The sequence below is a fragment of the Streptomyces sp. NPDC020299 genome, from assembly GCF_044387825.1.
Lineage (GTDB): Bacteria > Actinomycetota > Actinomycetes > Streptomycetales > Streptomycetaceae > Streptomyces.
In genome coordinates this window covers 171,891-228,799 of sequence record NZ_JBIRWL010000016.1, presented here as the reverse complement: position 1 = coordinate 228,799, position 56,909 = coordinate 171,891, and the positions used below count along the sequence as shown (strand labels likewise).

General features: G+C 70.4%; 54 protein-coding genes, 2 tRNA genes and 1 pseudogene (2 of these 57 cut by a window edge). 37 read left to right on the top strand and 20 right to left on the bottom strand.

Annotation, left to right across the window (positions count from 1 at the left end; all coding sequences use genetic code 11):
* Both ACH45E_RS34285 and ACH45E_RS34280 read left to right on the top strand, forming a co-directional pair.
* Positions 1–273 carry the end of an FGGY family carbohydrate kinase gene (locus tag ACH45E_RS34285; protein ID WP_361453350.1) on the top strand. The gene continues 1,206 nt to the left of window position 1, outside the view, so 273 of the gene's 1,479 nt are visible here — the last part of the coding sequence; the start codon falls outside the window, past its left edge; its stop codon occupies positions 271–273.
* Positions 270–881, top strand: coding sequence for a histidine phosphatase family protein (locus ACH45E_RS34280; protein WP_361453353.1), 612 nt, complete (start codon positions 270–272; stop codon positions 879–881). The genes ACH45E_RS34285 and ACH45E_RS34280 overlap by 4 nt, the downstream gene beginning before the upstream one ends.
* Positions 882–896: 15 nt before the next feature.
* Here the strand turns inward: ACH45E_RS34280 and ACH45E_RS34275 are convergent, their stop codons facing one another.
* From ACH45E_RS34275 to ACH45E_RS34225, 11 genes are all read right to left on the bottom strand, one after another.
* Positions 897–1,535 carry a response regulator transcription factor gene (locus ACH45E_RS34275; protein ID WP_361453356.1) on the bottom strand — a complete coding sequence of 213 codons (639 nt, stop codon included), beginning with the start codon at positions 1,533–1,535 and terminating at the stop codon, positions 897–899.
* Positions 1,532–2,725: a sensor histidine kinase gene (locus tag ACH45E_RS34270; RefSeq protein ID WP_361453359.1), complete on the bottom strand. Its 1,194-nt coding sequence runs from the start codon at positions 2,723–2,725 to the stop codon at positions 1,532–1,534. Before ACH45E_RS34270 ends, ACH45E_RS34275 begins: the two co-directional genes overlap by 4 nt.
* Before the next feature lie 5 nt (positions 2,726–2,730).
* The gene (locus ACH45E_RS34265) at positions 2,731–4,911 is read right to left on the bottom strand and encodes an MMPL family transporter (protein WP_361453362.1); all 2,181 of its coding nucleotides are present in this window, start codon (positions 4,909–4,911) and stop codon (positions 2,731–2,733) included.
* Between the two features lie 192 nt (positions 4,912–5,103).
* Positions 5,104–5,751, bottom strand: a complete 648-nt coding sequence (locus ACH45E_RS34260; protein ID WP_361453365.1) for a superoxide dismutase — start codon at positions 5,749–5,751, stop codon at positions 5,104–5,106.
* Between the two features lie 105 nt (positions 5,752–5,856).
* Positions 5,857–7,233 carry an amino acid permease gene (locus ACH45E_RS34255; protein ID WP_361453368.1) on the bottom strand — a complete coding sequence of 459 codons (1,377 nt, stop codon included), beginning with the start codon at positions 7,231–7,233 and terminating at the stop codon, positions 5,857–5,859.
* A gap of 120 nt (positions 7,234–7,353) precedes the next feature.
* Complete coding sequence (locus ACH45E_RS34250) at positions 7,354–8,256, bottom strand: TauD/TfdA family dioxygenase (protein ID WP_361453371.1); 903 nt, start codon at positions 8,254–8,256, stop codon at positions 7,354–7,356.
* Positions 8,257–8,267: 11 nt separating this feature from the next.
* Positions 8,268–9,611 carry an LLM class flavin-dependent oxidoreductase gene (locus tag ACH45E_RS34245; RefSeq protein WP_361453374.1) on the bottom strand — a complete coding sequence of 448 codons (1,344 nt, stop codon included), beginning with the start codon at positions 9,609–9,611 and terminating at the stop codon, positions 8,268–8,270.
* 149 nt (positions 9,612–9,760) lie between these two features.
* Entirely contained in the window at positions 9,761–10,495 is a 735-nt protein-coding gene (locus tag ACH45E_RS34240; protein ID WP_361453377.1) for an ABC transporter ATP-binding protein, read from the bottom strand.
* A complete protein-coding gene (locus tag ACH45E_RS34235; RefSeq protein ID WP_399042136.1) occupies positions 10,471–11,322 on the bottom strand; it encodes an ABC transporter permease in 852 nt (283 codons plus the stop codon). Before ACH45E_RS34235 ends, ACH45E_RS34240 begins: the two co-directional genes overlap by 25 nt.
* Positions 11,319–12,386, bottom strand: a complete 1,068-nt coding sequence (locus ACH45E_RS34230) for an ABC transporter substrate-binding protein (protein ID WP_361453380.1) — start codon at positions 12,384–12,386, stop codon at positions 11,319–11,321. The genes ACH45E_RS34235 and ACH45E_RS34230 overlap by 4 nt, the downstream gene beginning before the upstream one ends.
* A gap of 217 nt (positions 12,387–12,603) precedes the next feature.
* A complete protein-coding gene (locus ACH45E_RS34225; RefSeq protein WP_361453383.1) occupies positions 12,604–13,833 on the bottom strand; it encodes an ROK family protein in 1,230 nt (409 codons plus the stop codon).
* A gap of 430 nt (positions 13,834–14,263) precedes the next feature.
* Between ACH45E_RS34225 and ACH45E_RS34220 the strand changes: the two genes are divergently transcribed.
* On the top strand, positions 14,264–14,842 hold the full coding sequence (locus ACH45E_RS34220) for a biotin transporter BioY (protein ID WP_361453386.1): 579 nt from the start codon (positions 14,264–14,266) through the stop codon (positions 14,840–14,842).
* 87 nt (positions 14,843–14,929) lie between these two features.
* On the opposite strand, the gene ACH45E_RS34215 is transcribed toward ACH45E_RS34220, so the two are convergent.
* Positions 14,930–15,643, bottom strand: a complete 714-nt coding sequence (locus tag ACH45E_RS34215; protein WP_361453389.1) for a hypothetical protein — start codon at positions 15,641–15,643, stop codon at positions 14,930–14,932.
* A gap of 234 nt (positions 15,644–15,877) precedes the next feature.
* Here ACH45E_RS34215 and ACH45E_RS34210 point away from each other — a divergent pair, with 234 nt between their 5' ends.
* Complete coding sequence (locus ACH45E_RS34210; RefSeq protein ID WP_361453422.1) at positions 15,878–17,632, top strand: protein kinase; 1,755 nt, start codon at positions 15,878–15,880, stop codon at positions 17,630–17,632.
* Positions 17,633–17,684: 52 nt separating this feature from the next.
* Here ACH45E_RS34210 and ACH45E_RS34205 read toward each other — a convergent pair whose 3' ends face one another.
* Positions 17,685–19,103, bottom strand: coding sequence for an amino acid permease (locus tag ACH45E_RS34205; protein WP_361453392.1), 1,419 nt, complete (start codon positions 19,101–19,103; stop codon positions 17,685–17,687).
* Positions 19,104–19,328: 225 nt separating this feature from the next.
* Here ACH45E_RS34205 and ACH45E_RS34200 point away from each other — a divergent pair, with 225 nt between their 5' ends.
* Together ACH45E_RS34200 and ACH45E_RS34195 are read left to right on the top strand one after the other, a co-directional pair.
* Positions 19,329–19,817, top strand: a complete 489-nt coding sequence (locus tag ACH45E_RS34200) for a ribose-5-phosphate isomerase (protein ID WP_361453395.1) — start codon at positions 19,329–19,331, stop codon at positions 19,815–19,817.
* A gap of 443 nt (positions 19,818–20,260) precedes the next feature.
* On the top strand, positions 20,261–21,079 hold the full coding sequence (locus ACH45E_RS34195) for a DNA-formamidopyrimidine glycosylase family protein (RefSeq protein ID WP_361456650.1): 819 nt from the start codon (positions 20,261–20,263) through the stop codon (positions 21,077–21,079).
* Between the two features lie 17 nt (positions 21,080–21,096).
* Here ACH45E_RS34195 and ACH45E_RS34190 read toward each other — a convergent pair whose 3' ends face one another.
* A complete protein-coding gene (locus ACH45E_RS34190; protein ID WP_361456653.1) occupies positions 21,097–22,350 on the bottom strand; it encodes a GNAT family N-acetyltransferase in 1,254 nt (417 codons plus the stop codon).
* Between the two features lie 162 nt (positions 22,351–22,512).
* Between ACH45E_RS34190 and ACH45E_RS34185 the strand changes: the two genes are divergently transcribed.
* The 3 genes and pseudogenes from ACH45E_RS34185 (at position 22,513) to ACH45E_RS34175 (ending at position 24,858) form a co-directional block, all read left to right on the top strand.
* Positions 22,513–23,691, top strand: coding sequence for a PP2C family protein-serine/threonine phosphatase (locus tag ACH45E_RS34185; protein WP_361456656.1), 1,179 nt, complete (start codon positions 22,513–22,515; stop codon positions 23,689–23,691).
* Positions 23,682–24,391: pseudogene (locus ACH45E_RS34180) on the top strand (ABC transporter permease); the annotation flags it as partial. The gene ACH45E_RS34185 and the pseudogene ACH45E_RS34180, both read left to right, overlap by 10 nt.
* Complete coding sequence (locus ACH45E_RS34175; RefSeq protein ID WP_361456659.1) at positions 24,388–24,858, top strand: HD domain-containing protein; 471 nt, start codon at positions 24,388–24,390, stop codon at positions 24,856–24,858. The pseudogene ACH45E_RS34180 and the gene ACH45E_RS34175, both read left to right, overlap by 4 nt.
* A gap of 15 nt (positions 24,859–24,873) precedes the next feature.
* Here the strand turns inward: ACH45E_RS34175 and ACH45E_RS34170 are convergent, their stop codons facing one another.
* Positions 24,874–26,025: an acyltransferase family protein gene (locus ACH45E_RS34170; protein ID WP_399042131.1), complete on the bottom strand. Its 1,152-nt coding sequence runs from the start codon at positions 26,023–26,025 to the stop codon at positions 24,874–24,876.
* Positions 26,026–26,540: 515 nt separating this feature from the next.
* On the opposite strand from ACH45E_RS34170, the gene ACH45E_RS34165 reads away from it, so the two are divergent.
* The gene (locus ACH45E_RS34165) at positions 26,541–26,735 is read left to right on the top strand and encodes a hypothetical protein (RefSeq protein ID WP_361456665.1); all 195 of its coding nucleotides are present in this window, start codon (positions 26,541–26,543) and stop codon (positions 26,733–26,735) included.
* 58 nt (positions 26,736–26,793) lie between these two features.
* The gene (locus tag ACH45E_RS34160) at positions 26,794–28,962 is read left to right on the top strand and encodes a PQQ-binding-like beta-propeller repeat protein (protein WP_361456668.1); all 2,169 of its coding nucleotides are present in this window, start codon (positions 26,794–26,796) and stop codon (positions 28,960–28,962) included.
* A 221-nt stretch (positions 28,963–29,183) separates the two neighbouring features.
* Here ACH45E_RS34160 and ACH45E_RS34155 read toward each other — a convergent pair whose 3' ends face one another.
* Both ACH45E_RS34155 and ACH45E_RS34150 read right to left on the bottom strand, forming a co-directional pair.
* The gene (locus tag ACH45E_RS34155) at positions 29,184–29,753 is read right to left on the bottom strand and encodes a hypothetical protein (protein WP_361456671.1); all 570 of its coding nucleotides are present in this window, start codon (positions 29,751–29,753) and stop codon (positions 29,184–29,186) included.
* A 200-nt stretch (positions 29,754–29,953) separates the two neighbouring features.
* A complete protein-coding gene (locus ACH45E_RS34150; protein ID WP_361456674.1) occupies positions 29,954–30,769 on the bottom strand; it encodes a sulfite exporter TauE/SafE family protein in 816 nt (271 codons plus the stop codon).
* Between the two features lie 610 nt (positions 30,770–31,379).
* Here ACH45E_RS34150 and ACH45E_RS34145 point away from each other — a divergent pair.
* Positions 31,380–32,036 (top strand): nuclease-related domain-containing protein, encoded by a 657-nt coding sequence (locus ACH45E_RS34145; RefSeq protein ID WP_361456677.1) that lies wholly within the window; start codon positions 31,380–31,382, stop codon positions 32,034–32,036.
* On the opposite strand, the gene ACH45E_RS34140 is transcribed toward ACH45E_RS34145, so the two are convergent.
* Positions 32,037–32,795, bottom strand: coding sequence for a GntR family transcriptional regulator (locus ACH45E_RS34140; RefSeq protein WP_361456680.1), 759 nt, complete (start codon positions 32,793–32,795; stop codon positions 32,037–32,039). It abuts the gene before it with no gap.
* Positions 32,796–32,982: 187 nt separating this feature from the next.
* On the opposite strand from ACH45E_RS34140, the gene ACH45E_RS34135 reads away from it, so the two are divergent.
* The 12 genes from ACH45E_RS34135 to ACH45E_RS34080 all read left to right on the top strand — a co-directional run bounded on the left by ACH45E_RS34135 (position 32,983) and on the right by ACH45E_RS34080 (position 39,511).
* Positions 32,983–33,312, top strand: coding sequence for a hypothetical protein (locus ACH45E_RS34135; protein ID WP_361456683.1), 330 nt, complete (start codon positions 32,983–32,985; stop codon positions 33,310–33,312).
* A 2-nt stretch (positions 33,313–33,314) separates the two neighbouring features.
* Positions 33,315–34,655, top strand: a complete 1,341-nt coding sequence (locus tag ACH45E_RS34130; RefSeq protein ID WP_361456686.1) for an FtsK/SpoIIIE domain-containing protein — start codon at positions 33,315–33,317, stop codon at positions 34,653–34,655.
* Positions 34,656–34,666: 11 nt separating this feature from the next.
* A complete protein-coding gene (locus ACH45E_RS34125; protein ID WP_361456689.1) occupies positions 34,667–34,858 on the top strand; it encodes a hypothetical protein in 192 nt (63 codons plus the stop codon).
* Positions 34,859–34,863: 5 nt separating this feature from the next.
* Positions 34,864–35,517, top strand: coding sequence for a DUF2637 domain-containing protein (locus ACH45E_RS34120; protein WP_361456692.1), 654 nt, complete (start codon positions 34,864–34,866; stop codon positions 35,515–35,517).
* A 19-nt stretch (positions 35,518–35,536) separates the two neighbouring features.
* Positions 35,537–35,719 (top strand): hypothetical protein, encoded by a 183-nt coding sequence (locus tag ACH45E_RS34115; RefSeq protein WP_361456695.1) that lies wholly within the window; start codon positions 35,537–35,539, stop codon positions 35,717–35,719.
* 1 nt (position 35,720) lies between these two features.
* A complete protein-coding gene (locus ACH45E_RS34110) occupies positions 35,721–35,909 on the top strand; it encodes a mobile element transfer protein (RefSeq protein ID WP_361456698.1) in 189 nt (62 codons plus the stop codon).
* Positions 35,910–35,925: 16 nt separating this feature from the next.
* Positions 35,926–36,234 carry a SpdD protein gene (locus tag ACH45E_RS34105; RefSeq protein WP_361456701.1) on the top strand — a complete coding sequence of 103 codons (309 nt, stop codon included), beginning with the start codon at positions 35,926–35,928 and terminating at the stop codon, positions 36,232–36,234.
* A 93-nt stretch (positions 36,235–36,327) separates the two neighbouring features.
* Positions 36,328–36,510: a hypothetical protein gene (locus ACH45E_RS34100; protein WP_361456704.1), complete on the top strand. Its 183-nt coding sequence runs from the start codon at positions 36,328–36,330 to the stop codon at positions 36,508–36,510.
* Between the two features lie 5 nt (positions 36,511–36,515).
* Entirely contained in the window at positions 36,516–36,752 is a 237-nt protein-coding gene (locus ACH45E_RS34095) for a hypothetical protein (RefSeq protein WP_361456707.1), read from the top strand.
* The gene (gene repSA / locus ACH45E_RS34090) at positions 36,749–38,143 is read left to right on the top strand and encodes a replication initiator protein RepSA (RefSeq protein ID WP_361456710.1); all 1,395 of its coding nucleotides are present in this window, start codon (positions 36,749–36,751) and stop codon (positions 38,141–38,143) included. Before ACH45E_RS34095 ends, repSA begins: the two co-directional genes overlap by 4 nt.
* Positions 38,136–38,342: an excisionase family DNA-binding protein gene (locus ACH45E_RS34085; RefSeq protein WP_361456713.1), complete on the top strand. Its 207-nt coding sequence runs from the start codon at positions 38,136–38,138 to the stop codon at positions 38,340–38,342. The genes repSA and ACH45E_RS34085 overlap by 8 nt, the downstream gene beginning before the upstream one ends.
* Entirely contained in the window at positions 38,342–39,511 is a 1,170-nt protein-coding gene (locus ACH45E_RS34080) for a site-specific integrase (protein WP_361456716.1), read from the top strand. Before ACH45E_RS34085 ends, ACH45E_RS34080 begins: the two co-directional genes overlap by 1 nt.
* A gap of 69 nt (positions 39,512–39,580) precedes the next feature.
* Here the strand turns inward: ACH45E_RS34080 and ACH45E_RS34075 are convergent.
* A tRNA-Gly gene (locus ACH45E_RS34075) sits at positions 39,581–39,651 on the bottom strand.
* 163 nt (positions 39,652–39,814) lie between these two features.
* Here ACH45E_RS34075 and ACH45E_RS34070 point away from each other — a divergent pair.
* The 5 genes from ACH45E_RS34070 to clpX all read left to right on the top strand — a co-directional run bounded on the left by ACH45E_RS34070 (position 39,815) and on the right by clpX (position 44,707).
* Positions 39,815–39,891 (top strand) — tRNA-Pro (locus ACH45E_RS34070).
* A 177-nt stretch (positions 39,892–40,068) separates the two neighbouring features.
* On the top strand, positions 40,069–41,472 hold the full coding sequence (tig, locus tag ACH45E_RS34065; RefSeq protein ID WP_361456719.1) for a trigger factor: 1,404 nt from the start codon (positions 40,069–40,071) through the stop codon (positions 41,470–41,472).
* 408 nt (positions 41,473–41,880) lie between these two features.
* Positions 41,881–42,489 (top strand): ATP-dependent Clp protease proteolytic subunit, encoded by a 609-nt coding sequence (locus ACH45E_RS34060; RefSeq protein WP_361456776.1) that lies wholly within the window; start codon positions 41,881–41,883, stop codon positions 42,487–42,489.
* A gap of 73 nt (positions 42,490–42,562) precedes the next feature.
* On the top strand, positions 42,563–43,228 hold the full coding sequence (locus ACH45E_RS34055) for an ATP-dependent Clp protease proteolytic subunit (protein WP_361456722.1): 666 nt from the start codon (positions 42,563–42,565) through the stop codon (positions 43,226–43,228).
* A gap of 192 nt (positions 43,229–43,420) precedes the next feature.
* On the top strand, positions 43,421–44,707 hold the full coding sequence (gene clpX, locus ACH45E_RS34050; RefSeq protein WP_361456725.1) for an ATP-dependent Clp protease ATP-binding subunit ClpX: 1,287 nt from the start codon (positions 43,421–43,423) through the stop codon (positions 44,705–44,707).
* 63 nt (positions 44,708–44,770) lie between these two features.
* On the opposite strand, the gene ACH45E_RS34045 is transcribed toward clpX, so the two are convergent.
* The gene (locus ACH45E_RS34045; protein WP_361456728.1) at positions 44,771–45,712 is read right to left on the bottom strand and encodes a hypothetical protein; all 942 of its coding nucleotides are present in this window, start codon (positions 45,710–45,712) and stop codon (positions 44,771–44,773) included.
* Positions 45,713–45,849: 137 nt separating this feature from the next.
* Here ACH45E_RS34045 and ACH45E_RS34040 point away from each other — a divergent pair, with 137 nt between their 5' ends.
* From ACH45E_RS34040 to mrdA, 8 genes are all read left to right on the top strand, one after another.
* Entirely contained in the window at positions 45,850–48,474 is a 2,625-nt protein-coding gene (locus tag ACH45E_RS34040; protein WP_361456731.1) for a valine--tRNA ligase, read from the top strand.
* Positions 48,475–48,562: 88 nt separating this feature from the next.
* Entirely contained in the window at positions 48,563–50,083 is a 1,521-nt protein-coding gene (locus ACH45E_RS34035; RefSeq protein ID WP_361456734.1) for a folylpolyglutamate synthase/dihydrofolate synthase family protein, read from the top strand.
* Positions 50,084–50,091: 8 nt separating this feature from the next.
* Entirely contained in the window at positions 50,092–50,451 is a 360-nt protein-coding gene (locus ACH45E_RS34030) for a DUF4233 domain-containing protein (protein WP_361456737.1), read from the top strand.
* A gap of 63 nt (positions 50,452–50,514) precedes the next feature.
* Positions 50,515–50,928 (top strand): nucleoside-diphosphate kinase, encoded by a 414-nt coding sequence (gene ndk / locus ACH45E_RS34025; RefSeq protein WP_361456740.1) that lies wholly within the window; start codon positions 50,515–50,517, stop codon positions 50,926–50,928.
* Positions 50,929–51,984: 1,056 nt separating this feature from the next.
* Positions 51,985–53,004 (top strand): rod shape-determining protein, encoded by a 1,020-nt coding sequence (locus tag ACH45E_RS34020; RefSeq protein ID WP_361456743.1) that lies wholly within the window; start codon positions 51,985–51,987, stop codon positions 53,002–53,004.
* Positions 53,005–53,216: 212 nt separating this feature from the next.
* Positions 53,217–54,155, top strand: coding sequence for a rod shape-determining protein MreC (mreC, locus tag ACH45E_RS34015; RefSeq protein WP_361456746.1), 939 nt, complete (start codon positions 53,217–53,219; stop codon positions 54,153–54,155).
* A 17-nt stretch (positions 54,156–54,172) separates the two neighbouring features.
* Entirely contained in the window at positions 54,173–54,850 is a 678-nt protein-coding gene (gene mreD, locus ACH45E_RS34010) for a rod shape-determining protein MreD (protein WP_361456749.1), read from the top strand.
* Between the two features lie 152 nt (positions 54,851–55,002).
* A protein-coding gene (gene mrdA, locus ACH45E_RS34005; protein WP_361456752.1) for a penicillin-binding protein 2 crosses the window boundary here: on the top strand, positions 55,003–56,909 show its 5' portion. It continues 349 nt past the right edge of the window; the window shows 1,907 of its 2,256 coding nt (coding positions 1–1,907); the start codon lies at positions 55,003–55,005; the stop codon falls past the right edge of the window.

Below are 56,909 nucleotides of genomic sequence, written 5' to 3'. Positions count from 1 at the left end.
GGCCGCCCGGCCCGCGTACCGCAACAGACCGAACCGGCCCTCGGCATGGCCGCGTTGGCCGCCTACGGCACCGGCGCCGCCCCCACCCTCGCCGACGCCGCCGACCGCATGGTCCACGTCCGCACGGTCGTCGAACCCCGCCCCGGCCGCACCGCCCGCTTCACCGAGCCGTACGCCCGCCTCCTCGACGGCCTCCAGGCACGAGGCTGGCTGCCCGGCCAGGTCGCCGCCCACGCCCGCGCCCGCCTCGCGGGGGATACTGCCGACTCATGAGCACCGCCCTCCTCCTCGCCCGGCACGGGCAGACCGTCTGGCACGCCGAGAACCGCTACGCCGGGATCAGCGACATCGCCCTCACCGACACCGGCCGGGCCCAGGCCGAGGCGCTCGGCCGGTGGGCCGCCGCCCACCCGGTCGACGCGATCGTCACCTCCCCCCTCTCCCGGGCGATCGTCACCGCCGACCCCGCCTGCCGCGCCCTCGGGCTCACCCCGCACCGCGAACCCGACCTGCGGGAATGCGACTTCGGGGTGCTGGAGGGCCGTACGCTGGCCGAATTCGCCGCCGAGCACCCCGACGCGGCCGACGCCTACCGCGCCGACCCCGTCGCCCACCCCTTCCCGGACGCCGAGGACCCCCTCGCGGCCACCGGCCGGGGCACCGCCGCCCTGCGCCGCATCGCCGCCGCGCACCCCGGCGGGCGCGTCCTCGTCGTCGCCCACAACACCCTGCTCCGGCTGGTGCTGTGCTCGCTGCTGGACATCCCGCTCGGCGCATACCGCCGGGTGTTCCCGCGCCTGCGGAACGCGGCGGTGAGCGAGGTCCGCATCGACGGCGACACCACGTCCCTGCTGTCGCTCAACCTGCCCTGCGAGCCGTAGTGGACAACGAGGGGCTCACGGCCGCCGCAGCAGCCCCCGCTCCATCGCCACCACCACCGCCCGCGTCCGGTCGTTCACGTCCAGCTTCGCGAACAGGCGCAGCAGATGCGTCTTCACGGTGGCCTCCGAGATGACCAGGCGGCGGCCGATCTCGGCGTTGGTCAGCCCGTCGGCGACCGCGCCCAGGACATCGGTCTCGCGGGCGGTCAGCGGCTCCTGCACCGGGCGCCGCATCCGCGCGACCAGCTTCTCCGCCACCCGGGGCGCAAGCACCGTCTCCCCGCGCGCCGCCGCCCGGATCGCGTCGGCCAGCTGCTCACGGGTGGTGTCCTTGAGCAGATAGCCGATGGCACCGGCCTCCACGCCCCGCTCCACGTCGGCGTCGGTGTCGTACGTCGTCAGGATCAGCACCCGGGTACGCGGATACCGGGCGACGATCTCGGTGGTCGTCGTCACCCCGTCCAGCACCGGCATCCGCAGGTCCACCAGTGCCACATCGGGATCGTGCCGGGCGACCAGGTCGAGGGCCGCACGGCCGTCGCCCGCCTCACCGACGATCTCGATGCCCGTCTCACCGTCGAGGAGCGCGATCACCCCTGCCCGCATCACCGTGTGGTCGTCCACCACGACGACCCGCAGCCTGTCCCCGCTCATGCCGCCCCCTCCCCGCCCGACGGCAGCACCGCCAGGATCCGTGTCCCGTCCCCGACCGAACTGGTCACCGTCAGCCGCCCGCCCAGCTCCGCCAGCCGCTTGCGCATCCCGTCCAGGCCGAAGCCCGTCGAGGCCTCCACCACGAACCCGGCGCCGTCGTCGGTGACTTCCAGCTCCACCCCGTCCGGCCGCCGGGCCAGCACCACGCCGACCGTGGAGGCTCGGGCGTGCTTGCGCACGTTGGCCAGGGACTCCTGGGTGCAGCGCAGCAACGCGATCCGGGTCTGCTGGTCGCAGTCGAGGTCGGCGAGCTCCGCGTCCACGGTGAGGCCGGTGTCCTCCGCGAACCGGTCCAGGATCCGGCGCAGCGTCTGCGCCACGGACCCGGCCGCGGCCCGCCCGCCGTGCTGCGCCGAGCCGACCAGCTCGCGTGCCTCGGCGAGGTTCTCGCGGGCCGTCGACTCGATGGAACGCAGCTGCCGGGCGGTGCGCTCGGGGTCGGTGGCGAGCCCGGAGCGGGCGGCCTCGGCGAGGACCACGATGGACGCGAAGCCCTGCGCGAGGGTGTCGTGGATCTCCCGTGCCATCCGCTCCCGCTCGTCCGCCGCGCCCTGCCGCAGGTGCGCCTCGGCCAACTCGGCCTGGGTACGCTCCAACTCGACGATCAGCCGGGCCCGTTCGGTGCTCTGCTCGACGACCGAGTGCGCCCACAGCCCGATCAGCGCCCCCACCGCGACCACGATCAGCGTGGACACCGCCGTCTCGCCGAAGAACTCCGCCGACCAGCCCTGCCGCACCCAACTGCCCGCGAGCGTGCCGGCGGTGGCCAGCCCCAGGAACCCCATCGACGCCCGCCGGGTCCGCCCGAACATCCAGTAGTGCGGCAGCGTCACCATGAACAGGGCCGCGTAGCTGGACCCCAGGTAGGCGAGGCCGCCGAGCGCGGCCACCAGCACCCCGAGGTAGCCGTGCGGCCGTACCACGGGGTTGGCCGGGAAGCGGTGCAGCACCGCGAAGCTCACCGCCACGCAGGCCAGCAGGGCGAGGGCCGCGTAGGTGTCCCGGTCGGACCCGCCGAGCGCCGCGACACCGACGGCCATCGCGGCGAACAGCACCCAGCACACCGCGTTCCACCGGCGCAGTGACACGGCCCAGAAGGCGTCGGCGGAGGGCGCGGCGAGAGCGGTCATACCGGTCAACGTACGTCGGCCAGCGCGCCGTTGGGGACGTGTTCCGGACGCGCGGCCGGCCGCGACGGCCACCAGCTGCGCTCGCCGAGCAGCAGCAGTGCCGCGGGCAGGATCAGGATCCGTACGACGAAGGCGTCCAGCAGGACGGCCGCCGCGAGCACGAAGCCGATCTGCTTCATCTCGATGATGTGCAGGAAGACGAAGCTCACGAAGACCGTCGTCATCACCACGGCCGCGCTGGTCACCACGCTCGCCGACCGGCGGATCCCGTCGAGCACCGCCTGCCGGGTCGGGGTGCCGGCGAGGACCGCCTCCCGGATCCGGCTCACCACGAACACCTGGTAGTCCATGGACAGTCCGAAGAGGATGACGAACAGGAACAGCGGCACGCGCGAGCCGATCGACCCGGTGGAGTGGAAGCCGAGCAGCCCTTCGGCCCAGGTGTGCTGGAAGACGAGGACGAGCAGTCCGAGCGCGGCCGCCGCCGACAGCAGGTTGAGGACGACACCGATCAGGCCGAGGACGACGGAACGGAACGCGTACACGGTCATCGCGAAGGTGACGAGCAGCAACGCGCCGAGCACGAGGGGCAGTTTGCCGTTCTGGTGGTCCGGATAGTCGGTGTAGCGGGCGACGTCGCCGGTCACGCCGTACTCGGCTCCGGTGATCCGGCCGACGGTGGCGGGCAGGTAGGTGTGGCGCAGGTGGTCCAGGGAGTCGTACGCCTGGGGGGAGTTGCCGAGGTACGGCACCCGTAGTTCGAGGGTGCTGGTGCGGTGGTCGGCGGAGGTGCGGATCCGGGACGCGCCGGTGAACAGCGGGTCGCCGGCGGCGCGGCGGACGAGGGCGCGCAGAGCTGCGGTGACGTCCCCTGACCGCTCCGGGGTGGCCCGTACGACGACCTGGTGGGTGACCCGGTGTGCGGGGAACGCCGCGTTGAGGCGGTCGTACACCCGCATCGCGGGGATCTCCCGGGAGTGCGTGTCCCGGCTCATCTCGGTGATCTTCAGGCCGCTCAGCGGGGCGGCGAGGGCGAGCAGTGCCAGGACCGGGACGCACAGCGCGGCCAGCGGATGCCGGGTGGCGGGCCGCAGCAGGGCCGACCAGAACCCGCCGCCGCCCTCACCCCGCAGCCGCCGGGCGGGCTTCCCACGCCCCGCCCGCCTCAGCGCCCGGCGCTCGGCGCGCCTGCCGAGCAGGACCAGCAGCGCGGGCAGCGCGGTCAGGGAGCTGGCCACCGCGACCAGGACGACCACGGCCGTGCCCGTGGCCAGCGAGGAGAAGATGACGTCCGAGGCCAGGTAGAGCGTGGCGGTGGACGCGACGACCGCGAGCCCGGAGACCACGACCGCCCGTCCGGAGGTGGCCGCCGCCAGCTCCACCAGCGCCTCGCTGCTCAACCGGCCGCCCGAGCGGGCCCGTTCCTCCCGTTCCCGCTTGAGGTAGAACAGCGTGTAGTCGACGCCGACCGCCAGCCCGATCATCAGGATCACGTTCGTGCCGACCCCCGCGTCGGGCGAGACGTGCGAGGCGACCATCGCCAGCCCGACGGCCGCCGCGATCGACGACAGCGCGAGCAGCAGCGGTACGGCGGCCATGGTGAGGGACCCGAACGCGACCAGCAGGGTGAGCAGGGTGACCGGCAGCGTGATCTTCTCGGAGAGGGCCAGGTCGTCGCCGCGCTGCTCGTCGACTCCCTTGCTGATGGAGGGACTTCCGGTCTCCTGGAGCAGCAGCTCGGGGTGGGCCCGCTGCACGGCCCCGGTCTGCGCGAGAAGGGCGCCGACCTTGTCCTTCGCGTCCCGTTCCTCGCCCTTGACGGACACCTCGACCATGAGGAGACGGCCGTTCGAGGACCGTACCGGGGCGGCCACGGACGCGACCTCGGGCAGCCGCTTCATCCGGGCGGCGAGGTCCCGTGCGGCGGTGTCGGCCCGCTCGCCCAGGGCGCCCGAGCGTGCCGAGATCAGCACCTGTTCGGTGGACAGCCGCTCCAGGTGCCCCTCGGCCGCCATCGCCTCGGCCCGGCCGGCCTCGCCGACCCGGTAGTCCGCCGTCGTCGCCCCGTGCGTGCCGACGGCTCCGCCGACGCCCAGGCACAGGGCCACGAACAGCAGCCAGCCGAGGACCGCCTTCCAGGGATGCCGCGCACTCCAGCTCGCTATGCGCACAGTGGGTGTTCTCATGCCCCAAAGCCTTGCGGTGCAAGGTGGTTGGCGGACACGGGTACCCGGTTGAATCTGGCGTCCACCGATCGGTGGACCCGGAAGGAGGGGAAAACCCCCGTGAGTCACGTCCTCACGGGGGTCTCCTTCTTTCCGCCCGCCGCCGTGAAGGGTGAGAAGACGATCACGAGGCGGGACGATCGGGGGGCGCCGTCAGGGCGTCAGGAGCAGGACGTCCGCGCGGGACTTCGCGGCCTCGTAGCGGCGGGCCACGTCCTGCCAGTTGACGACCTGCCACATGGCCTCGATGAAGTCGACCTTCTGGTTCTTGTACTGGAGGTAGAAGGCGTGCTCCCAGGCGTCGAAGACCAGGACCGGGACCGAGCCCTGGCCGACGTTGCCCTGGTGGTCGTAGACCTGCTCGACGACCAGCCGGCCGCTGAGCGGTTCATATGCCAGCACGCCCCAGCCGGAGCCCTGGGTGGTGGCCGCGGCCTTGGTGAGCTGGGCCTTGAAGCCGGCGAAGGAGCCGAAGGAGTCGGTGATCGCGTCGGCCAGCCCGCCCACGCCGTCCACCGCGAGGGGCTCGCCGCCGCCGTCCTTCGGGCCCGTCATGTTCTGCCAGTAAATGGAGTGCAGGATGTGGCCGGAGAGGTGGAAGGCCAGGTTCTTCTCCAGGCCGTTGATCGAGCCCCAGGTCTCCTCGTCCCGCGCCTCGGCCAGCTGCTCCAGCGTGTCGTTGGCGCCCTTGACGTAGGCCGCGTGGTGCTTGTCGTGGTGCAGCTCGATGATCTCGGGGCTGATCACGGGGGCGAGCGCGGAGTAGTCGTAGGGCAGGTCGGGCAGCGTGTAGACGGGCATGGGTGATCCCCTCGAAAGCTTATTGCAATTGGCTTGCAACTACACGCTAGCAACAAAAAGCCCCCGCGGGGCTGTCGCGGGGGCGTTTCGTGAAGGGGCGGAAGGTCAGGCCTTGGCGCCCCCGCGCTGCCAGGCGTAGCCGACCGCCGCCAGGAACAGCGTCATCCCGCCGGACGAGTACAGCTGCACCCGCGTGTCCGGCTCCCGGGCCATCAGGACGAACACCGCCGCCATACCGGCCAGCGCCACCCAGGTCAGCACCGGGAAGGCCCACATCCGTACGACCAGCTTCTCGGGGGCCTCCTGCTCCACGCGGCGGCGCAGCAGCAGCTGGGAGACGGCGATGAAGATCCAGACGATCAGGATGACCGCGCCGATCATGTTGAGCAGCCAGGGGAAGACGTCGTCCGGGCGCCAGTAGCTCAGCAGTACGCAGACGAAGCCGAAGGCGCAGGAGGTCAGCACGGCGACGCGCGGTACCCCGCCGGAGATCTTCGCCAGCACGCTCGGGCCCTGCCCGCGCCGCACCAGCGAATAGGCGATGCGCGAGGAACCGTAGATGTTGGCGTTCATGGCGGACAGCAGGGCCACCAGGACGACGACGTTCATCAGCTGCCCGGCGCCCGGGATGCCCAGATGGTCGAGCGCGGCGACGTACGGGCCCTTCTCCACGACCTCCCCGGAGTTCCAGGGGACGAGGGTGACGACGACGGCCATGGAGCCGATGTAGAACAGCGCGATGCGCCACATGGCCGTGCGGACCGCGCTCGCCACACCCCGCACCGGGTTCTCCGACTCGGCCGCCGCGATGGTGACGGTCTCCAGGCCGCCGTACGCGAAGACGGAGGCGAGCAGGCCGACGACCAGGCCTTCGCCGCCGTTCGGGAGGAAGTCGGTGAGGTGCGAGGAGCCGGGGGAGTCCGTGCCGGGCAGGACGCCGGCGATGGCCAGGACGCCCAGGACCAGGAAGAGGCTGATCGCGCCGACCTTAAGCGCGGCGAACCAGAACTCGAACTCGCCGAAGTTCTTCACGGCGGCCAGGTTCGTGCCGCAGAACACCACCATGAACAGCGCCACCCACGCCCACTCGGGCGTGCCCGGCAGCCAGCCGGTGACGATGTGCGCGGCGCCGATGCCCTCCAGGCCGACCGCCGTGCACAGCAGCACCCAGAAGGACCAGCCCGCGGCGAAGCCCGCCCACGGCCCGATCGCCCGCTCGGCGTGCGCGGAGAAGGAGCCCGAGGACGGGTACGCGGCCGACATCTCGCCGAGCATCCGCATCACCAGCATCACCAGGAGGCCGGAGAGGGTGTAGGCGATCACGATCGACGGTCCGGCGGCGGCGATCCCCGCGCCGGAGCCGACGAACAGGCCCGCCCCGATCACACCGCCGAGGGCGATCATCGACAGATGGCGCTGCTTGAGGCCGTGGGAGAGGGAGGCGTCCGGCTCCGGTGGAGCCTTGACGGTGGTGCTGGGCATGGCGCGGCTCGTCCCGTGCGAGAGATGGGCAAAAACGCCCACAGTGTGGGCGGCCCCTCCGCTCGCACGGAGAGACCGCCCATCATCCGGACGCCCGCCGCACGGGCCGTGTACGTACGGTTACGCGGCGGCCGGGGTGAGGACGGGCGTGTAGTGCGAGGCGTCGCCCTCGATGGAGTAGCTCTCCTTGCCCTCGATGCCGACCGGGATGTCACCGGCGACGGTCACCCGGTTCAGCCGGCGCGGCTGTCCGTCGTAGTTGTCGATGGCGTAGTGCTGGGTGATGCGGTTGTCGAAGAGGACCAGCTGGTTCGGCGACCAGCGCCAGCGCAGCACGTTCTCCGGGCGGGTGACGTACGCCTGGAGCAGGTCGAGGATCTTGCGGGACTCGCCGGTCGAGAGGCCGATGATCCGCTGTGCGAACCCGCCGATGAACAGTCCGCGTTCGCCGGTCAGCGGGTGCACGCGGACCACCGGGTGGGCGGTGCGGTACTTGATCGACGTGAACTGGGCGCGCTGGGCGGCCCTTTCCTCGTCGACGGCCTCGTCCGGTACCGCGTAGTCGTAGTCGTTGGTGTGCTCCGCCCACAGGGTGTCGGCCAGGCGGCGCAGCGGTTCGGGCAGGTCGCGGTAGGCGGCGGCCGAGCTGGCGATCAGGGTCTCGCCGCCGTACGGCGGGATCGTGATGGAGCGCAGGGTGCTGGCCTGCGGCGGGTTGAGGACGAAGGTGACGTCGGTGTGCCAGTGGTTGGCGCGGCCCCGCTCGCTGTCCACGGGCAGCACGTTCGGGGCGCCGTCGACCGCGCCGACCGTCGGGTGGGCGGTGGTCAGGTCGCCGAAGTGGCGGGCGAAGGCCTGCTGGCCGGCGTCGTCGAGGTGTACGTCGTCGAAGACCAGCGCTTTGTGGACATTGAGGGCCTCTCGGATCGCGTCGACGTCCTCCGGGGCGAGCGGCTGGGAGATGTCGACGCCGGAGACCTTCGCGCCGATGCGTGCGGTGACCTTGGTGATCTCGATGGACATGACGGGTCCTCTCAGACGGTGGCGAGTGCGGGAGTGGTGAGGTACTGGTTGGCGGGGCGGGGAAGGCCGTAGCGCTCCCGCAGGGTCTGGCGCGGCCCGTACTCCGCGCGGAGCAGCCCGCGGGTGCGCAGGATCGGGACGACGTGCTCGACGAACGCCTCAAGGCCTGAGGGCAGTACGGCGGGCATGATGTTGAAGCCGTCCGCGGCGCCCTGGGTGAACCAGCTCTCGATCTGGTCCGCGACCTGCTCGGGCGTGCCGGCGAAGGTGAGGTGCCCGCGCCCGCCGCCGAGCCGCCCGATGAGCTGCCGGACGGTGAGCCGTTCGCGCCGGGCCAGCTCCACCACGAGCGTGTAGCGGCTCTTGGCGCCCTCGATGGCGGACTCGTCAGGCAGATCGGCGGGCAGTCGCCCGTCCAGCTCCAGGGTGCCGGGCTCCAGTTGCAGCAGGCTCTCCAGGCGTGCCGTGCCGTGGTCGTACAGGATGTGGTCCTCGAGGACCCGCTCGTTCGCCCGTGCCTCCGCCTCGGTCGACCCGAGTACGGGGACGATGCCGGGCAGCACCTTGATGTGCTCGGGGTCTCTTCCGGCCTGTGCCGTAAGGGACTTCAGGTCGGCGTAGAAGCCTCGCGCGTCCTCGATGGTCTGCTGGGCGGTGAACACCGCCTCCGCGTACCGGGCGGCGAAGGCCTTGCCGTCCTCGCTCGACCCCGCCTGCACCAGCAGCGGGTAACCCTGCGGGGAGCGGGGGACGTTGAGGGCGCCCTCGACGCTGAAGTACGTGCCCTTGTGCCGGGGCGGGTGGATCTTGGTGTCGTCGCCCCAGACACCGGCCGCCTTGTCGGCGACGATCGCGTCGTCCTCCCAGCTGTCCCAGAGCTTGAGGGCGACGTCGAGGAACTCGGCGGCGCGGGCGTACCGCTCGGCGTGCGCGGGCTCGGCGTCGAGGCCGAAGTTGCGGGCGGCCTCGGCACCGGCGGTGGTGACGATGTTCCAGCCGGCCCGGCCGCCGCTGATGATGTCGAGCGAGGCGAACTTGCGGGCCAGGTTGTAGGGGGAGTTGTAGGAGGTGGAGGCGGTGGCGATCAGGCCGATGTGCTCGGTGGCCGTCGCCAGCGCGGTGAGCAGGGTGAGCGGTTCCAGGGCGCCGGCCGGGCGCTGGGCGAGGTTGCCCCACAGCTGGGGGCCGTCGGCGAGGAACAGCGAGTCGAAGGTGCCGCGTTCGGCGATACGGGCCAGCTCGACGTAGTGGCTCAGCTTGACATGGGCGTACGGGTCGCTCTCCGGGAGCCGCCAGGACGCCTCGTGGTGGCCGGTGTTCATGAGGAACGCGTTGAGGTGGAGTTGCCGGGGCATGGGTGTCCTTTGCTACGGACAGAGGGGAGGACTTGTGGGCGCCGGTGGGCATCATTCAGCCCGTCCGGCGTTTGAGGACGAGGCCCGTTCAGGGCCGAAGCGGGGGTCTGGGGGCGGCAGCCCCCAGGGACGGCGACGACAGCCGACGGTCACCCGGCGTCCTCCGTCACGCCCAGCGCGGCGAGCAGCCGCTCGCGGTATTCGCCGAGCACGGGCTCCCGGTAGGAGCGCGGGTGCGGGTGGTCGATGGTGAAGTCGAGGCCGATGCGGCCCTGGTCCAGGACGAGGACCCGGTCGGCGAGCACGATCGCCTCGTCCACGTCGTGGGTGACGAGCAGCACGGAGGGCCGGTGGCGCTTCCACAGCTCACGCAGCAGGTTGTGCATCCTGATCCGGGTGAGCGCGTCCAGCGCGCCGAACGGCTCGTCCGCCAGCAGGAGTTCGGGCTCGCGGACCAGCGAGCGGGCGAGGGCCGCGCGCTGGGCCTCGCCGCCGGACAGCTCGCCGGGCCAGGCCCGCTCGCGGCCCCCCAGGCCCACCTCTTCGAGGGCGGCCCGGCCGCGTTCCTCGGCGTCCTTGCCGTCGGTGCCGAGCAGGACGTTGTCCAGGACCCGGCGCCACGGCAGCAGCCGGGAGTCCTGGAAGACCACGGACACCCGCTCGGGCGCGGTGAGCTGCCCGCTGCCCTCGACGCCGTGGTCCAGGCCCGCGACCGCCCGCAGCAGCGTCGACTTGCCCGAGCCGCTGTGCCCGAGCAGGGCGGTGAACTGCCCGGCGGGCAGGTCGAGGTCGATGCCGTCGAGGACCGTACGGCCCGCGAAGGACCGGGTCAGGCCCCGCAGCTGGACGGCGGGACGGGTCAGCTGCTCAGTGTGCGTCGCCACGACAGCACCCTCCGTTCGACGATACGGACCACGCTGTCGGAGACCAGGCCGAAGACGCCGTAGATCAGCAGGCCGACGAGGATGACGTCGGTCTGGCCGTAGTTCTGGGCCTGGAACATCATGTAGCCGAGCCCGCTGGTGGCGTTGATCTGCTCCAGCACCACCAGGCCGAGCCAGGACCCGGTGACGCCGAGCCGGAGTCCCACGAAGAATCCGGGCAGCGCCCCGGGGATGACGATCTGCCGGATGAACGCCAGCCTCGACAGGCCCTGCACCTCGGCGAGTTCGACGAACCGGCTGTCGATGCCGGCGAGCGCGGCATGCGTGTTGAGGTAGATCGGTATGTAGACGACGATCGCGATGATGGCGATCTTGAAGGTCTCGCCGATGCCCAGCCAGAGGATGAACAGCGGGATCAGACCGAGGGTCGGGATCGCCCGGTTGAGCTGCACGGTCCCGTCGATCAGGGCTTCCCCGGCCCGGCTGAGCCCCGAGGCGAGCGCCAGGACGATTCCGGCGGTCAGGCCGATCGCGAAGCCGTATCCGGCCCGGCGCAGGGAGGTCAGCACGTCGGTGGGGAGGGTGCCGTCGGTCCACAGGTGGCCGGTGGTCCGCAGGACCGTCCAGGGCGCCGGGATCGCGTTGGTGTCGAGGGTTCCGGCGGCGGAGGCGACGGCCCAGAGGGCGACGAGGACGGCGGGGCCGATCAGCCTGGCGGCGGGGAGGCTCTTGCCGGGGGCGAGCCGGCGGCGCCGGCGTACCCGGTGGGCCCCGTCCTCGACTGCGGCGACGGTGGTCTCGTTCACCGTGGTGGTCACGGCGCTCACCTCCGGTACTCCGCGGGTACGGCCTTGGCCGCGATGCCCTCGAAGCGGTGGTCGAAGAGCGTGGAGACGTCGAACTTCTTCACGAAGCCGCCCTCGGCGAGCAGATCGGCGGTCTCCTGCTCCCACTTGACCGCCTCGTCCCAGCTGGGCGGGAACAGCGGCTTGTTGGCGAGATCGCTGATCGACTTGGCCTGGTCGAGGGTCAGGTTCTGCGTCTTGACGTAGAACTCCTGGTTCCAGACGTCCGGGTGCTCGTACTGCCACACCTGGCCCTTGGCCCACTGCGGGATGTACGCGGCGATCGCGGCGGCCTTCGCCGGGTCGTTCAGCACGGACTGCGGTGCCCACAGCAGGTTGAGCAGGTCGACGACGTCGGTCTTGACGACGCGGGCGCCCTTCCCGCCGTACTGCTTGAGGTACGCGGGCGCCTGGCTGTTGGCGAGCGGGGCGATGTCCACCTGCCCGGACTGCAGGGCGGTGAGGAACTGGTTGCTGGTCAGCGGGACCAGCTTCACGTCGTCGTACTTCAGGCCCGCCTTCTTCAGCGCCCGCAGCAGCACGACCCCCTGGGCCTGGCCCTGCGAGAAGGCCAGTTTCTTCCCCTTGAAGTCCTCGACCGTGTGGATGTCGCTGCCGGGCTTGGTGGCGAAGAGGTAGTTGGGCTTGCGGGTGAGGTCGATCGCCACGATCTTCGCGTCGAAGCCCTGGTAGTGCGCCTGGATCGGCGGGATGCCCGCGTTGTTGGAGACGTCCAGGGACTTCGCGCGGAAGGCGTTGATGACGTCCGGGCCGGCGCCGATGTTCACCCAGCTCGACACCGTGAACGGCAGCCTGGGCAGCTTCGCCAGCTTGAACTGCAGCTGCTGGACGTTCTGGTACGAGGCGATCTTCAGGCTGGTGCCGGCCGGGACCTTGTGGGCGAGCGGCTTGGTGGAGGCGCCCTCGGTGTCGGCCGCGGCACTGCTGCCCGCGCAGCCGCTCAGCCCGGCGGCCGCCGCGGTGGCGCCCAGCAGGGAGGTGAGAAACAGACGGCGGTCAAAGCCGGAAACGGGCGGAGAAGACATGGGAGTGCTCCCTGAGTTGTTGTGCGCAGTCAGATGGCGCAGTCAGATGGGAAAGCATGCGGAATTCCGGGCGGCAGAAGGCCCAGGAAGGGGAATTCACGCAGGGGAGATACGCGCTTCACGGCGCGTCAACACGTCAGCAACAAAGGGCGCGACAGGTCATGACCAGGATGTTCCCCGCCATGAGCGCCCCCTGTCAACATTCGGAGTTTCTGAATTAACTAGCTTCAGGTGACGCGCTCAGCGGATCCCGATAGAGAACGTCGAGAACCACGGAACCGCCCGCCACGGCCAGCACACTGTCGGAAAAACTCGTCGCGAAAACATCGCCGGCACGATCCGCCCCGACCGCCTCGCGCAATGCGCTCAGGCAGTCCTCGCGGTGCATGACACCCACCTCGGTCACCACCACCGTCTCCGGGTTGAGCACGTCCAGCAGCAGCCGCGCGGCCCGCCCGATCATCGTGGCCCGCTCCACGAGCAGCCGGACGGCCACCGCGTCCCCGGCGGCCGCCGCACCGACCACGTGCATCGGGTTCACCCCCTCGACGACCCCGGCCTCCCGGGCGCGGCGGCACAACGTCCGCTCGCTCAGCTCCACCTGGAGGCAGCCGGTGCGCCCGCACGCGCAGGGCTCGGTGCCGCCCGGCACCGGCAGATGGGCGATCGCGCCCGCCTGCGAACGCGGCCCGTAGTGCACCGCGTCATGGGTGGCGAAGGCCGCGTCGACCACATTGCCGACGAACAGGTGCAGCACGCTCGCGCTGCCCCGCGCCCGCCCGAACAGCCGCTCCCCGTTGACCAACGCCCGTGCGTGCCCGTCGACATGGACGGGCAGCCCGGTGTGCGCGCCGAGCACTTCCCGCACCGGCACGTCCCGCCAGCCCAGCAGCGGATGCTCCACGATGGTTCCGGAGTCCGGGTCCACCCAGCCCCCGGCGGCCACCCCGACCCCCAGGGGCCTGGCGCCCGGCATCCCGGCGAGCAGCGCCGCCAGCCCGTCGGCGGCCCGCACCAGCACCCGGCCCGGGTCGGTGCGTTCGTGCTTCAACTCCCGCCGGGCCAGCACCCGCCCGCGCAGGTCCAGCAGGGCGACCGTGGTGTAGGGCACGGCGATGTGCACCCCGCCGACCACGAACCGCGAGTCGTCCAGGTCGACGGGCACATGGGGCCTGCCGACCCCGTTCGACCGGCGGGGCGCGGCGGCCTCGCGGATCAGCCCGAGTTCGGTGAAGCGGGCGCAGTAGTCGGTCACGGACGCCGGGGACAGTCCGGTCAGCCGGGCGATGGTGCTGCGGGCCACCGGCCCGTGCTCCAGCACGGACCGCAGCACGACGCTGGCACTGGTGCGCCGGCGGTCGCTGTCGGCGGCGCGGGGGACGGGGGAGGGGCGGGGAGAGGGGCGGGGGCCGGGGGAGGCAAGGGTGGATGCCGCGGTACGGGGCATGGGAAACCGTCCTTATGGAACGGGGCCGACACGTCTCGGGATCGAGGCGCGCCGAGTCCGCTCCGCCCGCCTCACATCGGACGGCGACAGGTGGCCGTGCCCTGGCGTCGCAGGTCGACATAGCGACGCGACGTGAAGTACCGGGCCTGGGCAACCATGGCTGGAAGGGTAGGGCAGGAAGGGTGAATCCGACCAGTCCACTAGGATTCATTTAGTGGGATCCCACAGTCTCCCGACGGTCCGCCAGGTGAGTGAAACGCCCCTGCCTCAGTGACCGGTATCACGCCGTACCCGGTGTAACCACCATCCTTTGTCAGGAGCCCACCAAGACCGCGTTCCAGTCTTTGTCGAGCGCTGACGGTGATCGACTCGAGGCCACCGGGATAGCGTCACGGTGTTCCCACCTGTCCACACCTCTCGCGGAGTCCCCATGAGCACCGCCACCGCCACCGCTCGCCCCGGTGCAGTCCTCGCCGACCTCCTGCCCGCGTCGCGCGTCCGCGACGCCGCGCTCGTGCTGGGCGGTGCCGCGCTCACCGGCCTCGCGGCCCAGCTGGCCGTCCCGGTGCCCGGTTCCCCGGTGCCGGTGACCGGGCAGACCTTCGCCGCCCTGCTGGTCGGCACCACCCTCGGCGCCCGCCGCGGCTTCCTCTCCCTCGCGCTGTACGCGCTCGCGGGCGTGGCCGGCGTGCCCTGGTTCGCGGACGGCACCTCCGGCTCCGGCGCGGTGTCCTTCGGCTACGTCCTCGGCATGCTGCTCGCCTCCGCGCTCGTCGGCGCGCTGGCCCGCCGCGGCGCGGACCGCAACGCCTGGCGCATGGCCGGCACGATGATCCTGGGCGAGGCCGTCATCTACGCCGTCGGCGTGCCCTACCTGGCCTACGCCGCCGACCTCTCGGCGTCCGCCGCGATCGCCGCCGGCCTCACCCCGTTCCTGCTCGGCGACGCCCTGAAGGCCGCCCTGGCGATGGGCCTGCTGCCCACCGCCTGGAGGCTCGTCAAGCGCTGAGGCCGCGAGGGACCCGCACGCACTGCACGGCCGTATCACCGGACGGAATCCGTCCGGTGATACGGCCGTTCGTGTGCGACTTCCGGTTCAGCCCTGAGGCCGGCGCCGCGCCCACCACATCCCGGCCGCACCGGCCGCGATCAGGGCGCCGCCGGCCGCGCCGAGCGGCAGGGCGTCAGGCCCCGCCCCGGTTTTGGGCAGTTGGTCGCCGGCCGGGCCCACCGGCTTGTTGTCGGTGCCGAGCAGCAGCGGGGTTGCCGGGGCGTTCGGCGACGGGTTGGCCGTCCCGAACGGCACCGGTCCCTGCTGCCAGAAGGTCTTCTTCCCGTCGGCGGACTGCACCGGCAGACAGATCTTCCCCGCCTTCCCCAGGTCGTACGTGGCGTCGACCGCGTACGACTTCGACTTGCCGGCGGCGAGCGAGCCGACCGGGCAGCTGAAACCGCTGTTCGAACCTTTCGGCAGGTCCTTTTTCGCGATCGCCGAGCAGCCCTTGACGTCGTTGACCTTCAGGCCGTCGAAACCGACCACCAAAAGCCTGATGTCCGAGCTGTCCTTGCTTCCGCCGTTCTTCACCGTGGCGGTGATCGCCGTCTTTTGCGAGCTGTTGTCGACGGAGATCCGCGACGGCAGCGTGGTGCTCAGCTTCACACCCGCCGGCGCCTCGTCAACGGCCTTTCCCCCCTTGCCGCTTGCCGGTCCCTGATCGTCCGCGACGGCCGAGCACGGAAGCAGCAGCACGGCCGAAAAAGATGCCGTGAGCAGCGATCCCGTGATGGTCGCCATCCGACGAGAACTCATGTTCGTCCCCCTTGGAGCCCCCTGGACTGCGCCTGAATTCGCAGTACTTGAAGAGGTACCACAAGATTTCTCCGCACTATGCTGGTACGACATGAAGTGTGACCATTGTGTTTCAGCTGGGGCGGTCGTTGAGGGGGGTGCGGCGGATTGCCGGGTAATGCGGGAAATCCGGGAAGTGCGGGAAATTCGGGAACGACGGGAAATGCGGGGAACGGTGGTGTTCCCGGGCTGTTGGTGACGGGGCGTTACCGGCTGGTCGAGAGCATCGGTCAGGGGGGAATGGGGCGGGTGTGGCGGGCCGCCGACGAAATACTCGACCGGCAGGTCGCGGTCAAGGAAATGCGGATCGACGGACTCGACGCGGAGGACGCCCGCACCCGCCGCGAACGCACACTGCGCGAGGCGCGGGCCACGGCCCGGATCGACCACCCCAATGTCGTACGCGTCTACGACGTCGTCGACGAGGGTGAACGCCTGTGGATCGTCATGGAGTTGATCGCCGGACGCTCGCTGGAACAGATCATGGTGACCGAGGGCCCGCTCGGCCCGCCCGAGGCGGCGCGGATCGGGCTGGGCCTGGTGGCGGCGCTGCGGCAGGTGCACGCCGGGGGCGTGCTGCACCGGGACATCAAACCGGGGAACGTCCTCGTCGAGGCCGCCGGCCAGCGGGTCGTCCTGACCGACTTCGGTATCGCGGCCATCCAGGACGCCAAGGCGCTCACGATGGTCGGCATGCTGGTCGGCTCCCCCGACTACATGGCGCCCGAGCGTATCTCCGGCCGCCGTCAGGGGCCGCCCTCCGACGTGTGGTCCCTGGGCGCCACCCTCTGCGCGGCCCTGGCCGGCCGCTCCCCCTTCTCCCGCGACACGACCCTCGCCACCCTGCACGCCGTCCTCTACGAGGAACCCGAACTCCCGCCCGAAGCGGGCCCGTTGCGCGACATCCTGGCCGCCCTCCTGGAAAAGGAACCCTCGACCAGGCCGGACCTGACCGAGATCGAGGCGGCCCTGCGCGCGGTGGCGTCCTCGGACCCGGACCCGGCGCCGACGCCCCAGGTGAGGGCGGGCCCGGGGGCGTCCGGGGCCGAGGCCCCCGGAGAGCGGCCCACGCTGGCGTTCCTGGCGGTGGCGGGGCCGCGCCCGGCCCGGGATCCCCGCGTGCCGGAGCCGGAGATCGTTCCCGAGCCCGAGCCCGAGCCCGCTCTCGCGACCGAGCCGACTCCCGCGACCGAGCCCGTCCGCAGCGCCGTACCGTCCGAGGCGGAGACCGAGTGCCGTCCGCTCGCCGGTCCCCAGGGCCCGGCCGGCACCCGTACCGCGGGCCGGCCCCCCGGTGAACGACCCGCGACCGCCCCGGGCCAAGGCCACCACCGCACCGCTCTGCTCGCCGCCCTCGGCGCGGTGGCCGCCGCCGCGGTGGCGGGGATCCTGCTCGCCACATCGCCCGGCGGCCCGGACGGCGGCGGTGCGCGGACGAAGCCCTCGCCCGTCACCTCGACCCCAGCCGCTTCCACCACCCCGAGCAGCCCGTCTCCCACCGTGGCGGGCACCTCCCGTCCCCAGAGCCTGCCGCCGGGCGCGCACCGGGAGGCGGGCGGGTACGCCTGGCGGACACCGGACGGCTGGCGGCGGGACGTGAAGACCGGCGCCGAGGTGCACTACACCTCGCCCGACGGCCGCCAGGAACTGGTCGCCAAGTCCTCCCTGGCCCACGGCGACCTCATGGACACCTGGCGCGCCTCGGAGCGCGACGCCCGGCAGGGCCGGGACTACGCGAAGATCCGCCTGGCGGAGACGACCTTCGACGGCCACCCCGCGGTGGTCTGGGAGTACACCTTCACGCTCAAGGGCGTCGCCTGGCATGCCCAGTTGCTCGGGTTCGACGCGAACGGCAAGTCGTACCAGGTCAGCACCTGGTACCAGCCGGAGACCGAGGCCCAGGCGCTGGAGACGTACGACAAGGTCAAGCAGAGCTTCACGGTCCTGTGAACGCACGAGGGGAGGAAGGCCCGCGGGCCTCCCTCCCCTGGAGCGCTGGAGATCAGACGGACACCTTGTCGGCATCCGCCTCGACGGCCGCCACGGGCCGGCGGTCCGCGAAGAACTTCTCCTTCACCACGGCGATCACGATCACCACCGCCGCGACCAGCAGCGACAGCAGCACGGTCTCGCGGCCGTCGTGCTCGGTGTCGGTCAGCATGTAGCCGAGGACGAACACGATCAGCGCGGCCGTCGCCCAGGTCAGGTACGGGTACAGCCACATCTTCACGACGAGCTTCTCCGGCGTCTCCCGCTGGATGATCCGCCGCATGCGCAGTTGCGAGAAGCAGATGACCAGCCAGACGAACAGGGCCACCGCGCCACTGGAGTTGACCAGGAAGAGGAAGACCGAGTCCGGGAACTTGTAGTTGAAGAAGACGGCGACGAAGCCGAAGACGACGGAGGCGACGATCGCGGCCATCGGCACACCACGGGACGTCGTACGGGCGAACGCCTTGGGCGCGTCACCGCGCTGGCCGAGCGAGAACGCCATGCGGGAGGCCGTGTACAGACCGGAGTTGAGACAGGACAGCACCGACGTCAGCACGATGAAGTTCATGATCTCGCCGGCGTGCGCGATGCCGAGGGAGTCCAGGGCGGCGACGTAGGAGCCCTTCTCCTTGATCGACGGGTCGTTCCAGGGAAGGAGGGAGACGACGACGAGGATCGAGCCCAGGTAGAAGACGCCGATACGCCAGATGATGCTGTTCGTCGACTTGGTCACCGCGCGCTGCGGGTCCTCGGACTCACCGGCCGCCAGGGTCGCGATCTCGCTGCCCATGAAGGAGAAGACGACCAGGAGCACACCGGTGAGGATCGAACCGGGGCCGTGCGGCAGGAAGCCGCCGTCGGAGCTCAGGTTGCCGAAGCTCGCCTTGTCGGCGTGTACGCCCGGCAGCACGCCGAAGATGGCGAGCAGGCCGACGACGATGAACGCGCCGATCGCCACGACCTTGATGCCGGCGAACCAGAACTCGAACTCGCCGTAGGAGCCGACGGAGACCAGGTTGGTGGCGGTGAGCACGGCCATCACGATGAGTGCCCAGCCCCACTGCGGGACGGCGGGGATCCATCCCTCGAGGATCGTGGCGCCGGCGGTGGCCTCCACGGCCAGCACCACCACCCAGAAGAACCAGTACAGCCAGCCGATGGAGAACCCGGCCCAGCGGCCCAGCGCCCGGTCGGCGTGCGCGGAGAAGGAGCCGGAGGTGGGGTTGGCGGCGGACATCTCACCCAGCATCCGCATCACCAGCACCACGAGCGTGCCGACGAGGGCGTAGGAGAGAAGGATGCCGGGGCCCGCGGTGGCGATACCGGAGCTGGAGCCTACGAACAGTCCGGCACCGATCACGCCGCCAATGGCGATCATGGTCAGATGCCGGTTCTTGAGTCCTGCCTGAAGTCCGGAACCAGGGGTCATGGACGGATTTCCTTTGCGCCGGTGGAGCGGATTCCCGTACGCGGGGGGATGCCGTTGTGCGGCCTTGTACGAGTCGGTCCAGTGAATCCGAGGTGAATGAATTCGGGAACCTTTGAATCCGGATTGTTACTTGAGGTTCCCTTGAGCTTCTATGGTCTGACTCACACTTTTCCATCGCGGCATCCCGAGGCTGCTGCCCCGAAACACCCGTGACACACTCATCCCATGCGCGTGTATCTCGGCTCCGACCATGCGGGCTTCGAACTCAAGAACCACCTCGTCGAATGGCTCAAGGCGGCGGGGCACGATCCCATCGACTGCGGCCCGCACATCTACGACGCCCAGGACGACTACCCGCCCTTCTGCCTCCGCGCCGCGGAGCGCACGGCCGCGGACCCCGACTCCCTCGGCATCGTGATCGGCGGCTCCGGCAACGGTGAGCAGATCGCCGCGAACAAGGTCAAGGGCGTCCGCGCGGCCCTCGCCTGGAGCGAGGAGACGGCCTCCCTCGGCCGCCAGCACAACAACGCCAACGTCGTGGCGGTGGGCGCGCGCATGCACACCCAGGAGGAGGCGACCAAGTTCGTCGAGACGTTCCTGGGTACGGCGTTCTCCGGCGACGAGCGTCACATCCGCCGCATCGACATGCTGTCGGCCTACGAGACGACGGGCGACCTGCCCCCCATCCCGGCCCACCACCCCCAGCAGGACTGACCCGTCGCGCCGGGGGCTGCCGCCCCCGGACCCCCGCGTCGGCCCTGAAGGGGCCTCGTCCTCAAACGCCGGACGGGCTGAGTGATGCAGGCCGGGGCTGAAGGGGTCCACGGGGTGCTCCGGGGTGGCGGGACGAGCCCCTCTCCGGGGTGGAGGGGCGAGCCCCCTCTGGGGTGGAGGGGCGAGCCCCCACTCTGGGGGTGCAGGGGGCAGAGCCCCCGCCGGGGTGCAGGGGCGGAGCCCCGCGAGGGGTGCAGGGGACGCAGTCCCCGCCGGGGTCTGGGGCGGAGCCCCAGGGTGGGGCGACCTTCCAGTTGGCTTTCACGGGTGGGTGGGTGGGAAACCCCGGGGTCTGGGGCGGAGCCCCAGGGTGCGGCAACCTCCCAGTTGGCCGTCATGGGTGGGCGGGTGGGAAACAAACGGCCGAGAAAGGGGACCGCACCGTGCCAGAGGGGCACACGATTCACCGGCTGGCGCACGACTACGCCGCCCGGTTCTCCGGCACGACCCCCCACGTAACCAGCCCCCAGGGCAAGTTCACAGACGCCGCCGAACTCCTCACCCGCACGGAACTCACCCACACCGAAGCCCACGGCAAGCACCTCTTCCTCGGCTTCCGGGACCCCGAGGACACCGACTGGATCCACATCCACCTCGGCCTCTTCGGCAAGGTCACCTTCGGTGACGCCCCCGCACCCCCGCCCACGGACACCGTCCGCCTCCGCCTCGCGAACGCCACCTCGTACGTCGACCTCCGCGGCCCCACCACCTGCGCCCTGATCACGAACGCCGAGAAGCAGGCGGTACACGACCGCCTCGGCCCCGACCCCCTCCGTACGGACGCCGACCCGCAGTCCGCGTACCGCCGCATCTCCCGCAGCCGTACGACGATCGCCGCGCTCCTCATGGACCAGAAGGTCATCGCCGGCGTCGGCAACGTCTACCGCGCCGAGGTCCTCTTCCGGCACCGCATCGACCCGTACCGCGCGGGCCGCGACATCACCCCCGCCGAATGGGACGCGATCTGGGCGGACCTCGTCGGGCTCATGCGCGAGGGCGTCCGCGACAACCGCATCGACACCGTCCGCCCCGAGCACACCCCCGAGGCGATGGGCCGCCCGCCCCGCGTCGACGACCACGGCGGCGAGGTGTACGTGTACCGCCGGGCCACCCAGCCCTGCCACATCTGCGCCACCGGCATCCGCACCGCCGACCTCGCCGCCCGCAACCTCTTCTGGTGCCCGACCTGCCAAAAACCCTGAGGCGAAAACCCTGAGGTCTAGAACCCGTGCGGCAGCCAAGGCGCCACCGCCGACCCGAACCCCACCGAAGCCTCCGCCAGCGCCCCCTCCCGCAGCTCGCGCACCAGCCCGGCCGCCGCCGGCGCGGCGAGCGGGACACCGCCCAGGTACGCCGCCCCCAACTCCCGGACGGAAAGCGCGAGATCGGCCGCTTCCTCGGTCCGCTCGCAGGACGCGCCCTTCATGTCGCCGGTCAGCCGCCAACGCCCTGCGTTCCAGGGGCAGAAGGAGTCCTCGACCTCGAACACGACATCCACCGGCGCCTGGTACGTGCGCGCCGCCAGCGCCGCGCCCACATCCACCATCCGCACGTGCAGCGAGTCCCGCACCAGCAGCTCGCACCGCCGGACGTCCGACACCAGGTACTGCCACGGTTCGTCCACCGGCCGCCGCCGCGCGTCGATCACCGTGGTCAGGTCGATGCCGAACAGGAACCGCCACAGCGCGGCGTGCGCCGCCGGGTCCAGCGCCTCCAGGTCCTCCAGCAGCACCGTCCCCTTGGGCCCGGCCGGCTCCCAGTCCGGCTTGATGCGGAAACGGGCGTACCCCACCAACTCCCCGCCCCGCTCGGCGACCACGCACTGCAAGGGCGACGCCCCGTCCCGCTCGCTCGCCGGGTCGAGCAGCATCAGCCGCTCCCAGCCGGGCGACCGCGCCACCATTCCCGGCCGCAGCGGCACCCGCCGGGCGTACAGCGCCTCGCACGCGTCGAGGACATCGGCCGGCGCGGCGTACCGCAGCCGTACGTCGTCGGTGCCGGGCGGCACCGTCAGCCGTACCCGGGTGGTGTCGATCCGCGCGTTGACGTTGTACGTCGCCGCGGCGTAGCCGAACCGCCCGTAGATGGCCGGTTCGGACGCCGTCAGCACCGCCAGCGGCCATCCCCAGGACCGTACGTCGTCCAACTGCCGCCGCATCATCGAGGTGAGCACACCGCGCCGCCGGTGCGTGGCGGCCACGCCGACCATGGTGACCCCCGCGGCCGGGACCGACGCCCCACCGGGCACCGTCAGCCGGAAACCGAAGGCCGACGCCGTACCGACGACCGCGTCACCGTCCCAGGCGCCGATCGAACGCTCGGTCTCTGTGAGGGAGTTCCACAGTTCCCGCTCCTCGGCCGCCTCCGGAACCCCGCCGAAGGCCCGGAGCAGGCTGTCGTACCAATGGTCCCAGTCCTCCGGCCGCAGCACCCGCAGATCGGTCGAAGGGCTACTCGCGCTGTCTGTCCCCATGGACCATGCGTACCAGCGGATCGTGGGGTGGGCGAACGAATTTCCCCCGGGTCGCGGCGGGACGGCACTCTGTGAAGTTGACTGTGACGTTGAACCTCGGAAGGGGGATAAGTCGGACCTCCCGTGCCAAGCACCTGGTCCGATGGATAGGGTCCCGAACTAATGGCAGCAGGACGAGCGCGGCGCTCGAAGGCCGAGACGTTCACGGCCCGGTGGAAGATGCAGTGGCACCGGGCCCGCGTCGGGCTGCGCAGAAGCGCGGTGGACTACTTCCGCGGCGACGGCTCGGACTGGATCGCGCTGGCCGGGCTGCTGCTGACCATCCCGGTGCTCGCGTCGGTGACCCTCGCCAACTCGGTGTGGTGCTCGCCCGCCACGCTGGTGCTGCCGATCGTCGCGGGCGGCCTGCTGCTGCGGCCCGCGAGCCTGCTCGGGCTGTACGCGGCGGCGGCCACGGCGCTGATCGTGGAGTCGGTGCGGCTCGGCCCGTACACCGAGGGGCCCTCCAGGGTCACGCCGGGTGTGGTGCTCGTGGTCGCCGCCTGTGGGTTCTTCGGGCTGCTCACCGCGCAGTTCCGCAGCCGGGTCGGCGTGCCGTGGCGGCGCGGCGGCACCATGCTGTTCGACCTGCGCGAGCGGATCCGGGTGCAGAGCAAGCTGCCGAAGCTGCCGCAGGGCTGGCACCGGGAGATGGCGCTGCGGCCCGCGGGCGGGCAGTCCTTCTCCGGTGACTTCGTGGTGGCGGCCCGTACCAACGGCGGGCGCACGCTGGAGGCCGTGCTCACGGACGTGTCCGGCAAGGGCATGGACGCGGGGTCGCGGGCGCTGCTGCTGTCGGGGGCGTTCGGGGGGCTGCTGGGCTCGCTGCCGCCGCATGCCTTCCTGCCGGCGGCCAACGGCTATCTGCTGCGCCAGGACTGGGACGAGGGTTTCGCGACCTCGATCCATCTGGTGCTGGATCTCGACTCCGGGGACTACGAGTTGTACTCGGCCGGGCATCCGCCGGGCCTGCAGCTCAGCGCGGGCAGCGGGCGCTGGGAGGAGAAGTCCGCCGAGGGCCCGCTCCTCGGTGTGTACGACGGTGCCCAGTTCGACCCCGTGAAGGGATCGCTGCGGCCGGGAGACGTGTTGATGCTGTTCACGGACGGCCTGGTGGAGACGTCCGACCGGGACATCGTCGAGGGCATCGACCGCCTCACCGGCGAGGCCGACCGCTATGTCGCGGGCGGCTTCCACGGAGCCGCCTGGCACCTCATCGAGGCCGTGGCGAAGGACGTCAACGACGACCGGGCGCTGCTGCTGATCTGCCGGGAAGGCCCGTCCGCCCAGCAGGCCCGCTGACACGTGCCGTCACGGGGACCGTGCGGGACCTGACCGCCGTACAGGATCTGGGGGTGCGGCGGGGGCGGCTGTCGCTGCGGCCCGGCGAGGTGGCGCTGGACGCCTCCCTCGCGCAGAGCACGCAGGTCGGGGTCGGTGACCGGCTGCGCCTGTACCTGCCCGACGGGACCAGGGCCACGCCGCTGGTCGTGGCGACGTACGCGCGCGGCATGGGACTCTCGCAGGTCACCCTCGGCCGCGCCGCGCTGGCCGGTCAGCTGGCGCCGTTGGGGACGGTGCTTGACCGGGCGGATACACCACCGCCCGGTCGCTGGACCGGGAGCTGAACGCCTGGGCCAACGCCGTGATGGCGAGCGTGCTCGGCGGGTTCGCCGCCGTGGCCGCCGTGAACACGCTGGTGATGACGGTCCTCGACCGGCGCCGCGAGCTCGGCACGCTCCGGCTCATCGGCTCCACCCGCCGGCAGATCCTGCGCATGATCCGCTGGGAGGCCCTGCTGGTAGCCCTCACCGGCATCGGCCTGGGCACGGCGATCGCGCTGGCCACGCTGGTGCCGATGATCCAGGGACTGACGGGACAGGGGCCGTACATACCGCCGCTGGTGTACGGGGCGTTCGCGGGCGGTGTCGTGGTGCTCGGGTTGGCCGCGGCGAGCATTCCGGCCCGGGCCGCGCTGCGCCGGGAGACACTGGGGGAATGACCGAGACGCGCTCCCCGATGCCCCTCGCCGAGGTGGAGGCCCTGGCGTGCGCCGCCCACGCCGGGCAGACCGACAAGGCGGGGCGGCCGTACGCCGAGCACCTGCGGGCCGTCGCGGAAGGTGTGCGGGCCCGGGGCGGCGACGAGGCGCAGATCGCGGCGGGCTGGCTGCACGACGCCGTCGAGGACGACGCCCTCTCGGGGGAGTGGCTGGCGGGGGCCGCGCTGAGCCGCCGTACGAAGGACATCGTGCTGGCGGTCACCAAGCGGACGGGGGAGGGACCGGAGGCGTACGCCCGGCGCATCCTCGCCACGCCCGGCGCGCTGCTGGTGAAGGAGGCCGACCTCGCCCACAACGCGGACCCGGAACGGCTGGCCGTGCTGGACGCAGCGACCCGGAAACGGCTGACCGAGAAGTACACGCGGATGCGCGCACTTCTCGGTCTGGGGGAGTGCCCGGGGGAATGACGGAGACTACGGGGGCTAGACGCCGACCTTCTCGCGCTCGCGCTCCCGTTCCTTCTGCTGGCGTTCGCGGGCGAGTTCCGCCGCGTCCTGCTTGAACGCCCACTCCATCTTCGGCTCCATGGCGAAGCTGAACACGCGCCGTACGGGGCTGGTGCACAGGAGGGTGACGGCGGTGGCGGCGAGGACGGTCACCAGGATCTCGCCGAGCGGGCGGTGCAGGGCCGCGGGGTCGAACCAGCCCCGGTAGTCGGCGAACTTCACCAGGAAGCCGTGCAGCAGGTAGCCGCACAGCGTGCCCGCGCCCAGCGAGGTGAACCACGTCTTCCGGCCCGGCACCCAGGCGAAGAAGCAGGCGGTCAGCAGCAGCGAGCAGCCGAACATCGCGATCACCATGACCGGCCCCGACCACCACGGCCCGCCCAGTTCCTGCGCGGAGTCACGGTGGTAGAACCAGCCGGTGCTCATCCGGGGCACCGCCCACCAGCCGACCGCCAGCGCGGCCGCGAACACCGGCACGGCGGCGGCCCGCACCCAGGGGCGGCGCACCAGCTGGAAGTGCTCGGGCTTCATGCACAGGCCCAGCACGAAGTACGGCAGGAACTGCAGGACACGCTGCAGGTCCAGGTCGTCGCCGATGCTCGGGGTGACGGAGGCCAGCATGGCGATGCCGAGCGCGACCGGGAGCGGCCGGCGGATCAGCTTCCAGATGGGCGTGGTCAGCCGCCAGATGAACAGGGCGCACAGGAACCAGGTCAGGTACCAGGGGTCGAGGAGGCTGATCTCCTGGCCGGGGGAGTGGTCGACGAACCGCTTGAAGAGCGGGTAGGCGGTTTCGAACACGATGTACGGCACGGCGACGCCGGTGATCAGCCGCTTCAGCCGGTCGGGGCGCATGTCGAAACTGCGCGAGAAGAAGCCGGAGATGATGATGAACGCCGGCATGTGGAAGGCGTACACGACCGTGTACAGGCCCTCGAGGATGCGGCTGTCGCCCTTGAGGGGCTCCCACGAGTGGCCCATGGCGACCAGCACGATCGCCAGGTACTTGGCGTTGTCGAAGAACGCGTCGCGCTGTTTGCCCGGTCTGTCACCCTGTGTCGGCTGTGTCGACTGCGTCGGCTGCTGCCGTGACTGCTGCGCGCCCGTCGGGGTACGCGGACTGGGCACTCCTTCCGTCGGCGACTGTGCCGGGGGGAGTGGCCTTCGGTGCTGGCCGGGGGACGAGGCGGCGTCAAACATCTCAGGCACCCTAGCGTCGGCTGTGGGATTTCGTAAAACCCCGTGTGTCATTCCTGGTTAACAGGCTGCGGGTACCCCCGGATTCAACAAAGTTGACCTGTCTGTCCACGTGACGGTGAGCACATCAATGGGTCGCAACGGTCCGCGAGGCGACGCGAGATGACCCTGATGTCCCGATTCATACCGACTAATTGGTGCATAACGTCGTCTCTGTGCCAACAATTCGAATTACCCGCGCACGAGATGTGTGGACAGGGAAACGAAGTCGTGTAATTCCCTGTGGGGTCCCGTTGGATACGGGCGCGGGTGGCGCCTCGAATTACTGTGCGGAGCCCCGGACTTGGAGCGGGCGCAGCCGACGTTGTGTCACGTGCCGCATAGGACGGCCCGGTTGGTGGCACGATGGTTCCGGGAGTGCGGACCGACCGAGGGTGTGATCAGTTGTGGCCATTTCACTGTCCGTGGTGCTGCTGTTGGCGATCATCCTTGTAGTGCTGATCAGAGGGGGGAACATCAAGGCCGGCCCCGCCATCGTCGCGGTGCTCTTCGGCTTCTTCCTGGCTTCGACCGGGATGGCTCCGTCCATCCAGCGGTTCCTGAACTCGCTGGCGGAATCGATCAACTCCATCAGCTTCTGACCCGCGGTCCGCGGTCGGCGGCACGCGACACAACGGAACAACGGGGGGACGTACGGCGATGGCGCTGCGCGACTCGGACCCGGCGGAGGTGGGTGGCTACCGCATCGAGGACCGCCTCGGCAGCGGCGGCATGGGTGTGGTCTACCTCGCCCGCTCCGCCTCCGGCCGCCGCCTGGCCGTGAAGGTCGTCCACGGCCAGTACGCCGACGACGACGAGTTCCGCGCCCGTTTCCGCCGCGAGGTGGCCGCCGCCCGCCAGGTCAGCGGCGCCTTCACGGCGCCCGTCGTGGACGCCGGCGCCGACGCCCCGCGCCCCTGGATGGCCACGCTCTACATCCCGGCCGAGGACCTCGGCACCCACGTCCGCCGGCACGGCCCGCTGCCCCCGCCCCGGCTGCGCGAACTCGCCGCCGGCCTCGCCGAGGCGCTGCGCGACATCCACCGGGCCGGCGTGGTCCACCGCGACCTGAAACCGGCCAACGTGATGCTCGCCGAGGACGGCCCCCGCGTCATCGACTTCGGCATCTCCCGCGCCGCCGAGTCCGCCTCCGCCGACGCCCTCACCCAGACCGGCCGCGTCATGGGCACCCCGCCCTTCATGTCCCCCGAGCAGTTCTCCTCCCCGCACGAGGTCGGCCCGGCCGCCGACATCTTCTCCCTCGGCGCGGTCCTGGTGTACGCCGCCACCCGGCGCGGGCCGTTCGACAGCCCGAGCCCCTACGAGACGGCGACCCGGGTCGTCGAGGGCGAGCCGGAACTCGACGGCGTCCCCGCCGAGCTGCTCCCGTTCGTCCGCCTCTGCCTGGAAAAGCACCCGAAGTCCCGCCCCACCCCCGACGACCTCCTCCGCCTCCTGCGCGACGGGAGCCTGCCGCACCCGCGTCAGGAGCCCACACGGGTGAACACACGGGAGGGCACGCGGGACGACACCCGGAAGGACACCGCGCCGCAGAGCCCGCCCGCCCGGCGCCGAAGGCTCCGGACCGCGGCGATCGCGGGCGCCGCCCTCCTGCTGGCGGCGGCCGCCTCCGTCACCACGCTGCGGCTGACGGGCGCCGGCGACGGCAGCAGTACCCACAGGGACCTGCCGGCGGGCTGGCGGGCCTGGCAGGCGAAGGACCTCGACAAGGCGACCAGCCCCAGCGCGGCGTTCCCGTCCTGCACCGCGCTCGACGGCGGACTGATCTGCGCCGGTGACAGCATCAAGGCCGTCCGCTTCTCGCTCACCACCGGCAAGGTCGAATGGAGCCATCCGGTGGCCGACCACCCCGACCCGACCGGCAGCAGCGGGAGCATCCCCGACAGCGGAGTGTTCGGCACCCACGGCCACGACGTCTACGTGGTCGCCAACACCAAGGCCCGCCCGGCCGACGTCGACGACTACGTCTTCCAGGCCCTCGACGCCCGCACCGGCAAGGTGCGCTGGAACATGCCCGTCGGCGACCGGGAGCTGTCCGCGGTGGACGGCAGCACGGCCGTCACGGCCGACGGGCCGATCATCACCTACGGCCCGGACGGCAGAACGTACTCGCTGCTGGACACCGCCACCGGCACACCCCGCTGGAAGCGCACCACGCCCGCCAGGGACACCTGCGAGGTCCGCACCGCGGCGGGCCACGGCTACCTGCTGTGCGTCGACCCCAAGGGCAAGCACACCCGGATCTCCGAGGTCGCCCCGGCCGACGGCAAGGCCCGGTGGACCGCCACGGTGGACGGCGCCCTCACCCTGGCCGGCCGGTCCGTGGGCCGTCTGGTCCTCCTCGCGTCCCCGAACGCCCCCGACGACGCCTCGGGCCCCGCCTACCACCGCCTCACCCTGCTCGACGTGAGCGACCGCTCACCGCACATCGTCCCGCTGGCCCGCGCCGTACCGTCCGGCTCCACGCCCACCGTGCTCCGCGGCACCCTCTACTTCACGCTCAACAGCGGCGAGGTCCGCGCCGTCACCCCGGCCACCGGCCGCACCCTGTGGGACACCCGCTCCTCCGTCGAACGCCCCGGCCCGCCCGCCGTCAGCGACGCCTACGTCCTCGTCGTCTCCCCCGGCGGCCGCCTCGCCGCCCTGGACCGCCGCACCGGCAGGGAACGGCACAGCCTCCCCGGCCGCGACGCCCGCACGGACCCCGTCTTCGTGTACGTGGGCTCGACCCCCCTGGTCCGCGGCGACGCCGTCTACGTCCCGTACGGCATCCGCGCCGTCTACTCCGCGGACATCAACAACCTGTAGCAAACGCCAGGGGCCCGGCCCCGCCGAAACGGAAACCGGGCCCCAGGGCCGTACAGAGCGGGCGACGGGAATCGAACCCGCGTAGCTAGTTTGGAAGATCGCGTACGCGCATTCGGCCTGATCTGGCGAGACGCAGACCTGTGGCTTCTTGGCTCGTTCGCCCGGACTCCCCGCTGTTCCCCGTCGGCCGCTTCCTCATCGGGCACGCAGGGGGCACGTTGTCACTCGTAGAACCGCGCTGCGCTCAGGGCCCGAGCTATGAACGTCCAGTCACCGCCGGCCGGTAGCTCTTGGCCGTGGTTCGCGTACCACCCCGGGGCGTCGCCCACCCACGCTTCCAGAGCCTCCAGGAAGCGGTCTAGCGTTCGGTTCTCCCACTGGTCGCCGCTCGCTTCGAAGTCCTGCCGCAGACGCCTCAGGAAGCCGCTCAGGGCCTCGCGGTCGGCAAGGCGCTCGTTAATTGTCAGTGGGAGGGGTTCGCGCTCGTCTCCCCAGTCATCGAGCCTGAGCTTGACTTGGCAGTTGTGCTCCGCATGGTCGACAACGCTCCCACTGATCATGAACCCGAGCCGGGGAGGGACAGTTCCAGGCGGTGAGCCACCGATCTCGGCCAGGCCCAGGGCGTACGGCGCCCCATCGATCTTCACGAACACGCCGAAGCGCTGCCGGCCGATGACCCTGCCGGTTACGCGGGCGCCCACTGGCAGTGCGGTCATGGTCGCTGGCCAGGCGCGTCTTATGTCCTCGGACGTCGGATCATCCACGCCATTCGGCCACGTGTACTCCGTCATGCGCCGCATCCCCCCGGCGATCGTGAACTTGAACCTGCGGCCTCATCCTTATCAGGTCGATCACACCGACTGATCGACGTTGGCGAACGCCTCCTAGCCCTGTATCGACAGGCCGTGGAGGTTCGACGCCGATCGGCTTCGTTCGCGGTTGTTGGTGTCAGCTGCTGATGTCAGGGCTGCACGATCCCCTTGACACAGGCCTACGCGTGGCGGGCGAGCTTGATCGAGGAGATCAGCAGGATCACGGCCAGTACGGGGATGAGGACCATCTCGGAGAACACCCCGACCAGCAGGCCGCCCAGCAACGCACCCACGATCGACCCTCCGGCCATGACCATGGTGAAGGGGAGATTGGCGCGCAGGACTGCGAAGCTGCCATCACGGCTGTAGCGGGCGAAGGCAACCAGCATGGTCGGCAACGACACGAGCAGGGACAGGCTCCCTGCGGTCTTGATGTCGACCGCGAACAGCAACACGATCGTCGGGATCAGCAACTCGCCCCCGGCCACGCCCATGATCGCGGCGACTACTCCGATGCCGAAGCCTGCCAGGACTCCGATGGGCACCTGGGCCCACAGAGGCAGTGAGAGGGTTCCCAGGGCCGTGGTGTGGGTGACCATCAGGGCTGCGGCCATGAGCACCATCAGCGCGGCAAGCACTTTGTACAGGGTGGAGCTGCGCATCCGGACCGCCCACGTGGCTCCGGCCCAGGCGCCCAACAGGCTCCCGGCCAGCAGGTTGGCGGCGATGGTCCAATGCGAGGCCAGCTCGGATGCCGAGACTGCTGCTAGGCGAGCGGGGAGCGCGGCCAGGACCACGACCAGGCTCATGGCCTTGTTGAGGATCACTGCTGAGAGAGCGGCGAATCCGAACAGGCTGATTAGTAGCGGCAGCCGGAACTCTGCGCCACCCAGACCGATCATGCCGCCGAGGATCCCGACCGCTCCTCCCGCGACGAACGCCAACGGCATCGAGCGCGACGAACGTGTGGGAGCAAGATCCTGGTTTACGGCCATGGCAGGCATCCTCCCTGGCAGGGAGCCGTGATCGCTACGGCGCTGGCCAGCCTTCAGGCGAAGGTCCGGAAGGCCTGTTCGCTCTTCGTCGGCTCCTCTGAACCACTCCGCCGGCACCCTCCAGCCTCAACCCACCACCCTCCCCAGCTCCCATCCCGTCCGCCGTCGACCCACACACCGTGGAGCGGGCGTGGTTCATGGCGTCCAGGTGGAGCGCGCCACTGTACGAACGACCTGGACGCCATGAGCCGCGTCTGCTCGGCTCTGCCTGGGTCGACGGTGGTCGGGATGGGAGCGCCCCACGCACGCCACTACGGACCCGCAGTCGGGAACGGCGCCCCCTCCATCCCGGTGCCGGCCGATCCCCCGCCGGAGGCATCGTCTTGACCGTGGGCCGCGCTATGCGGTGATCGACTCATGGCTTCCGGCCCTATCCACATGTGGGCGCGCGTCGGCGTCGGCCGCGCCGAGCGGGCCGAAGGCAGGAGCGCGGGCGCGGCCAGAGCCGGGAAGCGCGCCCGGCGGAGCGGAGCGCAGCCGGGGCTTGATGAGGTAGAGAAACCTGTAACAGCTCATGGCCGATACGGGTCTTGGCCCTGGTCATGCCTCCGTGGTGATCTGGCAGCGATGGCACGCGAAGGGGGGCAGGGTGCAGCCGTTACCGGATGACTTGGCGCGGAACCGGCCGGGCGACGCGGTGCGCCGCAAGATCCACGAGTTGCAGCCGAATCGAGCACTGCGGCTGGTCGACCGTTGGCGGCCCCGTTCGGAGATCCGGAGTTGGGTGGACGGACTCACAGGCGAACGGCTCACCGCCCGGAAGCTGAGCAGACTACGGGGCCGTGGCTGGTTCACTCTCCACGCCATCCAGTGGGCGAGCGGCGCGGACATAGATCACCTCACCATCGGCCCCGCCGGCGTCTTCGCCATCAACTCCAAACGGCACCGAGGCAAGGCTGTTTGGTACGGCGACCGTGCCATCACGGTGAACGGCGCTCCCACCCGTCACATCGCAATCAGCCAGTCTGAAGCGCGCCGCGTGTCCCGCATCCTGTCTCAGCGCTGCGGAGTCGACGTTCCCGTCCGTCCGGTGATCTCCGTCGTGCACGCGTCGAAACTGACCGTCAAGGGGGCGAACCCTCCGGTGCTCGTCCTGGCTGTCGAACACCTCGACCAGGCTCTGTCGGGGCTCTCGCCGACGCTCTCCACCGACCAGGTGGCCCACATCTACGGTGTGGCGCGAAGGGCTCAGACCTGGGCCAGTTGATCAGGCGTCGAAGTCGTACTCCAGGATGTACGAGGCAGCGTCAAGCGTCATTTCGTTGATCTCGACGGGGCGGCCCTCGTCCGCGAAAGCGGTGCGGCAGATGAGAATGACCGGCGTACCCGAGGAGATGTTCAACTGCGCCGCCTCGTCCTTCGACGGCATGCGTGAGCGGATCTCCTCGCGGAAGTGCACGGGCTTGTAGCCGAGTTCGGCAAGCCTGGCGTACGTCCCGCCGGGTCCGGTGTTCTCCTCAGTGATCGCCGACCCTGCAACCACTGAGGTGGGCAGGTAACTCGTCGCGAGCAGAACGGGCTTCCCATCCAAGACGAAGCGCCGGCGCCTCACACACACGGTCTCCTCGTCGGCCAGCTCCAGGACCGCGCCGATGTGGTCGGGGGCCCCCTCCTCCGACACGGTGACCTGGTCCACTTCGAGCGCGCGGTTTTCGATGTCCGCGGACCAGATGGAACGGCCGCTGCCCCACTGCTGCTGGGAAAGTCGCTGGATGCCTCGGCGCCGAAGCGGCCGGAACGCCCGGACGAACACGCCGGCGCCCTTGCGGGCCTCGGCGACGCCTTCGTCACGGAGCACACTCAATGCCTGTCGGGCCGTCATGCGGGCCACGCCGTGCGCGGCCATCAGGTCGTTTTCGCCCGGAAGCCGATCACCGGGACCGTACTCGCCCGACTGGATCGCCTCGCGTAGGGAGTCCGCGATCCGCTGGTACTTCGGCCGACGGTCGTCGTCGGTGGTGGCCATTTCGAAGCCCTCCTCTCTTCTCTAGACAGCTTAGGTCACGGGTGCGCCGCCCGCTCTCTCCGTGTAGCCGAGATCCGCGACCCTCAACGTCTCTAGACATCTCTCTTGACGTCTCTAGAGATGAACGCTCAAATGGAGATGTCTAGAGAGGTCGCGTCAGGCGGCCTCCAGGAACGAGGAGTGACGCATGCCGTCCTTCAAAATCGACACTTCGACCGCTGTGGTGTTCGTGGCGACCGCGCCGACGCCGAAGCTGGCCAACGCCAAGACCGGTGAGCGGGCCATGGACCGGGAGACCGGTGCGGCCCTGTCGACGGTGGGCCTGCTGGTCTCGGACGAGGGGGAGGGGAACCTCTACCAGGTGACCATCCCGGAGACGGGTTACCCGGAGGGTCTGGCGCCGGGCATGCCGGTGAAGGTGATCGGTCTGAAGGCCCGCGACTGGGAGAACGAGTTCAACGGCCAGAAGCGGCACGGGATCTCGTTCCGCGCGGTCGCGATCACCTCGGTGGCCTGACCATGACCGACGCAACGGTGTGGCTGGAGGCCACGGGGGCGCTCGCGGGGGCCGGCGGCCTCGGCTACGCGAAGGTGCGGGCCCCGCGGGTGTACTGGTCGCTGGTGGGCCTGCCGGTCACCTGGGCCCGGTTCACCTGGTCGTACCGCTCGACCATGGACGTGTGCGGGCTGACGGTGCAGCCGTCGGGGTTCCGGGCGTTCGTGACGCGGAACGTGGCCCGTCGGGAGGTGCTGCCGGTCCCGCCGAAGGTGCGCCGGGTGCGGGGTACGTCGACGGGGCTGCGGGTGACGCTGCGGCTTCCGGCCGGCCTGGAACCGGCGGACATCGCGGCAGCCTCGGAGCGGCTGCGGCACGCCTGGGGCGTCCACGCGGTCACCGTGGCGGAGACCAAGCCGGGCTTCGTCGAACTGCGGATGACCGGTTACGACGTTCTCAACCGGGTGCGCCTGCCCCGCTCGGCCCGCGCGGATGGCCTGGTGGTGCCGGTGGCTCTGCGGGACGACGGGACAGTGTTCGCCCGTGACTACCGGGCCGTGCCGCACGCGCTGACCCTGGGCGCGAACCAGTCGGGGAAGTCGGTCTACCAGCGCTCGCTCATCAAGGGGCTGGCGTCGCTGCCGGTCGCGCTGGTCGGGATCGACTGCAAGCGCGGTGTGGAACAGACCGCGTACGGGCCTCGGCTGTCGGCGCTGGCGACCACCCCGGATCAGGCTTCCGCCCTCGTGGACGCTCTGGTCGGGGAGATGGGCGACCGGTTCGACCTGCTGGCCCGACACGGGGTGTCGGACCTGTGGGAGCTGCCCGAGAAGGCGCGCCCGGTCCCCGTCGTGGTCCTGGTCGACGAGATCGCGGAACTGTTCCTGATCGCGTCCAAGAAGGACGAGGAACGCCGCGAACGGCTCGTGACGGCGTTGATCCGCCTGGCACAGATGTCCCGCGCGGTCGGGATCTACCTGGAGGTGTGCGGGCAGCGCTTCGGCTCCGAGCTGGGCAGGGGTGCGACCATGCTGCGCGCGCAGCTCACCGGGCGGGTGGTGCACCGGGTCAACGACAAGCAGACCGCCGAAATGGGCCTGGCCGACGTGGCCCCGGACGCGGTCCCGGCGGCCGGCCTGATCCGCGCGGACCGCCCGGGAACGGCGGTGGCCGGTGACTCCTCCGGGGGCTGGTCCCGCATCCGCACCCCGCACGTCTCCCGCTCCGAGGCGGTCGCCGCCTGCCGGCAGTACGCGCACCTGGTGCCGAGTCTGCCCGCGCTGGCGCCGTTTCGCCCCGACGTGCCCGACCCGGTCACCGCTCCGGGCCCGTCCCTGGTCAAGCCCCGCCCGGTCACCGAGTAGGAGGGACCGCCATGGCTGCTCGCAAGACCACCAAGCGCACGGCTCCGCCCGTCCCGGCGGTCAAGGCGTGCTCGGAGTGCGGCGGTACCGGCTCGGTGCCGACCACGGTTCGAGTGGGTCGGCGTCACCGGACGGTGGGCCAGCAGGCGGGGATCTGCCTGGCCTGCCTGGGAACCGGGGAAGTCCCGGCGGGCGGGGAGTGATGACCGTGTCTCGCTCGATCCGTCCAGATGCAGTCCTGATCCAAGCCGTGATCGCCGGTGCCCTGTCCTTCGCGCACCTGCACGATTTGGCAGCGGCGGCCGGACAGTCCGGCTGGAAGGCGTGGGCCTATCCGGTCTCGGTCGACCTGCTGTTGGTCGCCGCCTGGCGTCGGCTGCGCGCCGGCCGGGACGGGGCTTCCTGGACCTGGTTCGCCATCGCCCTGTGCGCCTCGCTCGGTGCCAACGTCGCCACGGCCGGGCTGCTCGACCTGCACCACGTTCCTGCCTGGCTGCGCATCCTCGTCGCTGGCTGGCCCGCCCTCGCCTTCCTCGGCGGCACCCTTCTGGTCCACGCCCCCGCCCCGGCCCTGCCGGACACGGAAGCGGACCACGATCCGGCGGTGCCGGAAGTCGAGATGCAGCGCACCGACGCACCCGACCCGGCCCCGGCCTCGGTCCCGGAGCTGGCCCCGGTACCGCCGAAGCCGCCCGCCAGTACTGCGGCCGTTCCGCCGGCCCTGCTCGAACACGCCCGCTCGATCGCCGACGCACACCACACCAGCACGGGTGAGCGGATCACCGCCGACGCGCTCACCGCCCGGCTCGGCCTGCCCGCCCCGACCTGCCAGGCAATCGCCGCACAACTCCAACTCACCTGACGTGAAAGGGAAACAGCCCATGCCGCAGACCTTCAACCGCGCTGCCGACTACTTGGACGCGGCTCGCGAGATGGCCGACTCCGGCCGTCCGGCTCTGGCCCGGATGCTCGCCGAGGAAGCCGCCGACCGCACCCCGGACCCGACCGAGGCGGCCCGCATCCTCGACGAGTTCCCCGGCGGCACGCTGCGGCGGGAGAGCTGACATGGCCGTCTTCCGCCGCTTCCGCGACGTGCGCCGCTTCGGCCCGGTCACCGTCGCCACCTACCACGACGGCCGGGGCCGCACCCGCCACACCGCCGCCTGCAACGCCCCCGGTTGCGGCTTCTCCGGCGACTACGCCGACCGCTCCGCCGCCGAACTCGCCGCCCGCACCCACCGCTGCAACCCCTGACAGGAGGAACGATCCCGTGTTCACGCCCAAGTACCCGCCCCCGGACACCGCCCCCACGGTCCCGACCCCGGCGCCCACGACGGACAACGTCCCCGCCGCCGCCACGCCGGCCCCGGTGCCGGTCGTCCCGGCCTCGAACCGGCCCACGGTTCAGCTCACCCCGGGCACCGTGCTCGCCCTGGTCGGCGGCGGCACCGCCGTGGTCCTGGTCGTCGGCGCGGTCCTGGTCTCCATGCTGCTGGCGGTCGCCATCACCGCCACGTCGGTGGCCGTGGTCGCGGTCGTCCTCAAGGCGCTGATCAAGGACGTCAACAAGCAGCGCTAACGGCCCCCGGAGCGGCCTCGGTCGCCAAACTTCCGCCGCTCCGGGCGCCTGCACCTCTTCCAGATCCAACGGACCCGAAAGGGAAGCCTCATCATGCCTCAGCACGCCCGGACCATGCGCGTCTGCCGCGACTGCGACGGCTTCGCCACCGCCGCCATCACCACCGGCACCCGCCACGCCGACGGCACCCGCGCCACCCTCACCGTCACCTGCCCGGCCTGCAAGGGCACCGGCCACACCACCCCCGCCGGCTCCCTCGCGCGGACCGGGAGGTGAGCGCCGTGTCCGACCTGACGCCGAACGAGAAGACGCCCGGACTGCACATCGCAGCCGAACCGATCTACCGCCGCCACGACGACCCCGGCCGCTGGTGGAAGACCACCGCCACCACGCCGAAGGCCTCCTACCACTGCGGCGGCTGCGGCAAGTCCGACTCCGCCACCGGCTCCCGCGCCACCGACGTGATCGCCGACTACGAGACCAACCATGGCCCCGCCCACAAGAAGGGCAGGGGATGACCGACTCCGCCCCCGCGGCGGGCCTGGACCCGGCCACCCTCGCCGACGTGCTGAGGCTGGCCGGGTCCACCGGCTTCGACCGCATCCAGGACCAGATCCGCCGCACCGGCGGCTGCACCGACCCGATCCGTCTGCAAGGCTCCACCGTCACCCGCGACGCGGCCACCGGGCAGGTCCTGCACTCGTACTCGACCGACCACGAGCCCGGAGGCGTGCTCCGCCTCGCCTGCGGCAACCGCCGGGCCTCCCGCTGCCCTTCCTGCGCCTGGACGTACGCCGGGGATACCTATCACCTCATCCGCGCCGGCCTCGTCGGCGACCCCGCCAAGGGCACACCCGAGACCATCCACGACCATCCCCGCGTCTTCGCCACCCTCACCGCGGCCTCGTTCGGCCCGGTCCACAACCGGCCCGGCAACCGGCCCTGCCGCTGCGGCACCCACCACGCCGAAGACGCCCCGGAACTGGGCACACCGCTCGACCCGGACACCTACGACTACGCGGGCGCCGTGCTGTGGAACAACCACGCCTCGGAGCTGTGGCGCTACTTCACGATCTACCTGCGCCGCGAGATCGCCCGCCGGGCCGGCCTGACCCAGAAGGATGCCCGGGAACAGTCGCGTGTCTCCTTCGGCAAGGTCGCCGAGTACCAGAAGCGTGGGGCCGTCCACTTCCATGCCGTGATCCGCTTCGACGGACCGGACGGGCCCGACGATCCGCCGCCGGCCTGGGCGACCCTCGACCTGCTCACCGACGCGATCCACGCCGCCACTGCCCGCGTCGCTGTCGACGTGCCCCCGGTCGGCGACCAGCCGGCCCGCACTCTGCGGTGGGGCACTCAGCTTGACGTACAGCCGATCGGCGCCTTCGGCCATGGCGAAGAGATCACCGAACAGGCAGTCGCCTCCTACGTAGCCAAGTACGCCACCAAAGCCGCCGAAACCACCGGCACCGTAGACCGCCGGATCGGCAACAAAGAGGCCCTTGACCTGCTCGGCGTCCCGGAGCACCCGGCCCGGCTCATCGCCGCTTGCCTCGACCTGCACCCGCTCTACCCGGACCGCAAGCTCCGCGACTGGGCACACATGCTCGGCTTCCGCGGCCACTTCTCCACCAAGTCCCGCCGCTACTCCACCACCCTCGGCGCCCTTCGTCAGGTCCGTGCCGACTACCGCGCCGCCCAGCAACGCGAAGCCCTCGGCCTGCCCGACCCCGACGACGAGGAAGCCACCACTTTCACCCTCGCCCACTGGGCCTACGCCGGCCACGGCCACACCCCCGGCGAATCCTGGCTCGCCGCCAACATCCGCCGGGACATCCAACTCAACCGCGAGACGGCCCGGGAGGCGCTCGCAGACCTCGACCCGGAAGGGGCGTACGACCATGCATGAGCGCTACCTGAACGTTGACCAGGTCGCCGAACTGCTCGGTACGACCGTGCGCTTCCCCCGCCGGCTGATCGAGGAGCGGCGGATCACCTACGTGAAGGTGGGGAGGCACGTCCGCATCCCTGAGAGCGCCGTTCGGGCCTTCATCGTCGCGAACACGATCGAGCCCCGCCGTGGTGGCGCCCAGGGGGTGGCTGCCTGATGGCCGGTAAGCGCCGACAGTTCGGCCGCGTCCGCAAACTGCCCTCGGGTCGCTACCAGGCACGCTACGTCGGCCCTGACGGCCTCCTGCGGCCCGCTCCGGAGACGTTCCGCACCAAGAGGGACGCGGATGACTGGCTGGCCGACAAACAGACCGAGTTGCGCCGTGGCGACTGGCATGACCCGGACGCGGGGAAGGTGCCGTTCGGCTCGTACGCCGCTGCCTGGATCGAGGAACGCGAGCTGACCGCCACCACACGGCAGCTCTACGGCTCGCTCCTGCGTCAGCACCTGGAGCCCGTCCTCGGCACCGCCAACGTCGCGGAGATCACGCCTCCGCTCGTGCGTCGCTGGCGTGCCGACAAGCTCGCCGCCGGCACCGGGCCGACCACCGTCGCCAAGGCGTACGCCCTGCTCCGCGCGATCATGGGCACGGCCGTCGACGATCAGATGATCCGGCGCAACCCATGCACGATCAAGGGTGCGAGCACCGTGCACACCCCGGAACGTCCGACCGCCACCGTGCAGGAGGTCTACGACCTGGCCGACGCGATCCAGCCCCGCTACCGGGCGCTCGTGCTCATGGCTGGCTTCCTCGGTCTGCGCTGGGGCGAGCTGATCGGGCTGCACCGCCGGGATGTCGACCTCGACCACGGCACCGTGCGCGTCCGCCGGGCCGTCGCTGAGCTGAACAACGGCCAGCGCCAGATCAAGGCTCCCAAGAGCGCGGCGGGCAAGCGCACGGTGACGGTCCCGACCGCGATCGTTTCCGACATTCGTGATCACCTGGAGCGGTTCGCTGAGCCGGGTGCGGACGGCCGGGTCTTCGTCGGTGCCAAGGGGGCGACCCCGCGGCGCAACCACTTCAACCGGCTGTGGCACAAGGCCTGCGACGATGCCGGGGTCAAGGGCCTGCACTTCCATGATCTTCGGCACACGGGCAACACCCTCGCAGCCTCGACGGGGGCCAGCACGCGGGAGCTGATGACGCGCATGGGCCACAGCACCGCCCGCGCCGCGCTGATCTACCAGCACGCCAGTGCGGACCGTGACCGGCTGATCGCCGACGCGCTGAGCGCCCTGGTCGACAAGGGGCGCAGGAAGACCCGGACGGGCGACGAGAAGCAAGATCCAGAGCCCGAGGGGCACGCGGGGGACACGGCGGACTGACCGGGACTCCCGGAAACACTCAGGGCCAGGCGGAGGAATGATCCTCTGACCTGGCCCTGAGCCGTACAGAGCGGGCGACGGGAATCGAACCCGCGTAGCTAGTTTGGAAGACTAGGGCTCTACCATTGAGCTACGCCCGCACGCGTGCGCCGCAGGTCCGGGACCGCGGCGACACAGGCATCGTAGCGGGTCGCATGCCGCACAGGCCAACGCGTTGGTCTGCGGGGTTTCCGCGGGGGCGGTCGTGCGGGAAAGCGGCCGACGTGAACGGCCCGGGCATGTACCCTACGTGTCGCACCAGCACGGGGTGTGGCGCAGCTTGGTAGCGCGTCCGCTTTGGGAGCGGAAGGCCGTGGGTTCAAATCCCGCCACCCCGACCACAGACTCACGTCACCGTGATGATCGCCTTTTGGGGCGCTGAGCGGCTGCGGTTACTATGCAAGCTGCGCGCCCGTGTGTCCCGGCCCACTCGGCCTCGAACTCCACCGGGCGGCGAAATCCGCCGGACCTGTCGGGATCGGCAGAAACCAAGAAGTCAGCCACAAGGAGACCGAACCGTGAAGAGCGCCGTGGAGACCCTGAACCCGACCCGGGTTCGGCTCACTGTCGAGGTGCCCTTCGAGGAGCTCAAGGACAGCCTCGACGCGGCGTACAAGAAGATCAACCAGCAGGTCACGGTGAAGGGCTTCCGCAAGGGCAAGATCCCCGCCCGTGTCATCGACCAGCGGTTCGGCCGCGGTGCGGTGCTGGAGGAGGCCGTCAACGACGCGCTGCCGAAGTTCTACACCGAGGCGGTCAACGAGGCCGAGCTCAGCCCGCTGGGCCAGCCCGAGGTCGACATCACCGAGCTGAAGGACGGCGAGACGCTGAACTTCACCGCCGAGGTCGACATCCGCCCGGCCCTCGAGATCCCGGACTACTCGGGCATCGAGGTCGAGGTCGACGCCGTCGAGGTCAGCGACGAGGACGTGGAGAAGGCGGTCGAGCAGCTGCGCGAGCGCTTCGCCTCCACCTCCCCGGTCGAGCGCGCCGCCGAGGACGGCGACGTCGTGACCATCGACCTCCAGGCCAAGGTCGACGGCGAGGTCCTCGAGGACGGCGTCGCCGAGGGCGTCTCCTACACGATCGGCTCCGGCGAGCTGCTGGACGGCATCGACGACGCCGTGAAGGGTCTGGAGGCCGGTGGGGAGGCCACCTTCGCCTCCGAGCTCAAGGGCGGCTCGGCCGCGGGCCAGGAGGCCGAGGTCACCGTCAAGGTCACCCAGGTCGCCGCCCGCGAACTGCCCGAGCTGGACGACGACTTCGCGCAGCTCGCCTCGGAGTTCGACACGCTCGAGGAGCTGAAGGCCGACAGCCGCAAGCGGCTGGCCAGCACGAAGCAGTACGACCAGGCCACGCAGGCCCAGGAGCGCGTCCTGGACAAGCTGCTGGAGCTCGTCGAGGTGCCCGTCCCCGAGAAGCTGCTCGAGGACGAGATCAACACCCGTAAGCACAACCTCGAGCACCACCAGCTCGGCCAGATGGGCCTCGACCTCGACAAGTACCTGGAGCTCCAGGGCAAGACCGCGGAGGAGTTCGAGACCGAGACCCGCGAGGCCGCGGTCAAGGGCATCAAGACCCAGTTCGTCCTCGACGAGCTGGTCAAGGTGGAGAAGCTCAACGTCAACCAGGAGGAGCTCACCGAGCACCTCATGCGGCGCGCCGCCTCCTCCGGCATGTCCCCCGACCAGTTCGCCCAGGCCGTCGTCGAGGGCGGCCAGGTGCCCCTCCTCGTCGGCGAGGTCGCCCGCGGCAAGGCCCTGGCCGTCGTGGTCGAGGCCGCCACGGTGAAGGACACCAACGGCGAGATCGTCGACCTGGACGACGAGGAGGAGACCGAGGCCGCCGAGACCGAGGCCGAGGCCCCGGCTGCGGAGGCCTCCGAGGCTGCCGAGGCCTCCGAGGAGAAGACCGAGGGCTGAGCCCTGCAGCGCCTCTGAAGCACTCAGAGCGGGCCCCGGGGACATGTGCTCCCCGGGGCCCGCTCGCGTCCCCAAGGGGCGCGGAGCCGTGTCGACGGCGGCCCCGCAGCGGGGCGCGACAAGCCGCGCCGCACCCGCACCCGGCACCGGCGCCGCACCGCCTCCACCGCTGCCCCACCGCCGCCGCACCGCCGCCGCACCCGCCGATCCGGCGGAGGCCGCCGCTACGCCCCCGGCGAACACCCCCTTCCACGGGATTCCCCGAAGGGGCCCGCGCGTTAGGGTCCATGAATACGGGGGCAGGGGAGTCCCCGAACCCGCCCCAGCCCCTGGCAGGGATTACGCAGGGAACACGTGAGACGGCCCGGCGCCGTCGTAAGACGAGCAGGTGGATACGTGACGAATCTGATGCCCTCCGCCGCCGGCGAGCCCTCCATCGGTGGTGGCCTCGGCGACCAGGTCTACAACCGGCTGCTCGGCGAGCGGATCATCTTCCTCGGCCAGCAGGTCGACGACGACATCGCCAACAAGATCACGGCGCAGCTGCTGCTCCTCGCGGCCGAGCCCACCAAGGACATCTACCTCTACATCAACAGCCCCGGCGGTTCGGTGACGGCCGGTATGGCGATCTACGACACCATGCAGTACATCCCGAACGACGTGGTCACGATCGGCATGGGCATGGCGGCCTCGATGGGTCAGTTCCTGCTCACCGGTGGTACCCCCGGCAAGCGCTTCGCTCTGCCGCACACGGACATCATGATGCACCAGGGCTCCGCGGGCCTCGGCGGTACGGTCTCGGACATCAAGATCCAGGCCCAGTACCTGCTGCGTACCAAGAAGACCATGACCGAGCTGACCGCGTTCCACTCCGGCCAGTCGGTCGAGACGATCCTCCGGGACGCCGACCGCGACCGCTGGTTCACCCCGGACGAGGCCAAGGAGTACGGTCTCATCGACGAGATCATCACGAACGCCTCCGGCGTTCCGGGAGGCGGCGGCACCGGCGCATCATGACGCCAGGCCCGGCCACGCCACGCACCGCCGAGACTCCAGCCCCCCGAACGCCACCAGGACGGTGAACACCCTCATGACCAACTTCTCCGGCGCCGCCGACGCCCGTTACGACGGCCCCCGACCCGACGCCCGCTATGTCATCCCGCGCTTCGTCGAGCGCACCTCCCAGGGTGTCCGCGAGTACGACCCGTACGCGAAGCTCTTCGAGGAGCGCGTGATCTTCCTCGGCGTCCAGATCGACGACGCCTCCGCCAACGACGTCATGGCGCAGCTGCTGTGCCTGGAGTCGATGGACCCCGACCGGGACATCTCGATCTACATCAACAGCCCCGGCGGCGACATGACCGCCCTCACGGCGATCTACGACACGATGCAGTTCGTGAAGCCGGACATCCAGACGGTCTGCATGGGCCAGGCGGCCTCCGCCGCGGCCATCCTGCTGGCCGCCGGTACGCCGGGCAAGCGCATGGCGCTGCCGAACTCCCGTGTGCTGATCCACCAGCCGGCCGGTTCCACCGGCCGCGGGCAGCTCTCCGACCTGGAGATCATCGCCAACGAGTTCACGCGGATGCGTGAGCAGCTGGAGAACATGCTGGCCAAGCACTCCAACCGGCCGCTCGAGCAGGTCCGCGAGGACATCGAGCGGGACAAGATCCTCACGGCCGAGGAAGCTCTGGAGTACGGCATCGTCGACCAGATCATCTCGACCCGGAAGATGAACAACGAATCCGTCCGCTGACGCGGGGTGATGTTGTCGTCTGCCACCCTTGGCACGATTTGACCCCGTGCGCGGAAAGGTGCACGTCAAAGTGAACCGTGCCAAGGGGGGCCCGAACGGGGGGCCCGGCAAGGTACCGTCGGAATAAGGCAGCACCAGGAGCCGCTGGACTCGTAGCGTCCAGGCGTCTCCCAGGCGAAGGGGAAGCACACCGTGGCACGCATCGGTGACGGCGGCGATCTGCTCAAGTGCTCGTTCTGTGGCAAGAGCCAGAAGCAGGTCAAGAAGCTCATCGCAGGGCCCGGTGTGTACATCTGCGACGAGTGCATCGATCTCTGCAACGAGATCATCGAGGAGGAGCTCGCGGAGACGAGCGAGGTGCGCTGGGAGGAACTCCCCAAGCCCCGCGAGATCTACGAGTTCCTCGAGGGTTATGTAGTCGGACAAGAGGCAGCCAAGAAGGCGCTCTCAGTCGCGGTGTACAACCACTACAAGCGGGTTCAAGCCGGTGAGAACGGCGGGGCCCAGGGCCGGGACGACGCCATCGAGCTGGCGAAGTCCAACATCCTCCTGCTGGGCCCCACGGGTTCGGGCAAGACGCTCCTCGCCCAGACCCTGGCCCGCATGCTGAACGTGCCGTTCGCGATCGCCGACGCGACGGCGCTCACGGAGGCGGGGTACGTCGGCGAGGACGTCGAGAACATCCTCCTCAAGCTGATCCAGGCGGCGGACTACGACGTCAAGAAGGCCGAGACCGGGATCATCTACATCGACGAGATCGACAAGGTAGCCCGAAAGAGCGAAAACCCGTCGATCACCCGGGATGTCTCGGGCGAGGGCGTACAGCAGGCCCTCCTGAAGATCCTCGAGGGCACCACCGCCTCGGTGCCGCCGCAGGGCGGCCGCAAGCACCCGCACCAGGAGTTCATCCAGATCGACACGACGAACGTCCTGTTCATCGTGGGCGGTGCCTTCGCGGGCCTGGACAAGATCATCGAGTCGCGGGCCGGCGCGAAGGGCATCGGCTTCGGCGCGACGATCCGCTCCAAGCGCGAGCTGGAGTCCAAGGACGTCTTCGAGGACGTCATGCCGGAGGACCTGGTCAAGTTCGGCATGATCCCCGAGTTCATCGGCCGTCTCCCGGTGATCACCTCGGTCCACAACCTGGACCGCGAGGCCCTGCTCCAGATCCTGGTCGAGCCCCGCAACGCCCTGGTCAAGCAGTACCAGCGCCTCTTCGAACTCGACGGCGTGGAACTGGACTTCGAACGCGAGGCCCTCGAGGCCATCGCCGACCAGGCCATCCTCCGCCAGACCGGCGCGCGCGGCCTGCGCGCCATCATGGAGGAGGTCCTCATGTCGGTGATGTACGAGGTCCCGTCCCGCAAGGACGTGGCCCGCGTCGTCATCACCGCCGACGTCGTCCACTCCAACGTCAACCCGACCCTGATCCCCCGGGACGCCCGCGGGCGGGGCTCGGGCGAGCAGAAGACGGCGTAAGCGTCAGAAGGCGGCTCGTTGTTGTCACGAGCCGCCTTCTGCAACGGGGATGCTGGGCAGGCCTCAGGCCTTGACGCGGACCTCGTTGCGGAACTTGGCAGTCATCTCCGCAGCAGCGGACGGATCAGTGGCCTTGCCTGCGGCGATGTCCGCGTACTCCATGGGCATCACCATGCCGAGCGTGCTGTGGTCGCCCCATACGCAGAACGTGAACTTGATGGTCTTCGCCACGGACGAGCTGCTCGAGTCGTTCTTGGCGCTGGCGCTCTGGCACTTGAGGACCGCGCCGTCGAGTGAACTGGGCTTGTACTCCTTCGGGCTGCCCTCGAAGGTGACGTCATCCTTCGCGGCGTCCTTCTTCGTGAAGGCGAAGAGGCCGTCGATAGCCTTCTCCGGGTCGTCGATGGTGCCGTAGACGCCGCCGAAGGTCAGCATCTTGCCGGCCAGCGGGTTGTCCTCGTTCTTCACCTGATAGCCGGCGCTGACGTCCTTGGCGTTCTTCACCCCCCACGACTCGGCGTCCTTCAGGTCGTCCTTCGACATGGGACCGCCGGCGTCGTCGCTCTTCTTGTACTCGGTCAGCACCGTGTCCGGAGTGATCAGCTTGTGCGGACCGTCGTCGGCGATGTCCGAGCCGCCGCCTCCGCCGATGACGAAGTACGCCCCCACCGCGATCGCGGCCACGACGGCCACTCCGCCGATGATCAATCCCGTCTTCTTCTTGCCGCCTCCGGGTACGGGCGGCTGCGGGACGGTGGGGTAGGGCTGCTGGCCGTACGGGTTCGGCTGCTGCGGGGCGCCTTGCTGCGGGTAGCCGTAGCCGGGCTGCGGCGGGGGCGTCTGCTGGGGGTAGCCGTAGCCGGGCTGCGGCGGGGGCGTCTGCTGGGGGTAGCCGTAGCCGGGCTGCGGAGCCTGCGGCGGCTGCTGGCCGTAGGGCCCCGGCTGGCCGTACGGTCCAGGCTGCTGCGGCTGCTGGCCGTATGGGCCCGGCTGGTTGTGACTCATTTCTGGGTTCCCCTCCAGACTGCTTATGTGTTCCTGACATCCTCGCCCAGGCGCAGGAGGCGCACCTCGTCGGGGGTCTCACCGTTACAGAACAAAGGCGTTTCGGGACCGCCCCGTGACACCTCTAAACTGACCCCGTGACCGAGAACGCTCAGCAGCAGCCACCAGCGCCCGACACCGAACTGCCGACCCAGTACGCGCCGGCCGATGTAGAGGGGCCGCTGTACGAGCGCTGGGTAGAGCGGGGTTACTTCGAGGCCGACGCGAAGAGCGACAAGCCTCCGTACACGATCGTCATCCCGCCGCCGAACGTCACCGGCAGCCTGCACCTCGGGCACGCCTTCGAGCACACCCTCATCGACGCCCTGACCCGCCGCAAGCGCATGCAGGGCTACGAGACGCTGTGGCAGCCCGGCATGGACCACGCCGGTATCGCCACGCAGAACGTCGTGGAGCGGGAGCTCGGCAAGGAGGGCAAGTCCCGCCACGACCTCGGCCGGGAGGCGTTCGTCGAGCGCGTCTGGCAGTGGAAGGCCGAGTCCGGCGGGCAGATCAGCGGGCAGATGCGGCGCCTGGGAGACGGTGTCGCGTGGTCGCGTGAACGGTTCACCATGGACGAGGGGCTGTCCCAGGCCGTCCAGACCATCTTCAAGCGGCTCTACGACGACGAGCTGATCTACCGCGCCGAGCGCATCATCAACTGGTGCCCCCGGTGCCTGACGGCCATCTCGGACATCGAGGTCGAGTACCAGGACGACGACGGCGAGCTCGTCTCCATGAAGTACGGCGAGGGGGACGACACCATCGTCGTCGCCACCACCCGTGCCGAGACCATGCTCGGTGACACCGCCGTCGCCGTTCACCCCGAGGACGAGCGGTACAAGCACCTGGTCGGCAAGCTCATCAGGCTGCCGCTGACCGACCGCTCCATCCCGGTCGTCGCGGACGAGCACGTCGACCCCGAGTTCGGCACCGGTGCCGTCAAGGTCACCCCGGCTCACGACCCGAACGACTTCGAGATCGGCCAGCGCCACAACCTGCCGTCCCTGACCGTCATGGACGAGCACGCCGTCATCACCGCCCACGGCCCCTTCCAGGGCCTGGACCGGCTGGAGGCCCGCTCGGCGATCGTCGCGGCCCTGCGCGCCGAGGGCCGGATCGTCGCCGAGAAGCGGCCGTACGTCCACAGTGTCGGCCACTGCTCGCGCTGCAAGACCACCATCGAGCCGCGGCTGTCCATGCAGTGGTGGGTCAAGGTCGGCCCGCTGGCGAAGGCCGCCGGCGACGCCGTTCGCGAGGGCAAGGTCAAGATCCATCCGCAGGAGATGGAGAAGCGGTACTTCGACTGGGTCGACAACCTCCACGACTGGTGCATCTCGCGGCAGTTGTGGTGGGGGCACCGGATTCCGGTCTGGTACGGGCCGCAGGGCGAGGTCGTCTGCGTCGGTCCCGACGAGGAGCCGCCGAGCGGGGAGGGCTGGCGTCAGGACACCGACGTCCTCGACACCTGGTTCTCCTCCGGCCTGTGGCCGTTCTCCACCCTCGGCTGGCCCGAACAGACCGAGTCGCTCGCGAAGTTCTACCCGAACTCCGTCCTGGTCACCGGCTACGACATCCTCTTCTTCTGGGTCGCCCGGATGATGATGTTCGGCCTGTACGCGATGGACGGCACCCCGCCGTTCCACACCATCGCCCTGCACGGCATGGTGCGCGACCAGTTCGGCAAGAAGATGTCGAAGTCCTTCGGCAACGCGGTCAACCCGCTGGACTGGATGGACAAGTACGGCAGCGACGCGCTCAGGTTCACCCTGGCCCGTGGCGCCAACCCGGGTGTCGATGTCCCCATCGGTGAGGACTGGGTCCAGGGCTCCCGCAACTTCGCCAACAAGATCTGGAACGCGACGCGCTTCGCGCTGATGAACGGCGCGACGGTGGACGGGCCGCTGCCGGAGCCGTCCGCGATGTCGGCGACGGACCGCTGGATCCTGTCCCGCCTCAACACCGTGGTCGCCGAAGTCGACGCGTTCTACGAGGACTTCCAGTTCGCGAAGCTCTCCGACGCCCTCTTCCACTTCGCGTGGGACGAGGTCTTCGACTGGTACGTCGAGCTGTCCAAGACGACGTTCCAGGCGGGCGGCGAGGCGGCCGAGGTCAGCAAGCGGGTCCTGGGCGAGGTCCTCGACGTCACGCTGAAGCTGCTGCACCCGGTGGTCCCGTTCGTCACGGAGACCCTGTGGACGACGCTGACGGGCGGCGAGTCCCTCGTGATCGCCGAGTGGCCGAAGGACAGTGGTTTCCGCGACCCGGCCGCGGAGCGGGAGATCGAGGCGCTGCAGCAGCTCGTCACGGAGATCCGTCGCTTCCGGAACGACCAGGGCCTCCAGCCCGGCCAGCGGGTCCCCGCCCGGCTGACCCTCGACGGCACCGGGCTCGCCCCGCACGAGGCGGCGATCCGCCAACTGCTGCGCCTCCAGCCGGAGGGCGAGGACTTCACGGCCACGGCCACCCTGCCGGTCGCCGGTGCCGAGGTCGCCCTCGACCTCTCCGGCACGATCGACGTGGCGGCGGAGCGCAAGCGTCTGGCCAAGGATCTTGCCGCCGCGGAGAAGGAGAAGGCCCAGGCCACGGCCAAGCTCGGCAACGAGGCGTTCCTGGCGAAGGCGCCGGAGCCGGTGGTGGAGAAGATCCGTACCCGGCTGGCGAAGGCGGACGAGGACATCGCGCGGATCGCCGCGCAGCTGGAGCGGTTGCCGCAGGCGTAGGCCCCGGTACGTCGGTGAAGGCCCCCGGAAAATCCAGCTCCGGGGGCCTTCGCCCACCTCTGTCACCGGGCCTCCGTAGACTGGCCCCGTGAGCGACATCCCCCCGCGCGACGACAGCGACCAGCCCGACCCCCTCGACTCCTTCGAAGAGATCATCGCGGCCGAGACCGACCGCGACCCCGACCTCGCCGTGATCGAGGCCGGCAGCCGTACCCTGCGCACGCAGGGCGGGCCGCCGGAGGCGGACGTCCCGACGCGGCCCGAGGACCCCGAGGTCGACAAGGCGCTGCGCGAGGTCGAGGCCGAGCTGGCGGGCCGCTGGGGCGAGACCAAGCTGGAGCCCTCCGTCAGCCGGATCTCCGCGCTGATGGACGTCCTGGGCGAGCCGCAGCGCTCGTACCCCTCGATCCACATCACGGGAACCAACGGCAAGACCTCCACGGCCCGCATGATCGAGGCGCTGCTCGGCGCCTTCGAACTGCGCACCGGCCGCTACACCTCGCCGCACGTGCAGTCGATCACCGAGCGGATCAGCCTGGACGGCGCCCCGATCACCGCCGAGCGGTTCATCGAGACGTACCAGGACATCAAGCCGTACGTGGAGATGGTCGACGGGCAGCAGGAGTTCCGGCTCTCCTTCTTCGAGGTGCTCACCGGCATGGCGTACGCGGCCTTCGCGGACGCGCCGGTGGACGTGGCCGTCGTCGAGGTGGGCATGGGCGGCTCCTGGGACGCCACCAACGTCATCGACGGGGACGTCGCCGTCGTCACCCCCATCGACCTCGACCACACCGACCGGCTCGGGGAGACGCACGCCGAGATCGCCGGCGAGAAGTCCGGGATCATCAAGCAGGACGCGACCGTGATCCTGGCCCAGCAGCCGGTGGACGCGGCGCAGGTGCTGCTGAAGAAGGCGGTGGAGGTCGACGCGACCGTGGCCCGGGAAGGGCTGGAGTTCGGTGTCGTGGCGCGGCAGGTCGCGGTCGGCGGGCAGCTGCTGACGCTGCGCGGGCTGGGTGGCGAGTACGAGGAGGTCTACCTCCCGCTGCACGGTGCCTATCAGGCGCACAACGCGGCCGTGGCGCTCGCCGCCGTCGAGGCGTTCTTCGGGGTCGGCGCGCAGCGGGCGGAGCGGCTGTCCATCGACACCGTCCGCAAGGCCTTCGCGGCGGTCTCCTCGCCGGGCCGGCTGGAGGTCGTACGGCGGTCGCCGACCGTCGTGCTGGACGCGGCGCACAACCCGGCGGGCGCGCGGGCGACCGCGGATGCCGTGGGGGAGGCGTTCGACTTCAGCCGTCTGATCGGTGTGGTCGGGGCCAGCGGTGACAAGAACGTGCGCGGTCTGCTCGAGGCCTTCGAGCCGATCTTCGCGGAGATCGTCGTCACGCAGAACTCCAGCCACCGGGCGATGGACGCCGACGAGCTGGCCGCGGTCGCCGTCGAGGTGTTCGGCGAGGAGCGGGTGCAGGTCGAGCCGCGGCTGCCGGACGCGCTGGAGGCGGCGATCACGCTGGCCGAGGAGGAGGGCGAGTTCGCCGGCGGCGGTGTGCTCGTCACGGGTTCCGTCATCACGGTCGGCGAGGCCCGGCTGCTGCTGGGAAGGGGCTGAGGGCCGCCATGCGTACGCTCTGTTCCTCGACCTTGATCGGGGAGTTCTTCATCATCGGCTTCGCGGGGCTGGTGGCGATGAAGGACCAGGACCTGTCCACGTCGACCGTGTGGACGGTGTGCGGCATCGCCATGTTCCTGAGCGTGGCGCTGTGCGGCATGGTGACCCGGCCCGGGGGCGTGGCCCTCGGCTGGGCGCTGCAGATCGCGCTGGTCGCCTCCGGGTTCTTCGTGCCGATGATGTTCATCCTGGGTGTGGTGTTCGCGGCGCTGTGGTGGGCGTCGGTGCATTTCGGGCGGAAGGTGGACGAGGCGAAGGCGCGATTCGCGGCGCAGGCGAGGAGCTCGACCACAGCTGACGCTGCGTAACAAGTGCGGAGCTCGCACCTGTAATCTCGTGCCACCGCATATGTCAGTCAGAAGGAGCCCTCAGTGACCCAGCGCACCCTCGTCCTGCTCAAGCCCGACGCCGTCCGTCGCGGCCTGACCGGCGAGATCATCAGCCGTATCGAGCGCAAGGCCGGCTGGCAGATCACCGCGCTGGAGCTGCGCACGCTGGACCAGGACACGCTGGAGCAGCACTACGGCGAGCACAAGGGCAAGCCCTTCTACGAGCCGCTGGTGGAGTTCATGGCCTCCGGTCCGGTCGTGGCCATGATCGTCGAGGGCGAGCGCGTCATCGAGGGCGTGCGCGCCCTGGCCGGCCCCACCGACCCGATCGCCGCGGCTCCCGGCTCCATCCGCGGCGACTACGGCGTCATCGTCCGCGAGAACCTGATCCACGCCTCCGACTCCGAGGAGTCCGCGAACCGCGAGGTCAAGATCTTCTTCCCTGCCCACGCGTGATCCCTCCGAGGGCTGAGCGGGGGCCGGGCCCGGTTCCTTCGGGGCCTTGAGCCGGGAGGGGTGTCCGCCGGGGGCGGGTTCTCCCGGCCGCGTTCCGTGCATCGGCCCGCGCCATGCCTGCCGGCCCCCGCCGGGGGTGTAAGCGGGCCGCCTGGGCCGGGTCCCGTCCAGGCGTGTCAGGCTCCGGGGCCATGTCGATCTTCGCCACGCCCTCCGGGGGTGGTGCAGTAGGTGCCCGCCAGGGCCGAGCGCCGGGGATCGGAAGCGCGATGACCCGGCCAGGCCCTACGCATCGGGGCTCGCGTCCGGGGCTGTCAGGCTGCCGGCCCCGCCTGATACCCGCCGGGTTTGTGCTGCCACAGCTGTCGAGTTCGGGCCATGTCCGTGCGGCCGTGCCCGCGCGCGGGTTCGTGTCGTGCTCGGCCGAGCCGTTCGGGCGCGGGGGCCGCATGCCGCCCGCTGGGCGGACCTGCCCGTGCCCACCCCGGCCGGGCCAGGCCCCGCGCGGCGGCGTCCGTGTCGTGTGCCCGTTGGGTTGGCGCGGCCGGTCCGTAACTGCTCGCCGGCGCCTGCCGGCCGCCAGGCCCCCCCGCAGCGGCGTCCGCTGGTTCGGGGCGGTTGGCTCGCGGATCTGCTCGGCAAGGTTGTGCGCCGCGGAGTTCGCCGACCCGCAAACCCGCTCAGCCCGCCCCGCGCGGCGGCGTCCGTTCGGGTGGCGTGTGCTCGGATGGCCGGTATCGGCGGCCTCCGGCAGGCGAAGTTTCCAAGGATTTTTCTGAGGGGGCGTCACCTCGGCCCGCCCGCTGAGCTGCGGCGCGCGTACCTTTTCGGCCTTCGCTTGGCATATGCGTGCCGATCGGGGGAACGCGTGCCCCCGTTGGGCCGTCTCCACAAGCGAGGCACTCGCCCATCTGCTGACAATGGCGAAGACCCTCGCGCAGTGTTCGTGCAGGCCCGTTTACGATGGAGGCCTTCACGTCACAGCACCCACCTCGCCTACCTGAAAAGCCCTCAAAAGCTCGTGGGAAGGCCAGACGAATCCTGATGGGGAACTCAATGTCGTTCATCGGCCGTGACATGGCTGTCGACCTCGGGACCGCCAACACGCTGGTGTACGTCAGGGGTCGCGGGATCGTACTCAACGAGCCGTCCGTCGTCGCGATCAACACGAACACCGGTGGCATCCTCGCGGTCGGGGCCGAAGCCAAGAAGATGATCGGCCGGACCCCGGGCAACATCGTCGCCGTACGCCCGCTGAAGGACGGCGTCATCGCCGACTTCGAGATCACCGAGCGCATGCTCCGCTACTTCATCCTGAAGATCCACAAGCGGCGGTACCTCGCCCGGCCGCGTGTCGTCGTCTGTGTGCCCTCCGGTATCACGGGAGTCGAGCGCCGCGCCGTCATCGAGGCGTCGTCCCAGGCCGGCGCCCGCCAGGTGCACATCATCGAGGAACCCATGGCGGCGGCCATCGGCTCCGGCCTGCCGGTCCACGAGGCCACCGGCAACATGGTGGTGGACATCGGCGGCGGCACCACCGAGGTCGCGGTCATCTCGCTCGGCGGCATCGTCACCGCCCAGTCCATCCGCGTCGCGGGCGACGAGCTGGACAACGCGATCATCCAGCACATCAAGAAGGAGTACAGCCTCCTCCTGGGTGAGCGGACGGCCGAGCAGATCAAGATCACGATCGGTTCGGCGTACGAACTCGACACCGACGAGCACACCGAGATCCGCGGTCGGGACCTCGTCTCCGGGCTGCCCAAGACCGTCGTCATCTCCGCCGGCGAGGTACGCAAGGCGATCGAGGAGCCCGTCAACGCGATCGTCGACGCCGTGAAGACGACCCTGGACAAGTGCCCGCCGGAGCTGTCCGGCGACATCATGGACCGGGGGATCGTGCTCACCGGCGGCGGCGCCCTGCTGCGCGGCCTCGACGAGCGGCTGCGGCGCGAGACCGGCATGCCCATCCACATCGCCGAGGACCCGCTGGACAGCGTGGCGCTCGGCTCCGGCAAGTGCGTCGAGGAGTTCGAGGCGCTCCAGCAGGTGCTCGACGCCCAGCCGCGCAGATGACGTAACTCTTCGATTCCGCCGTGCGAGATGATCTCCTCTCGTACGGCGGATCGTTGATATAGAGACATAAGCTCCCACAAGTTCAACCACAAGCTCAGCCGCAAGTTGAGCCACAAGTTCATCCCCCAGCTCATCTCCCAGCTCATCTCCCAGCTCATTCCCAAGTTCATTCCCCAGTCGCATTCCAATGAGGAAGGGCACGGCCGCCGCACGTGAGGGACACGAAAGAGAGCCGGCTGCTCCTGGTGCTGTTGATCGCCATCGCGTTCGCACTGATCACGGTGGACATCCGCGGCGGCCAGAACTCCCCGGTCGACGGCGCCCGGCAGGCCGCCGCCGCGGTCTTCGGCCCGATCGAGAACGGGGTGTCGTCGGCGGTCGACCCGGTCGGCAACGCCGTCTCCGCGGTCCGCGCCTCCGGTGAGCGGCACGACCGGCTCGCCCGGCTGGAGAAGGAGAACGCGGCCCTCAAGGCGAAGCTCGGCAGCAGCGACCGCAACCGCAGCCGCCTGGGGCAGCTCGACAAGATGCTGAAGATCGCCGGCGAGGGCCAGTACGGCATCAAGGGCGCCGAGGTCATCGCCATAGGATCGGCCCAGGGCTTCTCCTGGACCGTCACCATCGACGTCGGCGCCGACGACGGCATCAAGCGGGACATGACCGTGCTCAACGGTGACGGCCTGGTCGGGCGCGTCACCACCGTCGGCCCGAACACCTCCACCGTGCTGCTCGCCAACGACCCCGACTTCACCGTCGGCACCCGGATGGAAGGCAGCGACGAACTCGGCTTCGCCTCCGGGCAGGGCGACCGCCCGATGCGCGTCGAACTCCTCAACGGCAAGGCCGAGGTGAAGAAGGGCGACCGGCTCGTCACCTTCGGCTCCCAGTCCGACAAGCCGTTCGTGCCCGGTGTCCCGGTGGGTGTCGTCTCCCGCATCGACCCCTCCGGCGGCGGCCTGACCCGCACCCTCTACGTCACCCCGTTCGTCGGCTTCAGCAAGCTGGACATCGTGGGTGTCGTCGTCGAGGCCCCGAAGAAGGACCCGCGTGACGAGGTGCTGCCGGCCAAGCCGAAGCCGACCCCGACACCGACGGTGACCGTGACGGTCACCCCGTCGTCCGACGCGACCGCCAACGACCAGCAGCAGTAGTAGGAGCTCGAAGTCCCATGCGCCTCAACCGGATCCTGCTCTCCACCGCGCTGGTCGTCGTCGCCCTGGTCATCCAGGTCAGTGTGCTCGCCCGCCTCCACCTCCCGGGCGCGGTGCCCGATCTGCTGCTGCTCACCGTGCTGGGCCTGGCGATCGTCTACGGCCATGTCGGCGGCGCCCTCGTCGGGTTCGGCGCGGGACTCCTCGCCGACCTCGCCCCGCCCGCCGACCACGCCGCCGGCCGCTACGCGCTGGTGCTGTGCGTCATCGGCTACTTCGCCGGACTCATCAAGCCGGAGAACGGCCGCCTGAAGTCCGCCACCGGCCCGATGGTCGTCGTGGTCGCCGCAGCGATCGGCTCGACGCTGCTGTACGCCGGGGTCGGCGCCCTCGTCGGCGACACCGCCGCCCGCCATGTCGGCCTCGTCGGCCTGCTGACCTCGGCCGCCGTGTACGACCTGCTCCTCGCGCCGTTCGTCGTCCCCGGCATCATCGCCCTGGCCCGCCGCGCCGAGAACGACCCGCTCGCGGAGACCGGTTCCGCGGCCAAGGCCACCGACATCTCCTCCGGCTGGCTCTCCTCCGGCACCGGGCTGCGCATCGGCAGCCAGCGCGGCGGTCTCGGCGGGCTGAAGGCCAGGACCCGTACCCGCGCCGCGCGCGTGAGCCGCATCAAGGGGGTCAAGCGCCTGTGACCGGCGGACAGTTGACGGCCGTACAGACAGTCGCACAGACGGCCGTACAGACGGCTGCGCAGACGGCCGTACAGACGCGGTGGCCGCGCCCCGACGCGCACAGCTTCGTCGTATATGACACATACACGCACTGAGAGGGGGAGGCAGCCGCAGTGACCAACATTCCCGAGACCGGACGGACCCCACGGGTCCAGATCCGGCTCATCGTGATCCAGATCCTCGTCCTCTCCCTGCTCGGCACCCTCGGCGGCCGGCTGTGGTACCTCCAGATCCGTGAGGGCGCCGAGTACCAGAAGGAAGCGTCCGGCAACCACGTCCAGCAGGTCGTCCAGCCCGCCGTACGCGGGTCGATCCTGGACGCGCGGGGTGTGGCGCTCGCCGACAACGAGACCCGGCTGGTGGTCTCCGCCTCCCGCACCGACCTGCTGAAGCAGAAGGACGACGGCAAGGCGGTCCTCACCAAGCTGGCCGGCGTCCTCGGCATGGACCCCAAGGAGGTCATGCTGAAGGTCCGGCTGTGCGACGCCAAGACCCCGCAGCCCTGCTGGAACGGCTCCCCGTACCAGCCGATCCCGATCACCGACAAGGCCACCGCCAAGCAGGCCCTGCAGATCCGTGAGCGCGCCGAGGACTTCCCCGGCATCACCGCCGAGCCCGAGGCCGTGCGCCGCTACGGTGCCCCCGGCAAGTCGAACACCGCGCAGGTCCTCGGCTACCTCTCGCCGGTCACCGACAACGAGATCCAGCAGGCCAAGGACACCGACTCGCCCTACCTGCGCTCCGACATGGTCGGCCGCAGCGGCCTGGAGCGCCAGTACGACAAGGCGCTGCGCGGCAAGGCCGGCGTCACCCGCTACGAGGTCGACAACCTCGGCCGCGTCATCGGCAAGGCCCAGGCCGACGCCGCCGAGCCCGGCGCCAACCTCGTCACCAGCATCGACTCCCGCGTCCAGCGGGTCGCCGAGTACGAGCTGGACCACGCCATGAAGGTCGCCCGCCAGCAGTACGACAAGATCACCGGCGAGAACTACAAGGCCGACTCCGGCGCCGTCGTCGTGATGGAGGCCAAGACCGGCCGGATCGTCGCCATGTCCTCCGCCCCGACCTACGACCCCAACGTCTGGGTCGGCGGCATCTCCGCCAAGAACTACAAGGCCCTCACCGGCAAGAACTCCGACTACCCGCTGCTCAACAGGGCCATACAGGGTCAGGCGGCGCCCGGTTCGACCTTCAAGGTGGTCTCCACGGCCGCCGCGGTCCAGGCCGGCTACGTCTGGGACGGCGGCTACCCGTGCACCAGCTCGTACTCGGTGGGCGGCCAGGTCTTCAAGAACTTCGAGGGCGAGAACTTCGGCCCGATCTCGCTCGGCCGCGCCCTGGAGGTGTCCTGCGACACCGTCTTCTACGGCCTCGCCGACCGCGAGTGGAAGAAGGACGGCGGCATCAACCCCAAGAAGGGCGAGCCCAAGGACTACTTCTTCAAGACCGCCCACCAGTTCGGCCTCGGCAAGGAGACCGGCGTCGACCTGCCCAACGAGGTCACCGGCCGCGTCCCCGACCGCCAGTGGAAGCAGAACTACTGGAAGGCCAACAAGGACGCCTGGTGCAAGTCCGGCAAGAAGAACGGCTCGTACGTGGAGAGGATCGCGTACGAGAACTGCCTCGAGGGCAACAAGATGCGCGAGGGCGACGAGATCAACTACTCCATCGGCCAGGGCGACACCCTCGTCACCCCGATCCAGGAGGCCGTGATGTACGGCGCCGTCGCCAACGGCGGCACCATGTACCAGCCGACCATCGGCAAGGCCGTCATCAGCCCCGACGGCAAGTCCGTCCAGGAGATCAAGCCCAAGAAGACCGGAAAGCTGCCGGTCAGCCAGGCCACCCTGAAGGGCATGAACGAGGCCTTCGCGGGCGTCATCACCCGCGGTACCGCCGCCTGGAAGTTCGGCGGCTGGCCGCAGGACAAGATCGCGCTGCACGCCAAGACCGGTACCGCCGAGGTCTACGGCAAGCAGACCACGTCCTGGCTGGCCACCTACTCCAAGGACTACACGGT

Coding starts and splice junctions, on each gene's coding strand:
- ACH45E_RS34280 (WP_361453353.1), top strand. CDS start 270: ATGAGCACCGCCCTCCTCCTCGCCCGGCACGGGCAGACCGTCTGGCAC.
- ACH45E_RS34275 (WP_361453356.1), bottom strand. CDS start 1,535: ATGAGCGGGGACAGGCTGCGGGTCGTCGTGGTGGACGACCACACGGTG.
- ACH45E_RS34270 (WP_361453359.1), bottom strand. CDS start 2,725: ATGACCGCTCTCGCCGCGCCCTCCGCCGACGCCTTCTGGGCCGTGTCA.
- ACH45E_RS34265 (WP_361453362.1), bottom strand. CDS start 4,911: ATGAGAACACCCACTGTGCGCATAGCGAGCTGGAGTGCGCGGCATCCC.
- ACH45E_RS34260 (WP_361453365.1), bottom strand. CDS start 5,751: ATGCCCGTCTACACGCTGCCCGACCTGCCCTACGACTACTCCGCGCTC.
- ACH45E_RS34255 (WP_361453368.1), bottom strand. CDS start 7,233: ATGCCCAGCACCACCGTCAAGGCTCCACCGGAGCCGGACGCCTCCCTC.
- ACH45E_RS34250 (WP_361453371.1), bottom strand. CDS start 8,256: ATGTCCATCGAGATCACCAAGGTCACCGCACGCATCGGCGCGAAGGTC.
- ACH45E_RS34245 (WP_361453374.1), bottom strand. CDS start 9,611: ATGCCCCGGCAACTCCACCTCAACGCGTTCCTCATGAACACCGGCCAC.
- ACH45E_RS34230 (WP_361453380.1), bottom strand. CDS start 12,386: ATGTCTTCTCCGCCCGTTTCCGGCTTTGACCGCCGTCTGTTTCTCACC.
- ACH45E_RS34225 (WP_361453383.1), bottom strand. CDS start 13,833: ATGCCCCGTACCGCGGCATCCACCCTTGCCTCCCCCGGCCCCCGCCCC.
- ACH45E_RS34220 (WP_361453386.1), top strand. CDS start 14,264: ATGAGCACCGCCACCGCCACCGCTCGCCCCGGTGCAGTCCTCGCCGAC.
- ACH45E_RS34215 (WP_361453389.1), bottom strand. CDS start 15,643: ATGAGTTCTCGTCGGATGGCGACCATCACGGGATCGCTGCTCACGGCA.
- ACH45E_RS34205 (WP_361453392.1), bottom strand. CDS start 19,103: ATGACCCCTGGTTCCGGACTTCAGGCAGGACTCAAGAACCGGCATCTG.
- ACH45E_RS34200 (WP_361453395.1), top strand. CDS start 19,329: ATGCGCGTGTATCTCGGCTCCGACCATGCGGGCTTCGAACTCAAGAAC.
- ACH45E_RS34190 (WP_361456653.1), bottom strand. CDS start 22,350: ATGGGGACAGACAGCGCGAGTAGCCCTTCGACCGATCTGCGGGTGCTG.
- ACH45E_RS34185 (WP_361456656.1), top strand. CDS start 22,513: ATGGCAGCAGGACGAGCGCGGCGCTCGAAGGCCGAGACGTTCACGGCC.
- ACH45E_RS34175 (WP_361456659.1), top strand. CDS start 24,388: ATGACCGAGACGCGCTCCCCGATGCCCCTCGCCGAGGTGGAGGCCCTG.
- ACH45E_RS34160 (WP_361456668.1), top strand. CDS start 26,794: ATGGCGCTGCGCGACTCGGACCCGGCGGAGGTGGGTGGCTACCGCATC.
- ACH45E_RS34155 (WP_361456671.1), bottom strand. CDS start 29,753: ATGACGGAGTACACGTGGCCGAATGGCGTGGATGATCCGACGTCCGAG.
- ACH45E_RS34150 (WP_361456674.1), bottom strand. CDS start 30,769: ATGGCCGTAAACCAGGATCTTGCTCCCACACGTTCGTCGCGCTCGATG.
- ACH45E_RS34140 (WP_361456680.1), bottom strand. CDS start 32,795: ATGGCCACCACCGACGACGACCGTCGGCCGAAGTACCAGCGGATCGCG.
- ACH45E_RS34135 (WP_361456683.1), top strand. CDS start 32,983: ATGCCGTCCTTCAAAATCGACACTTCGACCGCTGTGGTGTTCGTGGCG.
- ACH45E_RS34130 (WP_361456686.1), top strand. CDS start 33,315: ATGACCGACGCAACGGTGTGGCTGGAGGCCACGGGGGCGCTCGCGGGG.
- ACH45E_RS34125 (WP_361456689.1), top strand. CDS start 34,667: ATGGCTGCTCGCAAGACCACCAAGCGCACGGCTCCGCCCGTCCCGGCG.
- ACH45E_RS34115 (WP_361456695.1), top strand. CDS start 35,537: ATGCCGCAGACCTTCAACCGCGCTGCCGACTACTTGGACGCGGCTCGC.
- ACH45E_RS34110 (WP_361456698.1), top strand. CDS start 35,721: ATGGCCGTCTTCCGCCGCTTCCGCGACGTGCGCCGCTTCGGCCCGGTC.
- ACH45E_RS34100 (WP_361456704.1), top strand. CDS start 36,328: ATGCCTCAGCACGCCCGGACCATGCGCGTCTGCCGCGACTGCGACGGC.
- repSA (WP_361456710.1), top strand. CDS start 36,749: ATGACCGACTCCGCCCCCGCGGCGGGCCTGGACCCGGCCACCCTCGCC.
- ACH45E_RS34085 (WP_361456713.1), top strand. CDS start 38,136: ATGCATGAGCGCTACCTGAACGTTGACCAGGTCGCCGAACTGCTCGGT.
- ACH45E_RS34080 (WP_361456716.1), top strand. CDS start 38,342: ATGGCCGGTAAGCGCCGACAGTTCGGCCGCGTCCGCAAACTGCCCTCG.
- ACH45E_RS34060 (WP_361456776.1), top strand. CDS start 41,881: ATGCCCTCCGCCGCCGGCGAGCCCTCCATCGGTGGTGGCCTCGGCGAC.
- ACH45E_RS34055 (WP_361456722.1), top strand. CDS start 42,563: ATGACCAACTTCTCCGGCGCCGCCGACGCCCGTTACGACGGCCCCCGA.
- ACH45E_RS34045 (WP_361456728.1), bottom strand. CDS start 45,712: ATGAGTCACAACCAGCCGGGCCCATACGGCCAGCAGCCGCAGCAGCCT.
- ACH45E_RS34030 (WP_361456737.1), top strand. CDS start 50,092: ATGCGTACGCTCTGTTCCTCGACCTTGATCGGGGAGTTCTTCATCATC.
- ACH45E_RS34020 (WP_361456743.1), top strand. CDS start 51,985: ATGTCGTTCATCGGCCGTGACATGGCTGTCGACCTCGGGACCGCCAAC.
- mreD (WP_361456749.1), top strand. CDS start 54,173: ATGCGCCTCAACCGGATCCTGCTCTCCACCGCGCTGGTCGTCGTCGCC.